The 55,464-nt window shown below is 72.9% G+C and carries 53 protein-coding genes (2 of these 53 cut by a window edge); 28 read left to right on the top strand and 25 right to left on the bottom strand.

From position 1 onward, the window contains the following. A protein-coding gene (locus ACSU6L_RS18100; RefSeq protein ID WP_437058087.1) for a pirin family protein crosses the window boundary here: on the bottom strand, nt 1-38 show its beginning. Its footprint begins 940 nt before the window's first position; only the first 38 of its 978 coding nucleotides appear in the window; it begins with the start codon at nt 36-38; its stop codon lies off the left edge, out of view. 146 nt (nt 39-184) lie between these two features. Between ACSU6L_RS18100 and ACSU6L_RS18095 the strand changes: the two genes are divergently transcribed. Then, nucleotides 185-1,249, top strand: a complete 1,065-nt coding sequence (locus ACSU6L_RS18095) for an AI-2E family transporter (protein WP_437058085.1) — start codon at nt 185-187, stop codon at nt 1,247-1,249. On the opposite strand, the gene ACSU6L_RS18090 is transcribed toward ACSU6L_RS18095, so the two are convergent. Further along, a complete protein-coding gene (locus ACSU6L_RS18090; RefSeq protein WP_437058083.1) occupies nt 1,201-3,360 on the bottom strand; it encodes a SpoIIE family protein phosphatase in 2,160 nt (719 codons plus the stop codon). The genes ACSU6L_RS18095 and ACSU6L_RS18090 overlap by 49 nt on opposite strands. A gap of 150 nt (nt 3,361-3,510) precedes the next feature. Between ACSU6L_RS18090 and aspS the strand changes: the two genes are divergently transcribed. Then, on the top strand, nt 3,511-5,274 hold the full coding sequence (gene aspS, locus ACSU6L_RS18085) for an aspartate--tRNA ligase (protein WP_437058082.1): 1,764 nt from the start codon (nt 3,511-3,513) through the stop codon (nt 5,272-5,274). Nucleotides 5,275-5,532: 258 nt separating this feature from the next. Here the strand turns inward: aspS and ACSU6L_RS18080 are convergent, their stop codons facing one another. Beyond that, entirely contained in the window at nt 5,533-6,399 is an 867-nt protein-coding gene (locus ACSU6L_RS18080; protein WP_437058080.1) for a helix-turn-helix domain-containing protein, read from the bottom strand. Between the two features lie 144 nt (nt 6,400-6,543). Beyond that, nucleotides 6,544-7,089: an ATP-binding protein gene (locus ACSU6L_RS18075; RefSeq protein ID WP_437058078.1), complete on the bottom strand. Its 546-nt coding sequence runs from the start codon at nt 7,087-7,089 to the stop codon at nt 6,544-6,546. A 157-nt stretch (nt 7,090-7,246) separates the two neighbouring features. On the opposite strand from ACSU6L_RS18075, the gene ACSU6L_RS18070 reads away from it, so the two are divergent. Next, nucleotides 7,247-8,122 (top strand): helix-turn-helix domain-containing protein, encoded by an 876-nt coding sequence (locus ACSU6L_RS18070; RefSeq protein ID WP_437058076.1) that lies wholly within the window; start codon nt 7,247-7,249, stop codon nt 8,120-8,122. After that, nucleotides 8,119-8,346 (top strand): DUF397 domain-containing protein, encoded by a 228-nt coding sequence (locus tag ACSU6L_RS18065; RefSeq protein WP_437058074.1) that lies wholly within the window; start codon nt 8,119-8,121, stop codon nt 8,344-8,346. Before ACSU6L_RS18070 ends, ACSU6L_RS18065 begins: the two co-directional genes overlap by 4 nt. 8 nt (nt 8,347-8,354) lie before the next feature. On the opposite strand, the gene ACSU6L_RS18060 is transcribed toward ACSU6L_RS18065, so the two are convergent. The 3 genes from ACSU6L_RS18060 to ACSU6L_RS18050 form a co-directional block, all read right to left on the bottom strand. Beyond that, nucleotides 8,355-8,720 carry a PH domain-containing protein gene (locus ACSU6L_RS18060; protein ID WP_437058072.1) on the bottom strand — a complete coding sequence of 122 codons (366 nt, stop codon included), beginning with the start codon at nt 8,718-8,720 and terminating at the stop codon, nt 8,355-8,357. A 104-nt stretch (nt 8,721-8,824) separates the two neighbouring features. Next, nucleotides 8,825-10,543 (bottom strand): methionine--tRNA ligase, encoded by a 1,719-nt coding sequence (metG, locus tag ACSU6L_RS18055; RefSeq protein WP_437058070.1) that lies wholly within the window; start codon nt 10,541-10,543, stop codon nt 8,825-8,827. 159 nt (nt 10,544-10,702) lie between these two features. Further along, the gene (locus ACSU6L_RS18050) at nt 10,703-12,574 is read right to left on the bottom strand and encodes a VWA domain-containing protein (RefSeq protein ID WP_437058068.1); all 1,872 of its coding nucleotides are present in this window, start codon (nt 12,572-12,574) and stop codon (nt 10,703-10,705) included. Between the two features lie 217 nt (nt 12,575-12,791). Here ACSU6L_RS18050 and ACSU6L_RS18045 point away from each other — a divergent pair, with 217 nt between their 5' ends. Next, a complete protein-coding gene (locus ACSU6L_RS18045; RefSeq protein WP_437058066.1) occupies nt 12,792-14,879 on the top strand; it encodes a PhoX family protein in 2,088 nt (695 codons plus the stop codon). A gap of 17 nt (nt 14,880-14,896) precedes the next feature. Here the strand turns inward: ACSU6L_RS18045 and ACSU6L_RS18040 are convergent, their stop codons facing one another. From ACSU6L_RS18040 to ACSU6L_RS18025, 4 genes are read right to left on the bottom strand one after another with little or no spacing between them, the layout of a single operon-like run. Continuing rightward, a complete protein-coding gene (locus tag ACSU6L_RS18040) occupies nt 14,897-16,837 on the bottom strand; it encodes an FUSC family protein (protein WP_437058064.1) in 1,941 nt (646 codons plus the stop codon). A 37-nt stretch (nt 16,838-16,874) separates the two neighbouring features. Next, a complete protein-coding gene (locus tag ACSU6L_RS18035; RefSeq protein WP_437064945.1) occupies nt 16,875-17,822 on the bottom strand; it encodes an endonuclease/exonuclease/phosphatase family protein in 948 nt (315 codons plus the stop codon). Continuing rightward, nucleotides 17,819-18,163, bottom strand: coding sequence for a hypothetical protein (locus ACSU6L_RS18030; protein ID WP_073944844.1), 345 nt, complete (start codon nt 18,161-18,163; stop codon nt 17,819-17,821). The genes ACSU6L_RS18035 and ACSU6L_RS18030 overlap by 4 nt, the downstream gene beginning before the upstream one ends. 42 nt (nt 18,164-18,205) lie before the next feature. After that, nucleotides 18,206-18,994 carry an alpha/beta fold hydrolase gene (locus ACSU6L_RS18025; protein ID WP_437058062.1) on the bottom strand — a complete coding sequence of 263 codons (789 nt, stop codon included), beginning with the start codon at nt 18,992-18,994 and terminating at the stop codon, nt 18,206-18,208. 79 nt (nt 18,995-19,073) lie between these two features. Here ACSU6L_RS18025 and ACSU6L_RS18020 point away from each other — a divergent pair, with 79 nt between their 5' ends. Continuing rightward, nucleotides 19,074-20,447: a PLP-dependent aminotransferase family protein gene (locus tag ACSU6L_RS18020; protein WP_437058060.1), complete on the top strand. Its 1,374-nt coding sequence runs from the start codon at nt 19,074-19,076 to the stop codon at nt 20,445-20,447. Here ACSU6L_RS18020 and ACSU6L_RS18015 read toward each other — a convergent pair. After that, a complete protein-coding gene (locus ACSU6L_RS18015; RefSeq protein ID WP_437064944.1) occupies nt 20,353-21,255 on the bottom strand; it encodes a hypothetical protein in 903 nt (300 codons plus the stop codon). The two genes, ACSU6L_RS18020 and ACSU6L_RS18015, sit on opposite strands and share 95 nt — an antisense overlap. Before the next feature lie 303 nt (nt 21,256-21,558). Beyond that, nucleotides 21,559-22,011: a hypothetical protein gene (locus ACSU6L_RS18010; RefSeq protein ID WP_437058058.1), complete on the bottom strand. Its 453-nt coding sequence runs from the start codon at nt 22,009-22,011 to the stop codon at nt 21,559-21,561. Between the two features lie 149 nt (nt 22,012-22,160). Here ACSU6L_RS18010 and ACSU6L_RS18005 point away from each other — a divergent pair, with 149 nt between their 5' ends. Further along, nucleotides 22,161-23,372 (top strand): PP2C family protein-serine/threonine phosphatase, encoded by a 1,212-nt coding sequence (locus ACSU6L_RS18005; RefSeq protein ID WP_437058056.1) that lies wholly within the window; start codon nt 22,161-22,163, stop codon nt 23,370-23,372. 79 nt (nt 23,373-23,451) lie between these two features. Next, nucleotides 23,452-24,516 carry a hypothetical protein gene (locus ACSU6L_RS18000; protein ID WP_437058054.1) on the top strand — a complete coding sequence of 355 codons (1,065 nt, stop codon included), beginning with the start codon at nt 23,452-23,454 and terminating at the stop codon, nt 24,514-24,516. A 57-nt stretch (nt 24,517-24,573) separates the two neighbouring features. Here ACSU6L_RS18000 and ACSU6L_RS17995 read toward each other — a convergent pair whose 3' ends face one another. Then, nucleotides 24,574-25,920 (bottom strand): helix-turn-helix domain-containing protein, encoded by a 1,347-nt coding sequence (locus ACSU6L_RS17995; protein WP_437058052.1) that lies wholly within the window; start codon nt 25,918-25,920, stop codon nt 24,574-24,576. Nucleotides 25,921-26,056: 136 nt separating this feature from the next. On the opposite strand from ACSU6L_RS17995, the gene ACSU6L_RS17990 reads away from it, so the two are divergent. Together ACSU6L_RS17990 and ACSU6L_RS17985 are read left to right on the top strand one after the other, a co-directional pair. After that, nucleotides 26,057-26,227 carry a hypothetical protein gene (locus ACSU6L_RS17990; RefSeq protein WP_437058050.1) on the top strand — a complete coding sequence of 57 codons (171 nt, stop codon included), beginning with the start codon at nt 26,057-26,059 and terminating at the stop codon, nt 26,225-26,227. 101 nt (nt 26,228-26,328) lie between these two features. Next, nucleotides 26,329-27,054: a GAF and ANTAR domain-containing protein gene (locus tag ACSU6L_RS17985; protein ID WP_437058048.1), complete on the top strand. Its 726-nt coding sequence runs from the start codon at nt 26,329-26,331 to the stop codon at nt 27,052-27,054. A 24-nt stretch (nt 27,055-27,078) separates the two neighbouring features. Here ACSU6L_RS17985 and ACSU6L_RS17980 read toward each other — a convergent pair whose 3' ends face one another. Then, nucleotides 27,079-27,897: a hypothetical protein gene (locus ACSU6L_RS17980; protein WP_437058046.1), complete on the bottom strand. Its 819-nt coding sequence runs from the start codon at nt 27,895-27,897 to the stop codon at nt 27,079-27,081. 225 nt (nt 27,898-28,122) lie between these two features. Here ACSU6L_RS17980 and thrS point away from each other — a divergent pair, with 225 nt between their 5' ends. The 4 genes from thrS to grpE all read left to right on the top strand — a co-directional run bounded on the left by thrS (nt 28,123) and on the right by grpE (nt 32,842). After that, nucleotides 28,123-29,469 carry a threonine--tRNA ligase gene (thrS, locus tag ACSU6L_RS17975; RefSeq protein ID WP_437064942.1) on the top strand — a complete coding sequence of 449 codons (1,347 nt, stop codon included), beginning with the start codon at nt 28,123-28,125 and terminating at the stop codon, nt 29,467-29,469. 27 nt (nt 29,470-29,496) lie between these two features. Further along, nucleotides 29,497-30,471: a nucleoside hydrolase gene (locus tag ACSU6L_RS17970; RefSeq protein ID WP_437058044.1), complete on the top strand. Its 975-nt coding sequence runs from the start codon at nt 29,497-29,499 to the stop codon at nt 30,469-30,471. A 192-nt stretch (nt 30,472-30,663) separates the two neighbouring features. Next, entirely contained in the window at nt 30,664-32,310 is a 1,647-nt protein-coding gene (locus ACSU6L_RS17965; protein WP_437058042.1) for a glycoside hydrolase family 13 protein, read from the top strand. Nucleotides 32,311-32,374: 64 nt separating this feature from the next. After that, the gene (gene grpE / locus ACSU6L_RS17960) at nt 32,375-32,842 is read left to right on the top strand and encodes a nucleotide exchange factor GrpE (protein WP_437058040.1); all 468 of its coding nucleotides are present in this window, start codon (nt 32,375-32,377) and stop codon (nt 32,840-32,842) included. Between the two features lie 26 nt (nt 32,843-32,868). Here grpE and ACSU6L_RS17955 read toward each other — a convergent pair whose 3' ends face one another. Further along, on the bottom strand, nt 32,869-33,381 hold the full coding sequence (locus ACSU6L_RS17955; protein WP_437058038.1) for a hypothetical protein: 513 nt from the start codon (nt 33,379-33,381) through the stop codon (nt 32,869-32,871). A 106-nt stretch (nt 33,382-33,487) separates the two neighbouring features. Here ACSU6L_RS17955 and ACSU6L_RS17950 point away from each other — a divergent pair, with 106 nt between their 5' ends. Continuing rightward, a complete protein-coding gene (locus tag ACSU6L_RS17950) occupies nt 33,488-33,922 on the top strand; it encodes a DUF7144 family membrane protein (protein ID WP_437058036.1) in 435 nt (144 codons plus the stop codon). Here ACSU6L_RS17950 and ACSU6L_RS17945 read toward each other — a convergent pair. Both ACSU6L_RS17945 and ACSU6L_RS17940 read right to left on the bottom strand, forming a co-directional pair. Beyond that, nucleotides 33,879-34,829: a restriction endonuclease gene (locus ACSU6L_RS17945; protein ID WP_437058033.1), complete on the bottom strand. Its 951-nt coding sequence runs from the start codon at nt 34,827-34,829 to the stop codon at nt 33,879-33,881. The genes ACSU6L_RS17950 and ACSU6L_RS17945 overlap by 44 nt on opposite strands. Nucleotides 34,830-34,880: 51 nt before the next feature. Next, nucleotides 34,881-35,270 (bottom strand): hypothetical protein, encoded by a 390-nt coding sequence (locus tag ACSU6L_RS17940; RefSeq protein ID WP_437058031.1) that lies wholly within the window; start codon nt 35,268-35,270, stop codon nt 34,881-34,883. A gap of 468 nt (nt 35,271-35,738) precedes the next feature. On the opposite strand from ACSU6L_RS17940, the gene ACSU6L_RS17935 reads away from it, so the two are divergent. Then, nucleotides 35,739-37,436 carry a lysyl oxidase family protein gene (locus ACSU6L_RS17935; RefSeq protein ID WP_437058029.1) on the top strand — a complete coding sequence of 566 codons (1,698 nt, stop codon included), beginning with the start codon at nt 35,739-35,741 and terminating at the stop codon, nt 37,434-37,436. Nucleotides 37,437-37,446: 10 nt separating this feature from the next. Here the strand turns inward: ACSU6L_RS17935 and ACSU6L_RS17930 are convergent, their stop codons facing one another. Then, nucleotides 37,447-38,865, bottom strand: coding sequence for a condensation domain-containing protein (locus tag ACSU6L_RS17930; protein WP_437058027.1), 1,419 nt, complete (start codon nt 38,863-38,865; stop codon nt 37,447-37,449). Between the two features lie 104 nt (nt 38,866-38,969). Between ACSU6L_RS17930 and ACSU6L_RS17925 the strand changes: the two genes are divergently transcribed. Beyond that, entirely contained in the window at nt 38,970-39,338 is a 369-nt protein-coding gene (locus ACSU6L_RS17925) for a DUF952 domain-containing protein (RefSeq protein WP_437058025.1), read from the top strand. 109 nt (nt 39,339-39,447) lie between these two features. After that, entirely contained in the window at nt 39,448-40,521 is a 1,074-nt protein-coding gene (locus tag ACSU6L_RS17920; RefSeq protein ID WP_437058023.1) for a hypothetical protein, read from the top strand. A 19-nt stretch (nt 40,522-40,540) separates the two neighbouring features. On the opposite strand, the gene cpt is transcribed toward ACSU6L_RS17920, so the two are convergent. After that, on the bottom strand, nt 40,541-41,074 hold the full coding sequence (cpt, locus tag ACSU6L_RS17915; RefSeq protein ID WP_437058022.1) for a chloramphenicol phosphotransferase CPT: 534 nt from the start codon (nt 41,072-41,074) through the stop codon (nt 40,541-40,543). 221 nt (nt 41,075-41,295) lie between these two features. Between cpt and ACSU6L_RS17910 the strand changes: the two genes are divergently transcribed. From ACSU6L_RS17910 to ACSU6L_RS17895, 4 genes are all read left to right on the top strand, one after another. Continuing rightward, nucleotides 41,296-41,445, top strand: a complete 150-nt coding sequence (locus ACSU6L_RS17910; RefSeq protein ID WP_437058020.1) for a hypothetical protein — start codon at nt 41,296-41,298, stop codon at nt 41,443-41,445. A gap of 93 nt (nt 41,446-41,538) precedes the next feature. Further along, nucleotides 41,539-42,336 (top strand): class I SAM-dependent methyltransferase, encoded by a 798-nt coding sequence (locus ACSU6L_RS17905; protein WP_437058018.1) that lies wholly within the window; start codon nt 41,539-41,541, stop codon nt 42,334-42,336. A gap of 80 nt (nt 42,337-42,416) precedes the next feature. Continuing rightward, nucleotides 42,417-43,010: an SMI1/KNR4 family protein gene (locus ACSU6L_RS17900; protein ID WP_437058016.1), complete on the top strand. Its 594-nt coding sequence runs from the start codon at nt 42,417-42,419 to the stop codon at nt 43,008-43,010. Between the two features lie 150 nt (nt 43,011-43,160). Next, entirely contained in the window at nt 43,161-44,099 is a 939-nt protein-coding gene (locus ACSU6L_RS17895) for a phosphotransferase family protein (protein ID WP_437058014.1), read from the top strand. Between the two features lie 198 nt (nt 44,100-44,297). Here ACSU6L_RS17895 and ACSU6L_RS17890 read toward each other — a convergent pair whose 3' ends face one another. Then, nucleotides 44,298-45,008, bottom strand: coding sequence for a DUF2637 domain-containing protein (locus tag ACSU6L_RS17890; RefSeq protein ID WP_437058012.1), 711 nt, complete (start codon nt 45,006-45,008; stop codon nt 44,298-44,300). A gap of 503 nt (nt 45,009-45,511) precedes the next feature. On the opposite strand from ACSU6L_RS17890, the gene ACSU6L_RS17885 reads away from it, so the two are divergent. Beyond that, on the top strand, nt 45,512-47,035 hold the full coding sequence (locus tag ACSU6L_RS17885; RefSeq protein WP_437058010.1) for a multicopper oxidase family protein: 1,524 nt from the start codon (nt 45,512-45,514) through the stop codon (nt 47,033-47,035). Between the two features lie 12 nt (nt 47,036-47,047). Here the strand turns inward: ACSU6L_RS17885 and ACSU6L_RS17880 are convergent, their stop codons facing one another. Then, nucleotides 47,048-47,701 (bottom strand): MerR family transcriptional regulator, encoded by a 654-nt coding sequence (locus tag ACSU6L_RS17880; RefSeq protein ID WP_437058008.1) that lies wholly within the window; start codon nt 47,699-47,701, stop codon nt 47,048-47,050. Between the two features lie 190 nt (nt 47,702-47,891). On the opposite strand from ACSU6L_RS17880, the gene ACSU6L_RS17875 reads away from it, so the two are divergent. Then, a complete protein-coding gene (locus ACSU6L_RS17875) occupies nt 47,892-48,815 on the top strand; it encodes a hypothetical protein (protein WP_437064941.1) in 924 nt (307 codons plus the stop codon). Beyond that, nucleotides 48,812-49,240 carry an ABA4-like family protein gene (locus tag ACSU6L_RS17870; protein ID WP_437058006.1) on the top strand — a complete coding sequence of 143 codons (429 nt, stop codon included), beginning with the start codon at nt 48,812-48,814 and terminating at the stop codon, nt 49,238-49,240. The genes ACSU6L_RS17875 and ACSU6L_RS17870 overlap by 4 nt, the downstream gene beginning before the upstream one ends. Nucleotides 49,241-49,378: 138 nt before the next feature. On the opposite strand, the gene ACSU6L_RS17865 is transcribed toward ACSU6L_RS17870, so the two are convergent. Beyond that, nucleotides 49,379-51,382, bottom strand: a complete 2,004-nt coding sequence (locus tag ACSU6L_RS17865) for a tetratricopeptide repeat protein (RefSeq protein WP_437058004.1) — start codon at nt 51,380-51,382, stop codon at nt 49,379-49,381. An 81-nt stretch (nt 51,383-51,463) separates the two neighbouring features. Here ACSU6L_RS17865 and ACSU6L_RS17860 point away from each other — a divergent pair, with 81 nt between their 5' ends. Both ACSU6L_RS17860 and ACSU6L_RS17855 read left to right on the top strand, forming a co-directional pair. Next, on the top strand, nt 51,464-52,411 hold the full coding sequence (locus tag ACSU6L_RS17860; RefSeq protein ID WP_073943078.1) for an RNA polymerase sigma-70 factor: 948 nt from the start codon (nt 51,464-51,466) through the stop codon (nt 52,409-52,411). A gap of 133 nt (nt 52,412-52,544) precedes the next feature. Next, entirely contained in the window at nt 52,545-53,768 is a 1,224-nt protein-coding gene (locus tag ACSU6L_RS17855; protein ID WP_437058001.1) for an NAD(P)/FAD-dependent oxidoreductase, read from the top strand. A 16-nt stretch (nt 53,769-53,784) separates the two neighbouring features. Here ACSU6L_RS17855 and ACSU6L_RS17850 read toward each other — a convergent pair whose 3' ends face one another. Beyond that, complete coding sequence (locus tag ACSU6L_RS17850) at nt 53,785-54,627, bottom strand: hypothetical protein (RefSeq protein WP_437057999.1); 843 nt, start codon at nt 54,625-54,627, stop codon at nt 53,785-53,787. Nucleotides 54,628-54,632: 5 nt separating this feature from the next. After that, on the bottom strand, nt 54,633-55,019 hold the full coding sequence (locus tag ACSU6L_RS17845) for a hypothetical protein (RefSeq protein ID WP_437057997.1): 387 nt from the start codon (nt 55,017-55,019) through the stop codon (nt 54,633-54,635). A 66-nt stretch (nt 55,020-55,085) separates the two neighbouring features. On the opposite strand from ACSU6L_RS17845, the gene ACSU6L_RS17840 reads away from it, so the two are divergent. After that, nucleotides 55,086-55,464, top strand: the 5' portion of a protein-coding gene (locus tag ACSU6L_RS17840) for a CHAT domain-containing protein (RefSeq protein WP_437057995.1). Its footprint extends 4,046 nt past the window's final position; only the first 379 of its 4,425 coding nucleotides appear in the window; its start codon is at nt 55,086-55,088; its stop codon lies off the right edge, out of view.

The following is a 55,464-nucleotide window of genomic DNA, read 5'->3' as shown; positions in this document are numbered from 1 at the left end:
GGCAGCGTCAACGGGTTCTCGACGGTCACTGCGGGCATGGTCGTTACCTCCTCGGGCGACGTGCGTCCTACTTTAGTTGAGCGTTGAACTTTCTGCCACCTCCAACAGCGGACGCCGGGCGCGCATTCCCCCGGCCGGCCGTCCGCGCGGGACAGCCCGGCGTGGTCGTGATCCGCTGGTAGACGTGCACCTCCTCCCCGACCCCGTGCGCCGGCTCGCCGCCTGGTGCGCCGTCGTCCTGCTCGTCGCCGGCGTGGGCTACATCGGGGTCCGGCTGTGTGTGGAGTTCCGTACGGCCGTCGTGCCGGTGCTGCTCGCCCTGCTCGGGACGGCGCTGCTGGGACCGTTCCACCGGCGGCTGGTCAAGGCGCGGGTCAACCGTTCCGTGGCGGCCGGGCTCACCTGCGTCGCGGTCGTCGCCGTGGTCGGCGGGGCCGTCTACATCGTCGTCGCCGCCCTCATCGACAGCGGCGACCAGATCGTCCGCTCGCTCAGGCAGGCGGCACGCGGGATCGCCGAGCACTTCGGGGCGGCCGGGACCTCGCTGGACGACCTCGCGTCGAACGCGCGGGAACTGCTCGGCAAGTTCGGCGGTACGGCGGCCTCCGGAGTGATCAGCGGGGTGAGCGTGGTGGGCGAGAGCATCGCCATGGCCGTGCTGGCGCTGCTGCTGGTCTTCTTCTTCCTGCGCGACTCCCACCTCGCCGTCGGCACCCTGCGCTCCCTCTCCCCGCACACCACCGCCGACACCCTGGAGGCCATGGCGCGGCGCGCCTACCAGGCCGTCGAGGGGTTCATGCGCGGGACCACGCTGATCGCGCTCATCGACGCGCTGTGCATCACCGTCGGACTGCTGGTGCTGCGGGTGCCGGGAGCCGCCGGGCTCGGCGCGCTCGTCTTCGTCGGCGCGTACATCCCCTACCTCGGCGCCTTCCTCTCCGGCGCCGTCGCCGTGCTCGTCGCGCTCGCCGACCGGGGGTTCGTGATCGCGCTGTGGGCGCTGGGGGTGGTGCTCGCCGTGCAGGTGCTGGAGGGGCATGTGCTCCAGCCGCTGGTCCAGAGCCGTACCGTGCAGATGCATCCGGCGGTGGTGATGCTCACGATCACCGCCGGCGCGTCCGTCGCCGGGATCCTGGGGATGCTGCTCGCCGTACCGTTGACCGCCGCCGCCTTCGGTGTCGTCCACGAGCTGCGCGCCCGTTACGCCACCTCCGCCTCGGCGCCCTCGACGCCCTCGTCGGACTCGTAGATCTCGAACCAGATGCTCTTGCCCTCGCCGCGCGGGTCGACCCCCCACTCGTGCGCCAGCAGCTCGATGAGCATCAGCCCGCGCCCGGAGGAGGCCAGCTCCCCGGGCCTGCGCTTGTGCGGCAGGTCGTCGCTGACGTCGGTGACCTCCACCCGCATCCGCCGGCCGCCACCCGTGCCGGTCACCTCCGCGACCAGCAGCGCGTCGGTGTCGGTGTGCACGAGGACGTTGGTCAGCATCTCGGACAGCAGCAGGACCGCCGAGTCGACCTGGTCGTCGGACGCCCAGTCGTGGAGCAGCTCCCGCAGATGCTGCCGCGCCACCGCGATCCGCTCCGGTTCGGCCTGGGCGACGGTCAGCATGGTGCGCCGTACGGGCGGCCGCGCGGTGGCCGCGCCGTTCCCGTCGGCGGAGCCGCAGCCGAAGCCCGCGCCCTTGCGGCACAGCAGCAGGACGGCGATGTCGTCCTCGCGGCGGTCGGCGAGCGGGCCGGTGGTGTGGTGCGAGGAGGGGCCGTGCACCGCCTGGACCAGGGAGTCGGCGAGGGCTTCGAGATCGCCGTCGTGCTGCTCCAGGATGGCGCGGACGCGTTTCCAGCCGCTCTCCAGGTCGTGGCCGCCGGTCTCGATGAGGCCGTCGGTGCAGATGAGCATGGTCTCGCCGGGCTCCAGGGCGAGCCGGGTGGTGGGGTAGTCGGCGTCCGGGTCGATGCCGAGGGGCAGTCCGCCGGCGGTGGGCCGCGTCAGCACGGTGCCGTCGGCCATCCGGACGGCGGGGTCGGGGTGCCCGGCGCGGGCGATGTCCAGCACGCCGGACAGCGGGTCGACCTCGACGTACAGGCAGGTCGCGAAGCGCAGGTCGCCGGGGTCGTCGGCGGCGGAGCACATGCCGTGCAGGAAGCGGGAGGCCCGGGAGAGGACGGCGTCGGGCCGGTGGCCCTCGGAGGCGTAGGCGCGCAGGGCTATCCGGAGCTGGCCCATCAGGCCGGCCGCGCGCACGTCGTGGCCCTGGACGTCGCCGATGACCAGCGCGAACCGCCCGGACGGCAGCGGGATCAGGTCGTACCAGTCGCCGCCGACCTGGAGTCCGCCACCGGTCGGCACATAGCGGGCGGCCACGTTCATGCCGGGTATCTCGGGGCCGAGCGTGGGCAGCATGGAGCGCTGCAGCCCGTCGGTGAGCTCCCGCTCGCTCTCGGCGGTGCCGGCCCGGGAGAGCGCCTGGGCGAGCATCCGGGCGACGGTGGTGAGGACCGACCGCTCGTCGGGCGTGAACCGCACGGGATACGTGAAGGCGGCCATCCAGGCGCCCATCGTGCGCCCCGCGACGGTCAGCGGCAGGAACGCCCACGACCGGCGGTCGAACTGCTGGGCGAGCGGCCAGGTGAGCGGATAGCGGCTCTTGTACTGCTCGGGCGAGGACAGGTACACCGCGCGGCCGGTGCGCACCACCTCCGCCGCCGGATAGTCGGTGTCCAGCGCCATGTGCGTGAAGGGGCCCTCGTCGCCGGGCCGCTGCCCGTGGTGGCCGATGATCGTCAGCTGGTCGCCCTCCACGCCGAAGACGGCCAGCCCGTCCGGTGAGAACCCCGGCATCGACAGTCCCGCCGCGACCCGCAGCACCTCGGCCGTGGACCGTGCCTCGGCCAGCGCCCGGCCCGCGTCCAGCAGGAACGCCTCCCGGGAGCGCCGCCAGTCGCCGGTGACCGCGTTGCGGCCGGCGGGGGTGCCCGGCGAGGGCTCGGTGACCTCCTGGAGGGTGCCGATCATGACGTACGCCCGGCGGTCCGCGTCGAAGCTCGGCTTCGAGCGGCTTCGGACGGTGCGCACCACGTGCCCCCGCTCGTCCATGATCCGCACCCGCACCTCGGCGAGCGTGCCCTCGGCGGTGGCCAGGCCGACCACGCTGACGATCTCGTTCCAGTCGACGGGGTGCAGCCGGGACCGGGCCTGGGCCTCCGTGAGCGTCGTCGGCTCGTCGGGCAGCCCGAGGAGCCGGGCGGCCTCGCCGTCCACTCTGACCAGCTTCGTGGCCGTGTCCCAGTGCCACAGGCCGGTCGCGAGGGCGGCGAGAACCTGCCCCACGGCGGGTAGGGGCTCACCAGTACGCATTGCCCCACTTTAAGAAGGTGCCGTGGGACGCTGCCACCGAAGGGGGACGCCGGTAATGGGGCCGGACGATCCGGGAGCGGCCGGTACCCTGGGGAAGTCCGGGCACCGGGCCCCGGAGATTCCCGATCCGCGAAGACTGGATGAACGACGATGCATCGGTACAGGTCCCACACCTGCGGCGAGCTCCGCGCCTCTGACGTCGGCACCGACGTCCGGCTGAGTGGCTGGCTGCACAATCGGCGCGACCTGGGCGGCATCCTCTTCATCGATCTGCGCGACCACTACGGCATCACGCAGCTGGTCGCCCGACCCGGCACGTCCGCCTACGAGGCGCTGGACAAGGTCTCCAAGGAGTCCACGGTCCGAGTGGACGGCAAGGTTGTTTCACGTGGAACCGAGAACGTGAACCCGGACCTGCCCACCGGTGAGATCGAGGTCGAGGTCGGCGAGGTCGAGCTGCTCGGCGCCGCCGCCCCGCTGCCCTTCACCATCAACACCGAGGACGGCGTCAACGAGGAGCGCCGCCTCGAGTACCGCTTCCTCGACCTGCGCCGCGAGCGCATGCACCGCAACATCATGCTGCGTACGGCGGTCATCTCCGCCATCCGGCACAAGATGACGGCGCTGGGCTTCAACGAGATGGCGACGCCGATCCTGTCCGCGACCTCCCCCGAGGGCGCCCGCGACTTCGTCGTCCCCTCCCGCCTGAACCCGGGCAAGTTCTACGCCCTGCCGCAGGCCCCGCAGCAGTTCAAGCAGCTGCTGATGATCTCCGGCTTCGACCGCTACTTCCAGATCGCGCCCTGCTTCCGCGACGAGGACGCCCGCGCCGACCGCTCGCCGGGCGAGTTCTACCAGCTCGACGTCGAGATGAGCTTCGTCGAGCAGGAGGACGTCTTCCGCCCGATCGAGCAGCTGATGACCGAGCTGTTCGAGGAGTTCGGCGGCGGCCGCCACGTCACCTCGCCGTTCCCGCGGATCCCGTTCCGCGAGGCGATGCTGAAGTACGGCTCCGACAAGCCGGACCTGCGCGCCCAGCTGGAGCTGGTCGACATCACCGACGTCTTCGAGGCGTCCGAGTTCAAGGCGTTCGCCGGCAAGCACGTGCGCGCGCTGCCGGTCCCGGCCGTCCAGGACCAGCCCCGCAAGTTCTTCGACCAGCTCGGCGAGTTCGCGATCACGCTCGGCGCCAAGGGCCTGGCCTGGGTGCGCGTCGGCGAGGACGGCCAGCTGTCCGGCCCGATCGCCAAGTTCCTCACCGAGGAGAACGTCAAGGTCCTCACCGAGCGCCTCGGCCTGGAGGCCGGTCACGCCGTGTTCTTCGGCGCGGGCGAGTTCGACGAGGTCTCGAAGATCATGGGCGCGGTGCGGGTCGAGGCCGCCAAGCGCGCCGGGCACTTCGAGGAGAACGTCTTCCGCTTCTGCTGGATCGTCGACTTCCCGATGTACGAGAAGGACGAGGAGACCGGCGCGATCGACTTCTCGCACAACCCGTTCTCCATGCCGCAGGGCGGCCTGGAGGCCCTGGAGACCCAGGACCCGCTGGACATCCTGGGCTGGCAGTACGACATCGTCTGCAACGGCGTCGAGCTGTCCTCCGGCGCGATCCGGAACCACGAGCCGGAGATCATGCTGAAGGCCTTCGAGATCGCGGGCTACGACCGGGAGACGGTCGAGGAGAAGTTCGCCGGCATGCTGCGCGCCTTCCGCTTCGGCGCCCCGCCGCACGGCGGTATCGCCCCCGGCGTCGACCGCATCGTCATGCTCCTCGCGGACGAGCCGAACATCCGCGAGACCATCGCCTTCCCGCTCAACGGCAACGCCCAGGACCTGATGATGGGCGCGCCGACCGAGCTGGAGGAGGCGCGGCTGAAGGAGCTGCACCTGTCGGTGCGCAAGCCGCAGCCGAAGTAGGCGGCCGAAAGCCGAAGGGCGCCCGGGTGTTCCCGGGCGCCCTTCGGCTTTTCTGGGAGGAGCGTCGGGACTCGGCGATGCCGGTTCCGGTGCGGGGGTCGAAGACGGCGTAGACGGGGATGCCGATCAGGGCCTCGTCGAGGACCGCGCTCAGCTCGCGGAGGGCTTCCCGTGCGACGTCCGGGTCTTCATGCTCCAGATTGTTCTCGCACTGGCCAGAGTATCCGGCCTGCCGGAAGAGAACGGGACAGAAGGGTCTCAGGCAGTGGTGACGAGGCGTGTGTTGCAGTCACGGCAGAGTCCTGGGGTCGGTGAGCGGAAGGCGCGGTCGCAGCCGTCGCAGGTCTGGAGGGGGTGGCGGGGCTCGGGGGCCGGTGAGGCCGGGGGCCGGAACGGTGGCGGGGGCGGCAGCTGGGCGGCCAGGCGGTGGGCGAGGAGGGCGGCCGGACGGATCAGGGGTTCCGCTGGGAGGTTCCCGGTGAGGGCGTGGCGTACGGCGGTGGGGGTCAGGTCGCGGTCCAGCCAGGCGGCGACGCCCGGGGCGAGGTGTTCGGCGTCGGTGGCGGACAGCAGCAGGCGGGGGTCGTGGCGGCGCAGGCCGGAGAGGACGTCGACGGCCGTCTGGAGCAGGGTGGGCGAGGGGCACGACGGCTGGGGGACGGCGGGGAGGCGCTTGCGTGGCGCGGGCTCGTCGGGGGCCGTACGCCGGGCGGGCCCGCGGGAGGCCGCCTCCCGGGCGGCGCGGTGTCCGGGCCTGTTGCAGGAGACCGTGCGGGTGACGATCCGGCCGGTGGGGGTGCGTTCGCGGGTGCGGCGGAGGTAGCCGTGGGCTTCCAGCTCGCGCAGGGCGGCGGCGATACGGGTGGGGCCCTCGGGGAAGCGGGCGGCGAGGGTCTTGATGTCGACAGCGGTGCCCGGCCGTACCGACTGGATGTAGCAGGCCAGTCCGATGGCGAGCAGGGACAGCTCCGCGTGCTGGGCCAGGTCGTTGCCGATCACCGTGAAATTCTCGGTGTGGCGGACGTGGTCGTGGACGACGCCGGCGGTCCGCTGCCCGTCGGGGTGGTTTTTGCCCGGGATACGGGACTGGGCGCACGGGGCCGCGCTAGGGTTTTCGGTGTCCATCGGGAAGCTCTTCTCTTCCTCGGTGGTCAGGCCCTCGCAGGGATCGCTACTCCCGGCGGGGGCCGTCTCATGTCTGCGGTCGGATCTTGCTTCGGTGAGCGTAAGGCAGGCAACCGGGCCCGAATCCAGCCGAGTTGGGCATATTCACTCGCGGGAGTGAGTTTGCCCGGCGGGAGGGAGGGGTGGGGCTTGGTGGGGTGCTTTCTCCCCTGTGGGCAGTGCATAGGGAGCGCAGGTCAGACCGGAGACTGGGCAGTCAGGTGCCGGTGATTCGCCCGATGGCAGGGTGAGTTCGGCCCATACCGTCTTGCGGGGTGGCAGGCCGTGGGCGGCTCCCCAGCGGTCGGCGAGGGCCGCCACGAGGGTCAGGCCACGGCCGGCTTCCTCGGCGGGATCGTCGGGCTGGAGGCGAGGCAGCCGGTCACCGCGCGTGTCCGTCACCTCGATGCGGAGGGTCCCGCCGACCACGTAGAGCAGGAGCTGGAAGTTCCGGCCGAGGACGCGGCCATGGGTGGCGGCGTTGTTGGCCAGTTCGGCCACGATGAGTCGCGCCGGGTCCAAAGGCAGTCCCCAGGCGCGCAGTTGCTCGGTGGCGAGCAGCCGGGCGAGGCGGGCACCTCGGGGAGTGGGGGAGAGCAGGACGTCGAAGTGGCGGATGGGGGCGCCGGGTTGGGGGAGTTTTTGGATCACATCACTCAGCGTGGCCGAGTGCGCCTACCGTGAGGAGTGATGCCGCGGTTGCGTACGGTGACTGTCCGGCCGTTGTCCGGTGGTGTCCGGGCTTGTCGGGGCGGTGCGTACGGGTAGGGCCGTGGCTGGTACGAGGCGGTACGACGGAGGGGCGCGCATGTCGGTGGACGGCGAGGTTCGGCGGCTGAGGACCGAGGCTGACGAGCCGGGGTGGGAGGTGGACCCGGACGACGAGTGGGGCGTGGCTGTTGTGGCCACCGTGGGGCGGCAGCTGAAGCTCCGGCGCGAGGCGGTGGGGATGCGGGCCGGAGACTTCGGGAAGGCCGTGGGGTACGGCGAGGACCTCGTCTACAAGATCGAGAGCGGTAAGCGGATTCCCCGGCCCGAGTTCCTGGACAGGGCGGACGAGGTGCTGGGGGCGGGCGGGTTGCTCTCGGCGATGAAGGAGGACGTGGCGAGGGTCCGGTACCTGAAGAAGGTGCGGGACCTGGCACAGATGGAGGCGCGGGCGGTCGAGATCGGGGTGTACGAGGACAGCAACATCGCAGGTCTGTTGCAGACCGAGGAGCATATGAGGGCGCTCTTCGGTGTGTGGCTCCCCGCCTACTCGGATGAGGAGACGGAGCGCATGGTGGCCGCGCGCATGGCTCGCCGTTCGATCTTCGAGAGGTCACCTGCGCCGACGCTCAGCTTTGTCCAGGAAGAGGTGACGCTTCGGCGACCGGTCGGGGGCAAAATGGTGTGGCGTCGGCAGCTCGAACGTTTGCTTGAGCTGGGGGAGTTGAGGAACGTGGCGATCCAAGTGATGCCGACAGACGTCGAGGACCACTTCGGCACGGGTGGTCTGATCGAGGTGCTGAAGTTCTCGGACGGTACGGCTGTAGGGCGCTCAGAGGGGGCGTTCAACGGTCGGCCCGTGACCGATCCGAAGCAGATCCGCATCCTTGACCTGCGCTATAGCATGATCCGGGCCCAGGCGCTCACGCCCCGAGAGTCGCGGGCCTTCATCGAGCAGATGCTTGGAGAAACATGAGCGGCAACCCCACCACCGAGGACAGCTCCGCGCTGGCGTGGTTCAAAAGCAGCTACAGCAGCAGCGGCGACGGCAACTCCTGCGTGGAAGTCGCCACCACTCCCGGCACCGTCCACGTCCGCGACTCCAAGTACCAGGACGCCAGCCCCCGCCTCGCCCTCGCGTCGGAGGTGTGGGCGGACTTCGTGACGTACTGCGCGTCCGTAAGCCCGCCCCTCGACTGACCGCGCCCTTACCGCGCCACGAACTGGGTGAGGATGGCCTGCACCTCGTAGATGTCCACGCCCTTGGTGAAGGTCTTCTCGATCGGCATCGAGCTGCCCGACAGCCAGATCTTCAGCTCGGCGTCGAGGTCGAACGTGCCGGCGGTCTCCACCGCGAAGTGGGTGATGCTGCGGTACGGGATGGAGTGGTACTCCACCTTCTTGCCGGTGATGCCCTGCTTGTCGACCAGGATCAGCCGCCGGTCCGTGAACAGGATGGTGTCGCGGATCAGCAGGTAGGCGGCGTGCACCTGCTCCCCCTGGCCCAGCAGCCGGGCGTAGTCCTGCGCGGCCTGTGCCGGGTCGATCGCGTGCGCGTTACCGAAAAGAGCCATGAAAGTGGACCCCCCACTCGAATGTCACATGAACGGACTTCATGTGATCTTGGCCAGGTATACCTGCTGCGCAGGGGGGCCGAGAAGAGCTGGTGGGCGAGCTGTTACGCGGCTGTTTCCCCGCCGAAGCGCTCCTTGTACGCGGCGAGGTCGTCGTCCGTGAGCTTGGCGAACAGCACCGGCGGCACCGTGAACGGCGTGCCGACCGGTACGGCGGTCAGCGCGCGGGCCTCCTCCGGGGTGACCCAGGACGCCGTGTCGTCGGCCAGTTCGAACGCGCCGCGCATGGCCGCCGAGGTCGCCGGGATGAACGGCTCGGAGACCACCGCGTACAGGTGGATGAGGTTCATCGCGGTCCGCAGGGTGAGAGCCGCGCCCTCCTTGTCGGTCTTGATCTCCAGCCAGGGGGCCTTCTCCTCCAGGTAGGAGTTGCCCGCGGACCACAGGGCGCGGAGCGCAGCGGCGGCCTTGCGGAACTGGAGGGCCTCCATGTGCTCCTCGTACTCCGCCAGGAGCCGGGCGATCTCCTCGCCGAGGCGGGCCTCCGCCTCGCCGGGCTCGCCGCCCGCCGGGACCTCCTCGCCGAAGCGCTTCTTGGAGAAGGAGAGGACTCGGTTGACGAAGTTGCCCAGGGTGTCGGCCAGGTCCTTGTTCACCGTCGCCGTGAAGTGCTCCCAGGTGAACGACGAGTCGTCCGACTCCGGGGCGTTGGCGATGAGGAAGTAGCGCCAGTAGTCGGCGGGCAGGATCTCCAGCGCCTGGTCGGTGAAGACACCGCGCTTCTGGGAGGTGGAGAACTTTCCGCCGTAGTACGTCAGCCAGTTGAAGGCCTTGACGTAGTCGACCTTCTTCCACGGCTCGCGGACGCCCAGCTCGGTCGCCGGGAACATGACCGTGTGGAACGGGACGTTGTCCTTGGCCATGAACTCGGTGTAGCGGACCGTGTCGTCCGCCTCGTACCACCAGGACTTCCAGTGCCGGTTCTCCGGGTCCTGGTCCGCCCACTCCTTCGTCGCGCCGATGTACTCGATCGGGGCGTCGAACCAGACGTAGAAGACCTTGCCCTCCGCCGCCAGGTCCGGCCAGGTGTCCGCGGGGACCGGGACGCCCCAGTCCAGGTCACGGGTGATGGCGCGGTCGTGCAGGCCCTCGTTCAGCCACTTGCGGGCGATGGAGGAGGCCAGCTGCGGCCAGTCGTCCTCGTGGCGGGCCACCCAGGCCTCGACCTCGTGCTGGAGCTTGGACTGGAGGAGGAAGAGGTGCTTGGTCTCGCGGACCTCGAGGTCCGTGGAGCCGGAGATCGCCGAGCGCGGGTCGATCAGGTCGGTCGGGTCCAGGACACGGGTGCAGTTCTCACACTGGTCGCCGCGGGCCTTGTCGTAGCCGCAGTGGGGGCAGGTGCCCTCGACGTAGCGGTCCGGGAGGAAGCGGCCGTCGGTGGGGGAGTACACCTGCCGGATGGCGCGCTCCTCGATGAAGCCGTTCTCGTTCAGCTTGCGCGCGAAGTGCTGGGTGATCTCCACGTTCTGGGCGCTGGAGCTGCGGCCGAAGTAGTCGAACGCCAGTGCGAAACCGTCGTAGACGGCCTTCTGGGCGTCGTGCGCCTGCGCGCAGAACTCGTCGACCGGCAGGCCCTGCTCCTTCGCGGCCAGCTCGGCGGGCGTGCCGTGCTCGTCCGTCGCGCAGATGTACAGGACGTCGTGACCGCGCTGGCGGAGGTACCGGGAGTACACGTCCGCCGGGAGCATGGACCCCACCATGTTGCCCAGGTGCTTGATCCCGTTGATGTACGGAAGGGCGCTGGTGATGAGGTGTCGAGCCATCGGGGGGCTGCTCCCAGGTCGGTGTTCTTGTCTGTTGCGAACCTTGAAATCGTAGCCGACATGGGTGGGCCGCCCGCTTCCCGTTTTGAGGGGTGGGAAGGGGCGGCCCTTCGGGCGTGAGGCCGAGGCGGGGTTCGAGGCGGGGTTCGAGGCGCGGTTCTACGGGCGCCAGCCCGCCAGTACGCCCTTGTACAGCTCGGCGTCCGTCAGCTCTCGCGGGGCCGGGCCCGCGTGGAAGAAGGACGCGTTGTCCGACTTCAGCTTGCGCAGGTAGTCGAAGGCCTTGTTGTCGTGCTCACCGAAGGCGACGAAGGCGAAGTGGATGTGGGGGTGGCTGCTCGCGGCGGCGGTCAGGGCCTGGGTCGCCGGGGTCTTCGCGTCCGGCGCGCCGTCGGTCTGGAAGATCACAAGGGCGGGGGTGTCCGCGCCGGCCGTCTTGTCGTGGTGGGCGAGGACATCCTCGACGGCCACGTGGTAGCTGGTACGGCCCATGCGGCCCAGGGCGGCGTGCAGCTCGTCGATCTTGTTCTCGTGGTCGGAGAGGGTCAGCTCGCCGGTGCCGTCCAGCTCCGTGGAGAAGAACGTGACGTGGACCGTCGCCTCCGGGTCCACGTGAGCGGCGAGCGCGAGGGTCTGCTCCGCGAGGGCCTGGGCGGAGCCGTCCTTGTAGTACGGGCGCATGGAGGCGGAGCGGTCGAGAACGAGGTAGAGCTTCGCTCGGGTGCCGGTGAGGTCGGCTTTCTTGAGGGCGGCGCCGGCCGCCTTGTAGGCGGTGGTGAGGGCGGGGGCGCGGGACTTCAGGCGGGTGAGGGGGAGGGCGGGGGTGGGCTTTGTGTCGGCCTCGGCGTTGTCGTCGGCGTCGGCGTCGGCGGTCGCGGTTGCGGATGCGGGTTCCGGTTCGGGGGTGGTGTCGGCCTCGGCTTCGCCTTCGGCCGTGGTGTTCCCACCCGCACCACCCGTGACGGTTTCGTCGTCGGGTGCGGGTGGCCCCTGCGGGGCGGGCTCGCCGTCGGCGGCTGCGGGCTCGGGGGTGGCGGCTGGCGTCGGCTCCGCCGTGACTTCCGGGGCGGGGGTCGGCTCGGGCTCCGCTGAAGCCTCCGGCTCGGTGGCCGTCTCCGGCTCAGGGGTCGCCTCGGCGGCCGGGGTCGCTTCGGGCTCCGCCGGTGCTTCCGGCTCAGGGGTGATCACCTCGGCGGTCGGCTCGGGGTTCGCCGACGCCTCCGGCTCCGGCGCGGGCTGCGGCTCCTGCTCCGGCTTCGGGGCCTCCTCTGCCTCAGGGGCCTCCGTCGCCACGGACCCTTCCTCGCCCGGCGTCTCCTCGGCCTTCGCCGTCTCCTCCGGCTCCGGCGTCTCCTCGGCCTTCGGCGTCTCCTGGGCCTCCGCCGTCTCCTCGACCTGCGGCGTCTCCTCGGCCTTCGGCGTCTCCTGGGCCTCCGCCGTCTCCTCGACCGAGGTCTGCTCCTCGGCCTTCGGCGTCTCCTCGACCGAGGTCTGCTCCTCGACCGAGGTCTGCTCCTCGACCTTCGGCGTCTCCTCGGCCTTGGGCGCTTCCTCGACCGGCGTCTGCTCCTCGGCCTTCGGCTTTTCCTCCGCCCCCGGCGTCTCAACCGGCCTCGGCGTCTCCTCGACCGGTGTCTGCTTTTCGGTCCCCGGCGTCGTGTCCGCCCCCGCCGTCTCCTCCCCCTGCGGCGGCCTCGGGACCGTCACATTGTCGAAGGCCGCGGCGACGAGTTCGTGTTCCTCGGCGGTCGGGCGGGGGTCCGGGGCTGTGGGCGCCGGGGTTTCCTTCGGGGCCGGGGTCTCCCGGCGTGCCGGGGGTTCCTGGCCTGCCGGGGGTTCCTGGCCTGCCGGGGTTTCCTTCGGGGCCGGGGCCTCCTGGCGTGCCGGGGTTTCCCGTTCTGCCGGGGCAGCTTCCTGGACCGGCGGCGCTTCCGAGGTTGCCGGAGTTTCCTGGGTGGCACCCTCCGGCTCGGCCTGGCGTGGCTTGCGGGATCGGCCGAATGCGTTCCGCAGGAGAGTGAGAATGCCCATGTGCGCAACCCTTCGCGTGAGTTGTAGCCCGTCAATCCCTGGCCACGACGGACACGTAAGGTTAGCGGGCTCTGGTGGCGATCTTGAGGGGTGTCAAGGGCTCACTACAGCCACTGTGGGTTCACTCCCCGTTCACGCTCTGGCCCCGCTCCCGCACAAACGTGCTCCTAGCGTCCGTGGCGCTGGAATCCAGGGGAAGTCAGGGGAGAACAGACAAGTGCGTCGTATCACGCTGCCCATCATCAGAACGTCGTCCGACTCGCATCCGGGTGGCAGGTCCGCTCTGACCTGCCGTTTCCGGTGTGGTGACGCCTGTTTCCACGAGGTGCCGAACACCACCGCCAACCCGTACGTCGGCGACGTCATCGCCTCCGCCCTCAGCCGCCGCTCCGTGATGCGTGCCGCCGCCGTCGTGACCGCGACCGCCGCCGCGGGTGCTGCCGTGGTGGCCGGTACGCCCACGCCCGCGAGCGCCGCCCCCGCGGCCGGCCTGCCCGCGAAGGACGCCTCCGGCGCCAAGGGCAGGGGCGCCCGTGGTCTGCGGTTCACCCCGGTCGCGCCGAACACCGCCGACGCCGTCACCGTCCCCGACGGCTACGCGCAGAACGTCGTCATCCGCTGGGGCGAGCCCATCCTGCGTGGTGCGCCCGCGTTCGACCCGGAGAAGCAGTCGGCGAAGGCGCAGGCCGGGCAGTTCGGGTACAACAACGACTTCCTCGCGCTGCTGCCGCTGCCGGGCGAGCGCGGGCGGCAGATCCTCGTCGCGAATCACGAGTACACCGACGAGGTGCTGATGTTCCGCGGCTACGACGCCGCGAACCCGACCCGCGAGCAGGTCGAGATCGCCTGGGCCGCCCACGGGCTCTCCGCGGTCGTCGTCGAGGGCGAGCGGCGGACCGGCAAGCTGGTCGCCGTGCCCCGGCACCCGCTGAACCGGCGTGTCACCGCCACCACCGAGTTCCGGCTGACCGGCCCGGCCGCCGGGTCCGACCTGCTGAAGACGTCCGCCGACCCGACCGGCACCAAGGTGCTCGGCACCCTCAACAACTGCTCCGGTGGCACCACCCCGTGGGGCACCACGCTGCACGGCGAGGAGAACTTCAACCAGTACTTCGCGAACGCGAGCCGTGCCACCGACAAGCGGTACGGGCTGGGTTCCGGCGCCACCGAGCGCAAGTGGGAGCGTTTCGACAAGCGGTTCGACGTGGCGCAGGAGCCGAACGAGCCGCACCGCTTCGGCTACGTCGTCGAGCTGGACCCGTACGACCCGGACTCCACGCCCCGCAAGCACACCGCGCTCGGCCGTTTCAAGCACGAGGGTGCGACGGTGCGGCTGACCGAGGACGGGCGGCCGGTCGTGTACTCCGGTGACGACGAGCGGTTCGACTACTTCTACAAGTTCGTCGGCAGCAAGCGGATGAAGACGGGCTCGTCGCGGGCCGTGCGCGAGCACAACCTCTCACTGCTCGACGAGGGCACGCTGTACGTCGCGAGGCTCACCGGCGACTCCCCGGCGATCGAGATCGACGGCACCGGCAAGCTGCCGTCCGACGGCGAGTTCGACGGCTCCGGCGAGTGGATCCCGCTGGCCACCGCGACCGCCGACGGCGCCGTCTCGCACGTGGAGGGCATGACCGCCGAAGAGGTGTTCGTCTTCACGCGGCTCGCCGGTGACAAGGTCGGCGCGACGAAGATGGACCGGCCCGAGGACATCGAGCCGAACCCGCACACCGGCAAGGTGTACGTGGCGCTCACCAACAACAGCAACCGGGGCAAGACCGGTTACGCCGCCGCCGACGAGGCGAACCCGCGCAACAGCAACAAGCACGGTCAGGTGCTGGAGCTGACCGAGCGCTGGAACCGCGCGGACAGCAGGAAGTTCGCCTGGTCGCTGTTCCTCGTCGCCGGTGACCCGAACGACCCGGCCACCTACTTCGCCGGGTTCCCGAAGGACAAGGTCAGCCCGATCTCCTGCCCGGACAACGTGGCCTTCGACCCGCACGGCAACCTGTGGATCTCCACGGACGGCGCGCAGCTCGGCTCGCACGACGGGCTGTTCGGCGTGGCGACGCGGGGTGACCGGCGCGGTGAGCTGAAGCAGTTCGCGACCATGCCGAACGGGGCGGAGACCTGCGGGCCGGTGATCCAGGACCGGCGGGTGCTGGTGGCCGTGCAGCACCCGGGTGAGATCGACGGGGCGAGCGTCGAGAAGCCGGCGTCGGCGTGGCCCGACGGTCCCGGGAAGATCGTACGGCCCGCCGTCGTGGCCGTGTGGCGCGAGGACGGGGCCGACATCGGCGTCTGATCCGGCCGGCCGGATCCTCAGTGCGGCGACGCGATCGCTCGCGCCGCCGCCACTTCCTGGCGTACCGGCTCCAGGACGCTGCCCGGCGGGCCGGTGAGGTCGGTGCGGACGGCGTACAGGGTCTCCGCCTCCCGTACGCCGTCCGCGAGTTCCCTCAGTTGCAGGGCGACCTGCGTGACCTCGGCCGCGGACGGTGCCGCCGCGCCCTGTTTCACCCGGACGCGGGCCGCCGTCGTCGCGTCGACGATGCGTTCCACCGCCACCACCAGGGGCCACCAGGCCGCCGCGAGGCGGCCGGTCGGCGGCGGCTCGGTCAGGGCACGCTGGAACTCGGTGCGGATGGCGGAGAGGTCGCGGTAGAGGCGGCGGCGCATCCGGGCGCGGTCCGCCGGCTCCGCCCCCGGGTGGAACGCGCATTCGACGTAGTGCGCGGTGTCGGCGACCGCGTCCGCGAGGCGGTCGCCGACCCGGGTGTGCCAGCTCTCCGGCCACAGCAGATAGCCCGCGACGAGCGCGATCGCGCAGCCGATGAGGGAGTCCACGAGGCGGGGCAGCAGCAGGGCGGTGCCCTCGCGGTTGAGGATGTCGGAGAGGAGCAGGATCACCGGGGTGATGGCGGCTGTCTGATAGCCGTAGCCCCTGGGGGTGAGGGCCGGGATCAGCGGGGCCAGGAGCAGTATGACCGGTACGTCCCACCAGCCGCGCGGTACTTCGGCGAGGACGGCGGCGGCGACGACCAGTCCGGCGACCGTGCCGAGGGCGCGCAGCAGGGCGCGGGAGAAGACCGAGCCGAAGTCGGGCTTGAGGACGAAGGTGATGGTCAGGGCGATCCAGTAGGAGCGGGGGACCGGGACGGTCGACACCAGGACCTGCGCGATGCCGATGCACAGTGCGAGGCGCAGGCCGTAGCGCCAGGACGCGGCGGACAGCAGGACGCCGCGGGCGGCGCGGGCGGCGCGGACGCGCAGGACGGCGGGTCGGCCGAGGGGGTCGGGGGTGCCGGTGGGGTCGATGTCGGGGGTGGCGACCACGTCGGCGGCGTGGCGCAGGGCCTGGTCGACGGCGCGGCCCGTCTCCGTCAGCGGCAGCGGCAGGCGGAGCCCTATCGGTCCGCTGTAGCCGGTTTCGACCGCTTCGGCGAGATGCCGGGTGGCCTGCGGGACCTCGGGCGGGAGCGGGACGCCGGCCAGGTGGGCCGCGGGGGCCGCCTCGACGACCGGGGTGACCGCGTTCAACTGGGCGAGCAGACGGGTCAGTTCGCGGCTGCGGCTGTGGTAGCGGGAGCGGTGGGCGAGGACGACGTCGTACGTCTGGTTGAGGGCCTGGGTGGCGGCGTGCCGGGCCTCGTCGTACGTCTCGTTGTCGGCGCCGCACGCGGCGAGCAGGTCGGCGACGGCCCGGTAGGCGCCCGCGACGGCGGTGCGTTCGGGCACTCCGGAGCGCAGCGGCCAGGACAGCAGGGCGAGGGCGAGGACGAGGAGTCCGCCGCCGGTCATCAGCAGCGGGGCCAGCCACCAGGGGCCGGGCATGGGCAGGCCCGCTCCGACCACGGCGTTGAGCAGCAGGAGCAGTCCGGAGACGGAGGCGACGGCGCCGATCGTCGAGATCATCCCGGAGACCAGCGCGACGGCGGTGAGCACGGCGACGGCGACCCAGCCGTGCCCGTAGGTGAGGGAGCCGAGGGTGACGCCGACGGCGCCGAACAGCTGGGGGACGGCGATGTTCAGGATGCGCAGGTGGTAGGCGTCGGCGGTGTCGCCGATGACGCCGGAGAGGGCGCCCATGGAGGCGAGGGCGCCGTACGCGGGTTCGCCGGCCGCGAGCCCGACGGCGAGCGGGAGCGCCATCGCGACGGCGGCCCTGGCCATGGCGGGCCGGTTGACGGGGGCCCGCTGGGGTCGGAGGTTCCGGACCAGCCAGTCGGGAGGGGTGAGGCCGATGCGGAACTCTCGGGGCATGCGCCCATTATGGGCGCCTTGTGCAGGTCGGCGGGGCCTAGACCTCGTCGTCGTGGAGCGTGAGTTCGACGAGGACGGCCCGGTGGTCGGTGCCGGTGAGGTCGAGGAAGCGGGTCTCCTGGGCGGCGAAGTGCCGGGAGACGAGGACGTGGTCGATCTGGACGCCCAGCGTGGGCGCGGTGCGGGCGGGCCAGGTGGGGGTGCGGTCGGCGCCGGTGAGGCGGGCGGCGTCGCGCAGGCCGGTGTCGAGGACGCGGCGGAAGGCGGCGTGGTCCTGGGAGGCGTTGAAGTCGCCGGCGACGACGGTGGGGGTCTCGTGGTCGGCGGCCGCGTGGTCGCGCAGGGCGTCCAGTTCACGACGCCAGACGCCGACCTGGCCGGGCAGCGGCGGCATGGGGTGGGCGAGCTGGAGCCGTACGGCGTGTCCGCGTACGTCGGCGACGGCGCCGGGCATGCCCATGGTGCCGGGCAGCACGGACGTGTTCCGCAGCGGGTGACGGCTGAGCAGCACCGAGCCCGCCGACCCGGTGCGGTGGGCGGCCGAGCGATGCGGGTACGTCTCCCCCACCCGCTGCCGCAGCAGGGTCTGGCAGGCCGGGTCGCACTCGGGGACGAACAAGACGTCGGGCCGGTGCCGCCGTACGGCGTCCGCCAGCTCGTCCGTGCCGTTGCCGAACGCGACGTTGGCGGTCAGCACCCGCAGCGTGGCGACGGGCGGCCCGTCGGGGTGCCCGCCGCCGGTGCCGTACGGCTCGATGAACCAGGCCAGCAGCCCGAGGGCGGCGACCCCCCACACCACCCCGGCCCACCACCGCCCGAGCAGGGCCAGCAGCAGTCCCGCGCCGGCCGGCACCAGCAGCCAGGGCAGGAACGCCAGCAGCTGCGGTACCGGCGTCACCCCGTCGACGTCGGCCGTACGGCAGCCGACGACCGCGCTGACCCCCGCCAGCAGCAGCCCGGAGCACCAGACCGCGGCCGTCCTCAGCGGAACTCCCGGACGACCTCGATGCGGCCGACGATGTGCGCGTTGAACTCCTCCAGCTCCTCGGCCGGAACCCAGAGTTCGAGGATGGTCTCGCCGCCCGCCTGGCGGACGGGGTAGCGCTCCAGGAAGGCGGAGTCGACCTCGAAGCGCGTGACGTAACCGGCGCCGGAGGCGGGGACGTTCCAGTCCCGCGCGATGCGGACGGCGTAGTCCTCGTTCAGGACCGGGTAGAAGATCGGCTGCTCGGGCAGGCGCGGCGGCCAGGCCGTCCAGCCGGAGGCCTCCACGAGGGCCAGTTCCTCCGGGCCCGTGGGGCGCCACAGGGTCGTCGTCTCGCGCATGAACGGTGACGGTAGCCGGGGGGCACCGCCGCCACCAGGGGATTACGGCGCGATCCGGGCCAGGAAGGCGGCCAGCGCCTCGTTGAACTCGGCCGGCCGTTCCAGGTTCGGCATGTGGGCCGCGCCCTTGACGACCCGCAGGGTGGAGTCGGGGAGCAGGGCGTGCAGGGACTCGGCGACGGGGACGGGGGTGTACTCGTCGTCCTCGCCGACGACGACCAGGGCCGGGACCGTGACCCGGGCCAGCACGGGCCGGTAGTCGGGGCGTTCGGCGCGGCCGCGCAGGGCCGCCGCGGCGCCCTCGGGCGGGGTCGCCGTCATCATGCCGTGCACATGGGACTGCACGGCCGGGTCGGCGTAGGGGGCGACCATCTTGTGCAGGACCTCGTCGGCGTAGCCCCGCATGCCCTCGCGCAGCAGCCGGTCGGCCATGGTGTTGCGGGCGCGCCTGCCCTCCGGTGTCTCGGGTTCGGCGAAGGTGTCGGCGAGGACCAGGCCGCGGACGCGGTCGCCGAAGCGGGCGCAGCACTCCATGGCGATCTGGCCGCCCATGGAGAGGCCCGCGAGCACGAAGGTGTCCACTCCCAGTTCGTCGAGCAGGGCCTCGATGTCCTCCGCGAAGGCGGACAGCGGGGTGACGCCGGGGACCACGGGGGAGGCGCCGTAGCCGCGCAGGTCGGGGGCGACGACGCGGCGGCTCGGGGCGAACGCCTCGATCTGCGGGGCCCACATGGTGTGGTCGAAGGGGTGGCCGTGGACGAGGACGAGCGGCACGCCGGTAGCGGAAGCGGTATCGGTGCCTTTGTCCTCGTATGCGAGGAAGGGGCTCATGGCGTCGACCGTACGGGCCGCCAACTCCTCGGTGCAATAGGATCTTTGCCCTCGGTGCAATGCCAACGAGGGGGCTCACATGGACGACTACCTGCGGCTCGCCGACCGTGTCGCCGCCGACATCGCCTCCGGCCGGCTCCGGCCGGGCCAGCGGCTGCTCCCGCAGCGGACGTTCGCCCGCCGGTGCGGGGTCGCCGCGTCCACGGCGGGCCGGGTCTACGGCGAACTGGTGCGGCGCGGCCTCGTCGTCGGCGAGGTCGGCCGCGGCACCTTCGTCCGGGCCACCCCGCCCGAGACCACCGACGCCCGCGCCCTCACCGAGCCGGCGGCCACCGCTCCCCCCGGCCGGGAGCCCGCCGGCCACCCGCCCGTCACCCCCGTCAACCTGGAGCTGAACTACCCTTCCGTCCCTGGCCAGTCCGAGCTGCTAGCCCCCGCCCTGGCCGCCCTCCTCGACCCGGCCTCCCTCACCGACGCGCTGCGCCCGGCCCCCGCCACCGGCACGTCCGGCGCCCGCGCGGCCGTGGCGGAGCTGCTCGGCGTTCCCGGGCACCGGCCCGCGCCGGGGCAGGTGCTGTTCACCGGCAACGGCCGTCAGGCCATCGCCGCCGCGCTGGCCTCGCTGGTCCGCCCCGGTGGCCGGGTGGGTGTGGAGAAGCTCACGTATCCGCTGGTCAAGGAGATCGCGGGGCGGCTCGGCATCACCCTCGTCCCGCTCGACACGGACGCCGAGGGACCGCTTCCGCGGTCCGTCGCCGCCGCGCACCGCAGCACCCCGCTCTCCGCCCTCTACCTCCAGCCGGCCCTGCACAACCCGACCTCGCGGACGATGCCCGAGCCGCGCCGGCGGGCCGTCGCGCGAGTCGTCACCGACCTGGGCATCCCGGTCGTGGAGGACCGCGTCTGGTCCTTCCTGCGGCCCGAGACCCCGCTCGCCGCCCTCGCCCCCGCCCTCACGCACGTCGTCGACGGGCTGTCCAAGCGGGTCGCGCCCGGTCTCACCACCGGCTTTCTCGTCGTACCGCAGGAGCGGGTGCCGGCCGTGGCCGCCGCGATCCGGTCCGGCGGCTGGAGCGCGGGCCGGTTCGCGCTGGACGCGGCGGTGCGGTGGATCGAGGACGGCACGGTGGCCCGGCTGGTGGCCGCCAAGCGGGCGGACGCGGCACGCAGGCAGCGGCTGCTCGCCGCCTGTCTGCCCGGATTCGCCGTACGGTCCGACCCGCACGCCTACTACGCCTGGTGGGAGCTGCCCGCGCCGTGGCGGGCCGACACCTTCACCGCGGCCGCCGCCGCCCACGGCATCGCCGTCACCCCCGGCCGCGCCTTCGCCGTGGACCCCGCCCACACCCCGGACGCGGTCAGGCTCGGGCTCGCGTCGGCTCCGCCGGCCGATCTGGAGCGGGCGCTGCGGACGCTCGCCGACGTCGCCCGGCGGGGCCGTAGCGGCCGCTGAGCCAGGCCGCCGCGGCGACCGCGAGGCCGACCGCGCACAGCAGCCAGGAGACCGCGCGCAGCGTGGTGGTGAGGGCGTCGTAGACGGCGCCGACGGCCGGGCGGTGCGACACGGCGGGCAGGCCGGCGAGGGTCAGCTGCCGGCCCACGGCGACCGCGAGGGCGAGCAGCGCGCCGCCGAGGGCGGTACCGAGCGCGGTCGCGGTGACGGCGCGGCGGCGGCAGGCGGCGACGGCGATCCCGGTGACGGCGAACACCGCGGACGCGGTGGGCAGCCAGAACCCGGCGACTTCGAGCACGTCGTACCCCTTGCGCAGCCGGTCGGCGTCCGACGCGGGCAGCACGGCGACCTCGGTGGGCCGGACGGGGATCCGGTCCGCCAACGCCGGGTTCCGGTCGGCGAGGTGGCGTCTGACCTCGGCGGCGACCGGGGCGACGTCGACGGTGACCGGTCCCTCGCCGTCCTGGCGGACGGCGTGCAGCAGCGCGGTGTGCGTGACCCGGTTCGCGGCGTCCCAGCCCGCGCGGAAGGCGTCGGTGCGGGTGAACGAGCGCAACGCGTCGTGCACGAACGGGCCCATGACGGCCCGTGACGGCGGGCTCAGCTGGTCCATCACCTCCGCCTCGACGGTGTCCACGACGGCTTCCCGCACCGCCGGATCGGCGGCGAGCGGCCCCATCGTGCGCACGTACCGGCCGGTGTCCGTCAGTCCGTACGCCGCCCAGGCCGCCAGCACGCCGAACGGCAGCGCGCAGCAGGCCAGGGCGATGAGCACGGCCGCCAGGCCGTCTCGCAGGCGGGGCGGAATACGGGGGGACACACCTCAAGGCAACGGCGTACGCGCGGGCCGCGCGAGCACGGTACGGCCGTATGGCGGCGTGCGGCGCCCGGGGCGGCGGCGCCTCACACACCGTCGGAACTGCGGTTTCCGCGCTCAAGTGGAGGGCTCACCCGAACGGGTGTTTCCTGGTGCTGTCGACACATTTGCTTTCAGGCCTCGTCGGGCGACCGGGAGCGACCGCGAACGGCTTCCCGTCGTCCAGGCGAGTGGAGGGATGAGGGAGACGCGCGGATCCCGGTCGCCATGCCGGGGTCCGCGCGCCGTCGTGGGTCAGCCGGTGCGCCGGCCTTCCGCGTCCTCGTGGGTGTAGTAGCGGTAGAACAGCACCGCGAACATGATCACCCCGATCCACGCGCCCATCCCGACGGAACCCCACGCGCTGGCGCCGGTCTGCGCGTACAGGAAGCCGAACGCGCAGCCCGAGAACACCCCCCACAGCAGCGCGTGCACTTCCCGCTGCAGGTGCGAGCCCGCCGCGCGGACGGCCATGCACAGCACGGTGAAGGCGAGCGCCGCCGCGAAGCCGAGCAGCAGGTTCCAGCCGGTGATGGGGCCCCCGGACCGGTCGTTGGCGGCCACCCAGTAGCCGTAGACGAGCCCGAGGCCCACGGGCCAGGCCCAGTGCGCGATCCGGTGGGTGCGCGCCGAGAACACATCGGGCAGGCGGGTGTCGCGGGTGGTGACGCCGGTGGTCCGCCGGGGGACCGGTGCAGCGTGAGCCATGGGAGGACTCCTCTCTCCTCGCCCCTGACTTCCAGGGCACACCTGGCCGACACCACCGGCAACTCGGCAGGTCACGCAGCGTGGCCGGGCCGGGCCGCGGGGGCGGGGACCGGATGCGCGGCGCCCGGCCCCGTGTTTCGCTGGGGGCCATGGAGCCCGTGAGCGCGCGCGACGGCCGCGGCGGCGTCCGGCGTCTGCGCGAGCGCTGTCCACGTGCCGCGCGCCCCGACGTACTGGACCGGCAGCAGCTGCTCCGGGTGCGCGGGCACAGTGTGGCGTGGGTGCCGCCGCTGCTGCTGCTCGTGACCATCGCCGTGATCGACGTGAACACCGGCGAGGACTTCCGGATCGTCTCCTGGATCGTGCTGGTGCCGGGGATCGCCGCCACCATCTGCGGAGTGTGGGGCACGGGCGTGTTCTCGGTGCTGTCCGTCGTGACGTACGCCGTCGTGGACGGCCTGTGGCCCGACGCCTACCAGGCGGGGCTGCCCGACTTCATCCTGGTCGCCGTGGGCGGCGTCCTCGCCACCCTGGCCTGCGCGGTACGGGTGCGCGGGCAGGAACACATGCTGAGGATGCGGTACATCACCGAGACCATCCGCCGGACCGTGCTGCGTCCGCTGCCGCCGGTGTGGGGCGGCCTGGAGCACGCCGAGGTGTACCTGCCCGCCGACGTGGAGGCGAGGGTGGGCGGCGACTTCTACGACATCCAGCCCGGCCCGAACGGCACCCGCGTGCTCGTCGGCGACGTCCAGGGCAAGGGCCTCGGCGCGGTGGAGACGGCGGCGGCGCTGCTCGGCACGTTCCGCGAGGCCGGGTACCACGAGGCGGACCTGCGGACGGTGGCCGAGCGGCTGGAGACCCGGATGTTCCGGCACCGGGGCCACACCGTCGCCGTGGGCCGCGCCGGGGAGGCCGACCGGTTCGCCACCGCCCTCCTCCTCGGCTTCCACGAGGACGCCCCCGGCACCGTCGACATCGTGAACTTCGGCCACGAGCCCCCGCTGGTCGCCGGCCCGCACGGCGTCCGCATCCTGCCGCCCGGCGACCGTCTCCCCCTCGGTCTCGGCGAACTCGCCGCCGGGAGCGCCTGCCCGCCGTCCGTGCGCCGCTTCCCCCTCGCCCCCGGCGAGACCGTGCTCCTCACCACCGACGGCGTCACCGAGGCCCGGGACGACGGCGGGGTGTTCTACCCGCTCGCCGACGCGGTGGCCGGCGTGCTCGCCGCCGACCCCCGCATGGCCGGTCCCCGGCGGCTGGTGGCGTACGTCCGGGACGCGGTGCTGCGGCACAGCGGCGGCCACCTGGAGGACGACACGACGATCTTCGCGGTCCGGCGGGCGGAGAGCGCCGGGCTGTGAAGACGCCCGCGCGGCCCCCCGGCCCCGCGATTACCGGTTACGGTGCTTTGCGTACGTGATCGACAGGGGGAGGGACCGAATGCCCGGAACCGTGCTGCTGCTCGCCGCGTCGCCCGTGGGCAGGGGGCGGCTGGTGGACGCCGCGGCCGTACTCCCCGTGCTCGCGGCCGTCGACCCGGCCGTGCTGGCCGGCGCCGACACCGCCAACATCGTCGAACTCGCCGACCCGCTGGATCCGCAGGCCGTCCTCACCCGGCTGCGCGCCGCCGCCGGGGCACCGGGACCGCTCACCGTCTACGTCACCGGCCAGCTCCAGCTCGACCGCCGCCAGCGCCTGCCCCACCTGGCGCTCGCCCGCACCACCCCGGCCACGGTCCGCTACACGGCCTTCCCCTGGCACTGGTTCCGCGAGGAGCTGCGCCTGCGCGCCCCCGGCGACACCACCGTCCTCGTCGACCTGCACGCCGACGCGGACACCTGGGAGCTGCTGCGCACCACCCCGCTCGACACGGGCCGCACCAGCGCGGTCTACGGCCGGATCGCCCCGCCGCCGAGCCGCCGCGACACCCCCGCCGCCCCGGCCTACATGAAGGCGCTCGCGACGATACTGCGCAGCGGCCACCGCCCGCCGCTCGGCCGGCTGCACGAGCAGGCCCTGATGCGCACCGGCGGCACCGGCGACCTCGTCCTCACCGCCGCCCCGCCCGTCACCGCGAACGACCCGCACGCCGCGATCACCGCCGCCGTGCAGTCGGGCCGGCACGCCCACGCCGACACGCTCGCCGCGCAGTGGGAGCAGGCCGCCGTACGGGCGCACGGGGCGGGCTCGGAGGAGGCGCTGCACTGGGCGGAGGTACGGGCCGACCTGGCGATGTTCGCCGGTGACCCGGCGCGCAGCTGCCGCACCTGGCTGGCCGTGGCAGCCGCCCGGCTGGCCGCCGGACAGGCCGTGGACGCGCCCGCCGTCGAGTCGGCGGTGGACCGGGCGCACCACCAGTGGGGGCAGGTCAGGGAACCCGCCCGGGTCCGCGAACTGGGCATCGCCCTGGCCGGGTTGCGCGCGCGGGTGCCGGGGCGCAGGGAGGGCGCGCTGGAACACGTCCAGCGCAAGCTGCGCCGCCTGGAGCCGCAGCCGCAGCCCTGACGGTTTTGGCGGGCCCTGGCACGCGACGGCTGCCTTGACGGGCCTTGGCGCGGCTCCTCAGCCGAGAGGGGGCTGGGCGGGGGTCGGGCCGAGGGTGGTGGTGCCGGGGGCCGTGCGGTGGCCGAGGCCGGTGCGGTAGGCGTCGAGGGCGGCCTCCACCCGGCCGGTGCGGCGGAGCAGGTCACCGAGGACACGGCACAGGTCGGCGAGGTCGCCGGCCGCGCCCGCGCGTTCCAGCAGGCTGAGCGCGCGGACGTAGTGCTCCTCGGCGGTGTCGGTGTCGCGGGCGGACTCCGCGATCCGGCCGAGGAGACGGTGGGCGGCCGCGGCGTGCACGGCGCCGCGCTCGGAGGACAGGTCCCCGAGGACGTCGTGCAGGAGGGCGGCGGCCTCCTCGGACTTGCCGCGGCGGTGCAGCACGTCGGCGAGTTCGACCGCGACCTGGCTGCTGTACAGGGCGGCGCGCTTGGCGGAGAGCATGGCCTGGGCGGCCCGCAGCTCGGACTCGGCGTGCTCCAGGTCGCCGTTCTGGGCGTGGACGTAGCCGCGCATCCAGTGGCAGTTGGCCAGCTCGGTGCGGATCTGGAGCTGGCGGTACAGCTCGGCCGCCTTGGCGAGGGAGGCGTCGGCCTCGGCGATGCGGCCCTCGGCGAGCAGGGTGCGGGCCACCGAGCGGTGCATCCGGGCGACCAGGGCGGGGTCGGCGGCCCGCGGGGCGAGGGCGAGCGCGAACTCGGCGGCCTGGGCGGCACGGGCGTGGGCGCCCATGTCCATGTAGGGGCCGATGACACTGGCGTACAGCAGCAGCAGTGCGTCGGGGTCGTGGAGGCCGCCCCGGTTGAGCTCGTCGAGGGTCGTCTCCAGCAGGTAGACGGCGTAGCGGAGCTCACCGGCGAGGTAGTGGGCGACGGCCCGGCCGCGCAGGGCGGGGACGCGGGCGGGCAGCGGGGCGTCGGCGAGGGCCTGCTCGGCGTGTTCGAAGTGCCGGCGGGCGGCACCGAGGTCGCCGGTGTCGAGGGCGCATTCGCCGAGGCCGAGCAGGGCGGTGTACCGGGCGTCGGCGAGGCCGTGCGTCTCCGCCTCGGCGAGCAGGGCGGCGTACCGGCGGGCGGCCTCCTCGGCGTCCCCGGTGGCCAGGGTGCGCTGGGCCTCGGTGAGGCGGAGCCGCAGGTCGGTGGCGAGGTGGGCGGGGCGGCCGGTGGCCAGCTCGTCGAAGGCGACGCCGAGCCGGCCGGCGAGGTACCGCAGGGCCTCGTCGGAGGGGCGGACGCGGCCGGATTCCAGGGTGGAGATGTAGGCGGGCGTGTAGACGGGCTCCGCCAGCTGCCGCTGGGTCAGACCGCGTTCCCGTCGTAACCGCTGCACCCTGCGCCCGATGGTCTCCGGGTCGTCGCGCTTCGCCATGCGCTCATGATGCCAGCGCCAACTGGCAAGACAGCTCTTCCCGTTGAAGTCCGCACCCCCTAGGTTGGAACAACGTAACCGGAGAAGTTAAGCCCGCTTAATCGTTCGCTGTTGCTTTGCGAGGTCTGCCGTGCCCGTGTCCGCGCCCGCACGTCTCACCCCCCACGCCGCCCGGCGATACGCCAGGGCCCTCGCCGCCGCGGTCATCGCCGCGACCGCCTTGATCACGGCGGCGAACGCGGGACCGGCGGAGGCGGCGGAGCCGGGGCGCGGGGTGGCCGTGGACCGGGCGCCCCGGACGCCCTGACGCGGCCGGGCCCGGTCGTGGCCGAAACGGTCGTTTCGGGACACCCCGGTCGGGTAGTCGGGCCACGTTTCCGGTTCACCACCGTGAGAAGGGGTTCGGACGTGCGGCCCAGGGACGAGCGGGACGGGGCGTGGGCCGCCGACGTGATCGCGGAGTCGGTGCGCGGCGTCGGCCCCGGCGACCTGCCGCGCCGGCTGTGCCAGGTCGCGACCCGGGTGCTGCCGGTGGACTGCGCCAGCGTCTCGCTGTGCGGCGACCGGATGCCGGTGCCGCTGAGCGCCGGGGACGACCGGGCCGCCGACCTCATGGAGATCCAGGCCACCCTGGGAGAGGGGCCCTGCCTGGACGCCGCCCACAGCGGCAGGCCCGTGCTCGCCGCCGACCTGACCTCGACCGCGAACGCCGGCCGCTGGCCCGTCTTCGCGCAGCAGGCGACCGCGGCGGGCGTACGGGCGGTGTACGCGCTGCCGCTGGGCGACGGGGTCGGCTGCGTCGGCACCCTCGACCTGTACCGGGACGCCCCGGGCACCCTCACGGCCCGCGAACTGCACATCGCGCACCTCGTGGCCAAGGTCATGACCGTCGCGCTCACCACCCTGCCCTGCGACGACGAGTACGGCGACCGGGCCGACGGCACCTGGCTGAGCGACCTGGCCGACGGCCACGACCAGGTCTTCCAGGCCGTCGGCATGATCATGGCCCGCCTCGGCATCGGTTCCGACGAGGCGCTGTCCCTGCTGCGCGCCCGGGCCTTCGCCCATGGGCGCACCGTCCTGGACCTCGCCCACGAACTGGTCGCCCAGCGCAAGCCGTTCGACTTCGAATAGCGGCCCCCGCCCGCGAGCGGCGCGTCACACCTGCACCCGCCCCTGCCTGCGGACCTCCCCCAGCCGCTCGGCGCCCAGTTCCGTCATCCCGGTCGTGACCTCGGGGGAGACGTCGCCCAGGCCGCCGTTGGTCAGGGTGAGGGCGTCGTCGCCGACGCGGACGGCCACGGCGTGCAGGGTGAGGGTGACCGGTTCGCCCTCGTACTCGATGGTCACGGTGAGCCGCAGCGCCTGGCGGGCGTCCCCGACCTCCGGGAGCGGGGCGCCGTTCACCGTCACCTGCTGCTCGGTGCCGGACGCGGTGGTGGCGGAGAACCCCGCGCACTTGCCGGGCAGCGTCCGCATCCAGGCGAGGGTGCGGTCGACCTCCGCCGGGCGCTGGGCGGTGACCTGGTAGCGCAGCTGGGAGCCGCTGGACCAGTTGTCCAGGGCGACGACCGCCCGCGCGGGCGCGCCCAGCAGTTCGTCGGCGTAGAGCGCGTCGAGCAGGCGCTGGCAGTCCGGGTCGGTGCCCTGGGCGGCCCGTGTCTTGAGGAAGGCGTCCCGCCAGGTCGCCGCGCCCTTGGTGGGAGTCCAGGGCTCCCCGAGGTCCGTCGCGTCGATGAGCGCTTCCCGGGCCTGGGCGTCGGTCAGCGCGGGGGCGGTCGCCGGGGCCGGGGACCGGGCGGGGTCGGCGGACGAGGCGGCCCGCGAGGACGCGGAGGGCGTGGCCGGCTCGCGCGGCTCCGCCTCCACCTTGATCGCGGAGCAGGCGGCGGCACCGAGCAGGGCCGCCGCGGCGAGGACGCGGGCGGTGAGGCGGGTTCCGGTCCGGGCGGGTGACGAGGGCAGCGATCGGGGCATCGAGGGGGACTCCAAGGGCTCCGGAGCGGGGGATGTGCGACGGGGTACGTCCACGGCATCACTGCCCGCGACGGGTCACCAGCGCGCCGGGCCGTCCGGGTGATCATGCGCGGTCGCCGGGAGAAAACGCCTCGCGCTCCCGCGCCGGCCCCCGCTACCGTCGGGTCCATGAAGCGCGCCATCCCGTCCTGCACGACGACGCCGGAGAACGTCCCGGCGCGCTGACTGCTGAGCAGATGTCCGAAGCCCCGGGGTGAGCGCCCCGGGGCTTCGTCGTGCGGTGCTCACCTCGCAACCGAGAGGGCTTCGAAGCGAGAGGAGACCGCGATGACCTCGTACGACCACCGACGACTCGGCCGCGAGCTGGGCGTCTTCGACACCGATCCGCTGATGGGCGCCGGGCTGCCGTACTGGCTGCCCGACGGGGCCGTCGTACGGCACACCCTGGAGGAGTACGTCAGGGAGGCCGAACGGGCCGCCGGGTACCGGCACGTGTACTCGCCGGTGCTCGGCAAGCGGGAGCTGTACGAGATCTCCGGGCACTGGGACCACTACAGCGAGGACATGTTCCCGCCCATGGAGCTGGGCGCCGAACAGGTCGTGCTGCGGCCCAGCCTGTGCCCGCACCACGCGCTCATCTACCGCTCCCGCTCGCACAGCTACCGGGAACTCCCGTTCCGCCTGGCCGAGTTGGGTGGCATGTACCGCTCCGAGCCGTCGGGGGTGCTCGGCGGGCTGACCCGCGTCCGGGCCATCCAGCTCAACGACGCCCACATCTTCTGCACCCTCGACCAGGCCGTGGCGGAGGCCCGCGACGCCCTCGCCCTCATCCGCCGCGCCTACGCCGACCTCGGCATCCGGGCCGCCCGCTTCCGGCTCTCCCTGCCCGGCGAGGGCGGCAAGTACGTCGCCGACCCGGAGCTGTGGCGGCGGGCGACCGCGCTGCTGCGGGAGGTGCTGGAGTCGGCCGGGGTGGCGTACGAGGCCGTGCCGGGCGAGGCCGCCTTCTACGGGCCCAAGATCGATGTGCAGGTCGTGGACGGCGCCGGACGCGAGTCCACCCTCTCCACCGTCCAGATCGACTTCCACCAGCCCGAACGCTTCGACCTGCACTACATCGGCGCCGACGGCGGCAGGCACCGGCCGGTCATGGTGCACCGCAGCGTCATCGGCAGCGTCGAGCGGGCCGTCGCGCACCTGATGGAGCAGCACGGCGGCGCCTTCCCGGCGTGGCTCGCGCCCGTGCAGCTCGTCGTGCTGCCGGTCGCCGAGGCGCAGGAGGCGGCGGCGGGGGAGATCGTGGAACGGGCAGTCCGGCTGGGGCTGCGGGCCGAGCTGCGCGGGCCCGGGCAGGGCAGCCTCGGCGCGCGGATCCGGGCGGCGCGGCTCGTGCCGTACCAGGCGGTGGTCGGCGAGCGGGAGGCCGGCGGAGGACTGGCCGCCGTACGGCTGCGGGACGGGCGGCAGCCCGGAGCCCTGCCGGCCGACGCCCTGCTGCGACGCGTCGCGGAGCGGGTCGCCGCGCGCGGCACCGAGCTGTGGGAGGCCGCGGGGAGCGGGGAGTCCGCATAGGGTTCGTCGCAGACGGAAGGAGTGCCCGTGACCGGCCGGCCCATCCCCGTGATCATCGACTGCGACACCGGCGTCGACGACGCCCTGGCCCTCCTGTTCGCCGTCCGGCACCCGGGGCTCGACCTGCGCGCGGTCACCTGTGTCGCCGGGAACACCGGGGTGGACGGGGTCGTGCGCAACACCCTCACCGTGCTGGAGCAGGCCGGCGCCCCCGGGATCCCCGTCGGGCGGGGCGCCGAGCGGCCGCTGGTCGAGCCGCCGCGCTCGGCACGGCACGTGCACGGCGAGGACGGGATGGGCGACCTCGGTCTGCCCGCCCCCGCCCGCACCCCGGCCGAGGTGGACGCGGTCACCCTGCTCCGCCGCGAGATCCTCGCCTCGCCCCGCCCGGTCACGCTGATCCCCACCGCCCCGCTCACCAACATCGCCCTCCTGCTGCGCACCCACCCGGACGTCACCCGCAACATCGAGCGGATCGTGTTCATGGGTGGCGCGGTGGCCTGCGGGAACGCGACGCCGGTCGCCGAGTTCAACGTGTGGCACGACCCGGAGGCGGCGGCGGTGCTGCTCACCGCCGGGGTGCCGATCACCATGTACGGGCTCGACGTGTTCACCCGGGTCGTCGTCCCCGGCCCCGACGTCCGGCGGCTGCGGGCGAGCACCGAGCCCGGCGCCCGGCTGGCCGGCGAACTCCTCGCCCACCGCCCGGCCACCCCGGACGCCGACCCGGCCGACCCGGGCGGCGGCATCGGCGACGCGGGCGCGGTGTGCGCGGTCGCCGACCCGGCCGGCCTCACCACGCGTCTGCTGCCGGTCGAGGTCTCCCTCGCCCCGGGGCCGGCCCGCGGCCAGACCGTCGTCGACCGCCGCCCCCGCCCCGGCGAGGCCGAGATCCACGGCGAGGGCCGCGCACCGGGCCTGGTGGACGTGGCCCTGGACGTGGACGTGGAGCGGTACGTGAAGTTGTGGGTGGCGACGGTGGAAGGACCGGAAGCGTCCTGACGGGTCGTCGGCGGAACGCCGCACGGACAGAACGCCTACGGCGACAGAACGCCGTACGACAACAAGGGCATCACATCATCTGACAATCCGTCCGGTAACCCGCTGCGGCGCAAGGAATGTTCGCTTTTCCGGCGATGTGGACAGTCATTGCACTGTCACCCGCATCACCCGCAATGCCGCGAAGGAGACCGCGTGCCCGACATCTCCTCCCAGAACCCCGACTGGTGGCGCCAGGCCGTCATCTACCAGGTCTACCCCCGCAGCTTCGCCGACGCCGACGGCGACGGACTCGGCGACCTCAAGGGCATCACCCAGCGGCTCACGCATCTCGCCGCGCTCGGCGTCGACGCGCTGTGGCTGAGCCCGTTCTATCCGTCCGAGCTGGCCGACGGCGGCTACGACGTCGCCGACTACCGGGACGTCGACCCGCGCCTCGGCAGCCTCGACGACTTCGACGCGATGGCCGCCGAGGCGCACCGGCTGGGCCTGAAGGTCATCGTCGACCTCGTCCCCAATCACAGTTCCCACCGGCACGTGTGGTTCCAGGAGGCGCTGCGCGCAGGGCCCGGCTCGGCCGCCCGCGACCGGTACGTGTTCCGGGACGGACGCGGCCCCGGCGGGGAACTGCCGCCCACCGACTGGCAGTCCGTGTTCGGCGGCAGCGCCTGGCAGCGCGTCCCCGACGGACAGTGGTACCTGCACCTGTTCGCCCCCGAACAGCCCGACCTCAACTGGGAGAACGAGGAGGTCCGCGCCGACTTCCGCACCACCCTGAAGTTCTGGTCCGACCGGGGCGTCGACGGCTTCCGCGTCGACGTCGCGCACGCCCTCGCCAAGGACCTGAGCGAGCCGCTGCGCGACCTCGGCGCGCCCGAGCTGAGCGACGAGGAGTACCTGACCGAGTTCGCCCCCGGCACCCACCCCTTCTTCGACCGCGACGAGGTCCACGAGATCTACCGCGACTGGCGCAAGATCCTCGACGCCTACTCCCCGCCCCGCATGGCCGTCGCCGAGGCCTGGGTGCCGGGCCCCCGCCGGGTGCTGTACGCCCGGCCGGACGAACTCGGCCAGGCCTTCAACTTCGAGTACCTGAAGACCCGCTGGGACGCCGGCGAACTGCGCCGTGTCATTACCGACTCCCTCGCCACCGCCCGCGCCGCCGGGGCCTCCGCCACCTGGGTGCTGTCCAACCACGACGTCGTACGGCACGCCTCACGGCTGGTCCTGCCGCCCGGCACCGACCTCGACGCCTGGCTGCTGTCCGGCGGCAGCGCACCGGCCGTCGACCCCGCCGCCGGACTGCGCCGCGCCCGCGCCGCGACCCTGCTGATGCTGGCGCTGCCCGGGTCGTCGTACCTGTACCAGGGCGAGGAACTGGGCCTGCCCGAGGTCGCCGACCTGCCCACCGCCGTCCTCCAGGACCCGATCTGGGAGCAGACCGGCCACGTCCGCAAGGGCCGCGACGGCTGCCGGGTACCGCTTCCGTGGACCACCACCGGCCCGTCGTACGGCTTCGGCGCGGGTGGCGCCTGGCTGCCGCAGCCGGACGTGTTCGCGCGCTACGCCGTCGAGGCGCAGGACGGGGTCGAGGGCTCGACCCTGGAGCTGTACCGGCTGGCGCTGAAGCTGCGCCGGAAGCTGCTGGAGGGCGAGGAGCTGACCTGGCGGGAGGACACCCCGGACGGTGTGCTGGCGTTCGACCGCAGCGATGGCTGGCGGTGCGTGGCCAACCTGTCCGGCGGGCCCGTGCCGCTGCCCCCCGGCGAGCTGCTGCTGAGCAGCACGCCGCTCGACGAGCAGGGGGTGCTCCCGCCGGACACCACCGTCTGGCTCGGGTAGGGCGAGACACCCTCCGGGGCTTGACAGGCCCGGCCGTGCGGGCCTACCCAAGGCGTGTAGGCGAGTGCACGGGCAGGCCGAGATGGAGCACAGCCGGTCTCAGGGATGGGAACGCCTGGTCGCCGAGGTCGCGGAGCGGACCGCCGACCTCAAACGGGTCCAGGCCGAGTACGCCCGTTACCGCGAGCGGGTCCGGCGCGACCGGCTCGCGGTGCGGGAGATCGCCGTCGCGAACGTGCTGCGCGGGCTGCTGCCGGTGCTGGACGTCGTCGACGCGGCCCGCGCCCAGGAGCCGGCCACGCCGGGCCTGACCGAGATCGCCGGGGTGCTGTACGCCCAGGTGGGCGGGCTGGGGCTGGTGGCGTTCGGGGAGGTGGGCGAGCCGTTCGACCCGGTGTGCCACGAGGCGCTGGTCCACCACGTCTCCCCGACCGCCGCACACCCTGTCTGCACGGCGGTCCTGCGCCCCGGCTACCGGGTCGGCGACGTCCTGCTCCGCCCGGCCGCCGTGGAGGTCACGGGCCCGGCGTAGGGCGCCGGGAGGATCACGGCCGTGGGTCAGTAGCGCAGGGCGCGGCTCACCTCGGTCTTCACGTTCCCGCTCAGGTCGCGGTTGCTGCGGGCCGTGCCGGAGCGGGTCTCGCCGGCCGGCACGTCGGCGACGGTCACCACGACCGTGTCGAGGAAGTTGCCCCCCTGGTCGTTGTAGGTGACCTGCACGGCGAAGGACTTGGTCGAACCGGCGGTGTTCCGCACGGTGACCTCGGCCGCGGCCCGCCCGTCACGGTCGGTCGTGGGTTTGCCGAGCGTCACGTCCTTCTTGACGTCGACGCCGCCGGTGATGTCGTCGAACCGCTGCTGCACCTCGGCGGTGGCCGACTCCACCACCTCGCCGGCCCGGGAAGCGGCGGACTCGGCCGCCGAGGCGGCGCTGCCGACCGGGTTCTGCGGCGTGCTCTCCTCGTCGGCGCAGCCGGTGAGCGCGAGGGCCGTGGCCGCCGCGGCGGCCGTGAGCGCGGCCCAGGTCCTGCGGTGACAGGCCATGGTGCCTCCCAGGGTGCGGGTCTTCATTCCAGTGAAGGCCCGACCGGGTGACGCCGCACTCCGGGTCCTTCGGGGTCACCCGAACGGACGCTTCCGCCTGGTGGGGGCGGGTTGACCGGCGGATCGTCGAGACATGAGCCAGCAGCAGCCGAGGTACACCGAACCCGCCGCCTCCGCCAGGCCCCCGAGCGTGGACCTGGCCTCCGGCGGCACCGTCTTCGCCGGTGTCCTGCTGCTGGTCAACGGCATCCTGGCGGTCCTGCAGGGCATCGCCGCGATCGTCGAGGACGACGTGTACGCGCGGCTCGGCCACTACCTGTACGAGGTCAGCCTCACTGGCTGGGGCTGGGTGCTGCTGGTCCTCGGCGTGATCGCGGCGCTCACCGGCGCGGGCATCCTCAGGGGCGCCGAGTGGGCCCGCGCGGTCGGCATCGTGCTGGCGTCGCTGGGCCTGATCGTCCAGTTCATGTTCCTGCCGTACGCGCCGTTCTGGGCGCTGATCATGATCGCCGTCGACTTCTTCGTCATCTGGGCACTCGCGATGCACCGCCCGCCGACGACCCGGTGAGCTCCTCCGTCTTCGCCTCCGCCGCGCGCACCCGGGCGCCGTGCCGCAGCAGCAGGACGCCCGCGGCGCTGGACGCCAGGGTGATGGTGGTGGTCAGGGCGATGCCGCCCTGCCACAGCCGCGCGTTGCACAGCCACCCCACCGGCAGCTGGAGGAGGAACAGCCCCAGAGCGGTGTGCCCGAACCGGCGCCGGGTCTTCTCGACGACGCCCCAGACCATCAGCAGCACCGGTACGACGAGCATGGCCGCCGTCGCCACGGTCCGGCTCGGGCGGGGCACGAAGCTGTCGGAGGCGGGCAGGGCCAGGGCCACGACGGCGAGGATGAACCCGAGGGCGAAACGGGCGGAGCCGGGGCGGTGCTTCGGGGGAGCGGGCTCGGCCGGTCGCGAAGGATCGGACGCCTTGGAGAGCGTGAGCTTGGGCGCGGGCGGTGCCGTCCGCGCGGGCTGCGGCTTCGGCGTGGGGCGTGAGGTCTGTGCCGGCTTCTGCTTCCGGGCGGCCGAGCTGATCCTGCGGGCGGCCGCGTTGACCGGGTTCATCGCGCCGTCGAGGGCGTACACGAACAGCGCGATGTCGTTCTCGGCGGCGTACTCGACGGCCGTCGAGGCGTAGCTGCTGCCGGTGAAGAACAGCAGCTGCCGGTCCATGTGCCGCCCGCGCGCCCCGAACAGCCGCTGCAGCTCCGGCCGCCCCACCGCGTGGGCCTGGAACTTCACCTGCCCCAGCGCCCGCGTCGACCGTACGTCGACGCCGCCGTCCGCCCCGCCGGGGCGTGCGGCGGCGTCGTGGTAGCCCCAGTGGCGCATCCACGCGGCGGCGTTGCGCTCGGCTTCCTGCCAGCTGCGTATGGGGCGGCGGGCCGGGGGCTGGTGACGTCCGGCCTGCTGGGCGTTGTCCGTGCTCACGGGCTGGAGTATCGCAATCCCGTCGTACGGCCCCGGCCGAGGGACCCCGTCTCAGCCGCTGTGCGCCCCGCAAGTCGGGCACCGTTCGCGGGTATCGGTGTGCCCGGCGAGGGTGCCGAGGGCCTGCTGGAGGGCGAGTTCGACGGCGGCGGGCACGAACAGCGACCCGGTGCCGTCGGGCGGCACCAGCCAGCGCAGCCGGCCCGCGGCCCGGTACGGGGCGGGGACGGCGATCCAGGAGCCCCGGCCCGCGTACCGGATGTCGGGGCCGACCCACCGCCCCTGCGGGTCCGGCGGCAGGAAGAAGCCGACCCGGCGGGATCCGGTGTCCGCGAGCACCGGGCCGGGCGCCTGCGGGATGCACAGCAGGGCGTCCAGGGCGAGCACGCCCAGGTTCTCCGGGACGGTCAGCACGTCCCAGAACCGTCCGCAGGCCACCATCGATATCCCGCTCTCCCCTGCCCACTGGCGCTTGCACGCACGTGGGTCCGTGGCCGCCGCGGAGAGCCATTCCTCGGCCCGTCTCTGGGCGCCTCGCATAAGTGCACCTCCGAGTTCCGGAACAGGGGTGCTCATGCTTGTGGATATTTCTAAGCCGGGGAAGGGGTGGCGAACCGTGGCGAATGGGTACGAGCTGCCTCCGCGCCCCCCGCGCCACCTCGCACGCCCCTCAGCCGACTGCTTCGCCGACTCCTCCTCTGCTCCTCCTCTGCTCCCCTTCTGCTGTCCGTCCGCGCTTGGTCTGTTCCTCTTCAGTCCCAACAGGCAACCTCCACACCTGATTTACCGGTCTCACAGGTTGCTCACAGGCTCGGCCAGGACGCGTGGGGAGCGTCCGCGGCACATCGGCCGGGCGTGAGCTGCCCAGTCCGATGCCGCTCGACCGCGGCACTCGCAGACGAGGAACCGATGACCAGTAAGAAGAACCGCACACGCCTGAAGCGGGCCACGCTCGCCACCGGCGCCGCGCTCACCGTCGTCGTCGCGGCGGCGGCGGCCGCACCGGGCGCCGGGAAGGCCACGCCGGCGGCCGGGGGCAAGCCGAAGCTGAAGCTGATCGCCGCGTCGAACGCCGTGACGATCGACCGCTGGGAAGGGGAACCCGGCGTATACCTGGACCTCGGCACGTACGTCTCCGTAGACGGCGCGCCGCTGGAGTTCAAGGTGACCAGGAAGTCGTACAAGGACCCGGTGGTCGCCAAGCAGATCCTCCGCGACGGCGGCACCACGAAGACGAAGACCCTGCCCGCGGGTCTGGTGAAGGACTTCTCCGGGCTGCCCGGCTTCCTGGAGGTCACCGTCACCGACGCGGCCGGGAAGGAGGTCGCCAAGAGCAAGGGCACCTTCTGCCCGAACAACGCCTCCGGCCGTATCCGCCCGGACGCCCCGGCGACCTCGCACTACCCGGAGAGCTGCCCCACCAACCCGTTCACGCTGGGCTCGGTGTGGGGCGTGGAGAAGGGCTGGGCGTCCAACTCCAGCACCGTCGACTACGACAAGCCGGTTGACCTGCCGGCCGGTGAGTACACGGCGAAGGTGGCGGTCGCGAAGAAGTACCGCGACCTGTTCTCCATCCCTGACGACCGGCCCACCGTCAAGGTGACGGTCCGGGAGACCGGCGACGGCGAGGGCCAGGGCGCGGCAGCCGCCCGCAAGTCGGCCCACCACGGCGCGGGTCACGGCGCGGGTCACGGCGCCGGCCACGGCACGGCCCAGGCCGGTGCCGCCCACCACTACGGCCCGCGCGGCGCCGACGCCCCCACCCCGCCGGCCCTCTCCCACGCCCTGGAGGACCGCGGCCTCGCCCACCACCTCGGTGACGGCCCCGGCCACACCGACGGCTCCCGGATCGCCCCGGCGCTGAAGCCGAACGCCAAGCGGCCCACCGGCCGGGCCGGCGTCCCCGCGGACGTGCCCAAGCCCGACCTGCGCTCGCTGCCGGCCTGGGACATCGCCATCACCGACGGCGAGGACGGCGACGTGCCCGGCAAGGACTACCTCGCCTTCAGCGCCAACGTCTGGAACGCGGGCCCGGCCCCGCTCGTCGTGGACGGCTTCCGCAGCCCGGGCAAGGACCTGATGGACGCGTACCAGTACTTCTACGACGCGAACGGCAAGCAGGTCGGCTACAGCCCCACCGGCACCATGGAGTGGGACCCGCGCGTCGGCCACGAGCACTGGCACTTCACCGACTTCGCCAGCTACCGCCTGCTGAGCGAGGACCAGACCAAGGAGGTGCGCAGCGGCAAGGAGGCGTTCTGCCTCGCCAACACCGACGCGATCGACTACACGGTGAAGAACGCCAACTGGCACCCGTACAACACCGACCTGTCGACCGCCTGCGGCGAGCAGAACTCCATATCGGTGCGTGAGGTCCTGGACGTCGGCTCCGGCGACACCTACACCCAGTACCGCCCCGGCCAGTCCTTCGACATCACCGGGCTGCCGAACGGCACGTACTACATCCAGGTCATCGCCAACCCGGAGAAGCGCCTGAAGGAGACCAACCTCAACAACAACGTCGCCCTGCGCAAGGTCGTCCTCGGCGGCACCCCGGGTGCCCGCACGGTGACGGTCCCGCCGCACCAGCTGATCGACGCGAAGTAGCCCGCACGGCTCACGGCGGGGCGGGCGTCACCGCCCGCCCCGCCCCTTCCCGGGCCGCCGACACCACCAGTTCCCGCAACCGCTCCACGTACCGCCGCAGGTTCTTGTGCGCGCTGTCGGTGTCCGGGTGGCGGCAGGCGAACTGCACCCCCTCGTGCAGCCGGGTGAGCCAGAGGCAGACCTGGTCGCCGTACGAGACGCGGATCAGCCCGTACGCCTTCAGCTCCTGCCAGCGCTCGGCGCCCGCCGTGCCGCGCGTGTCGACGTACGACACGATCGAGTACAGGTCGGGCGAGGTGGGGCGGAAGTGGGCGCCCAGCAGCCGCAGGACCCGGGCCAGCGGCATCCGGGCGAGCCGCCGGTTGTGGCGCAGCGCGTCGCGGGTCAGCCGCAGCGCGCCGTCGAAGTCCGGTGCCTGCGCGATGGGGATCTCCACCGGCGCGCCGCCCACGTACCAGCCCACCGAGTCGGCCCAGCGGGACGTGGCGCGGGTGTGGAACGGCACGACCGTGCGGTACACGTCCAGGCCGCTCAGCTCGTGGACCGCGAGGGCGGTGGCGGCCAGGACGCCGACCAGACTGCCGCCGTACGGACGGCAGTACGCCTCGAAGCCCGCCGCGGTGACGTCGTCGACCAGCATCTCGTGCAGGAGCTTCTGCTCGGGCAGCGGGCCGCCGGGGTCCAGGCCGAGGTCGACGGGGAAGTTCGGCAGCCGGCCGTCGCAGCGGGCGATGAAGTCCCGCCAGCGGGCCACGATCTCGTGGGAGTCGTCGATGCGGTCGGCGTCCGTGCGCTCCGTCGCGCAGAAGTCGATGTAACTGGCGGCCGGGGTGACGGCGGCGGGGTGGCCCGCCAGGCCCGCGGCGTACAGCTCGTGGATCTCGGCGGCGATGCGGTGGATGGAGTACGCGTCGACGTTGCTGTGGTCGAACGCCATGTAGACGCTCGCGCCGTCGTCCCGGACCACCGCGGCGAAGAGGAAGTTCGGCCAGGTCAGCGCGTCGGCCCCGGCATCGAAACGATCCCGCAGCCAGCGGGTGAGCGCCGTCGCGTCCGAGAAGTGCCCGATGTCCGCGCGGTGCAGCGCGACCGCCTCCGGGGCCAGCGTGAACCGCCGTACCTCCTCGCCGGACCAGCGGAAGCCGCTGCGCAGCGTCTCGTGCCTCAGCGTCCAGGTGTGCAGCGCCGCCTGGAGCGCGTCGAGATCGACCCGCCCCGGGAGGTCGAACGCGGTTCCCAGCCAGGTCGGCACGAACAGGCCGTCCTGGCGTACCGAGCGGGAGGTGCGCAGATGGGACTCCTGGACGTAGGCGGGCGGACGCGCGTCGTCCGGCAGGGCGCCCGCCGCCGCTACGGCCGCCGGGTGCAGCGTCCACTCCACGAGTCGCCCCGGGCGGATCTCACACCGCTCGAGGTCGGTCATGCGCATGGGGGGCCTCCGCTCGATCGACGCATAAGGAGACCAACGACCGGACGCCCCTCGAGGCAACGCGGACCCGGCACGGTGCACCCGATCCGGGATATAACCGGCGGGTGATCCACCACATCGTCCCCGCCACCGCCTGGACCGCGGCCCCGGAACGCCCGTACGCGCCCGCGACCCTCGCCGAGGAGGGCTTCGTCCACTGCTCGCCCGGCGAACAGGTCACCCTGGCGATCGCCGACGCGTTCTACCGCGCCGCGCCCAGGCCGCTGCTGGTCCTGCACATCGACGAGACCCGCCTCACCGCGGAATGCGTGTGGGAGGAGGCCGACCCCGCACCGCCCCCCGGCGTTCCCGAGGGGACTCGTTTCCCGCACGTGTACGGCCCGATCGCGCGGGAGGCGGTGGTGCGGGTGCAGGAGGTCGTCTGGGACCCGGAGGACGGGGGCCGGGCCACGGGGCTGCGGGACGCCGGCTGAGCGGGACCGCCCGGCACCGGCGGATTGCCGGTCCCCGGCAGTGAACCGTCGTCGAAGGGTGCCCGACCCCGCTGTGTCCGCCGCCGCCTCGGTGCCGCAGGATGAGCCCATGACGACCCCGGCCACCTCCCGCCCACCGAGGACCGTCGTGCACCTGCGCGCCGCGGTGGCGATCGGCGTCGTGTGCGCGCTGATCTCGGCGTTCGTGCTGATCGTCCCGCTGCGCGGCGCCCTCGACGACGAGCGTGCCTTCCGCGCGGCCGTCGCCTGCGCGCCGGGCGGCCACGGCGACGACTGCCTGCGGACGGTCACCGCGCGCGTCGAGCGGACCGAGCGGAAGAAGGGCCGGCGTTCGGCCTCGTTCTGGCTGTACCTGGACCAGGTCGACGGGAAGTCCAGCCGGACCCGGCTGCGGGGCGGCGAGTACGACTACCCGGGCGCCCGCCCCGGCGGTCGCGTCGACGTCACGTACTGGCGGGACCAGATCCGCTACGTCGACTTCCCGGGCCAGCGCGCCTACACGACCGCCGACCCGCGCGGCGACTGGCGGCTGTTCTGCGCGTGGGGTCTCGGTGTCGGCCTCTACGGGCTGGGTTTCCTGGCGGTCACGGCCTGGTGGCGCCGGCGCCACCACATCTCCCGCCGGGCCTACTCCTGGCAGTTCGGCACCCCGCTCCTGGGCGCGGTGTTCCTCGCCGGGGTCGGTGCCCTCGCGCCCTGGCCCACCGGCAGCCCCGGCGAGGCGTTCCTGGTGGTCGGCGCGGCCACCCCGGTGGTCGTGGCGGTGTGCGCGGTGGCCGTACGGGTCGTACGGCGCGGGGAGAGCGGCGACGACACGGTCGCCGTCACCCCGGCCTTCCCCGCCGAGCAGCGGGTCTTCCCCGGGGTGATCGTGGGCGAGGTGCCGTACGCGCGCGCCGACGGCATGCTGGCCGCCGGTCCCACCGGCCTGGCCACGACACCCGACCCGACGGGCGCCGCCCTCCGCCGCGAGGCATCCCCGGCCCTCACCCCGGTCCGGGCCCGCCCGCCCTACCGGACCGACCCGGAGTTCCCCGACTACGGGGGCAAGGCGCTGGTCCTGGAGTGCGAGGACGAGGGCGTGCCGGTCCTGGTGGTGACCCACCGCAAGCACATGCGCTGGGTGCTGGGCGCGCTGCGGCGCCCGGCGGGGGTGCCGTAGGCCGGGGCCCGGCCGCGGATCACTTGACGTGCGCGGCGATGGTCCGGGCGCAGTCCATCGCCTCCGCGTGGGTGGTGTCCACCTCCAGGTCGTAGGAGACGCCCCGGTGGACCAGGTCGGCCTGGGCCGCGGCCATCCCGACGATCCGGTCACCGCGGGCGACCTCCCGCCCGGCGGCGACGGCCGCGTCGCACCGGACGCCGACCCACAGCACGCGCAGTCCGCTCAGCGCCTTCAGCCACTCCGCCTGCGAGCCGGCCCCGCCGAGGAACACCTCGTCGACGACGACCCGCGCGCCGGCCCGCGCCATCGCGGCGACGCCCGCGATCCATGCCGCCTCCAGCGCCCGGAACTCCGGCCCGACGATCACCTCACCGTCCGGGGCGAACTCGATCCCGCCGTCCGAGGCCCGCATGGCCGCCGGCAGCGCGTCGACCAGCGTGTCCGTCCCGAGGGCCAGCCACGGCTCCGGCAGGACCGCCTGCAGACACCTGACGATCCCGGACTTCCCCGAGCTGGAGCCGCCGTTGAGCACGATCACCTGAGTCGTCATCGCGCCACGGTAAAGGCGCCGGGGCGGCACGGGGTACGGGTTTTCCGGGCCGCCGCCGGGCCTTCAGCGCCTGCCGTGCGAGCGCCTGCCGTGCGAGGCGGGTGTCACCAGGTGACCTGCTTGCCGCCGAACGTCACCACCAGTCGCCCGTCCGAGGCGTACGACCAGGAAGTTGAAGTTGCGGCCGCCCCTACCCGTCCGGCGGCGAGCTGAAGGAGTGCATGGCCGAGGGCGGGTACGTCTCCCGCTTCTACGAGGCCATCCCCGCCGGGGACTACTGGACCTTCCAGTGGATCGACACCGCCCTGCTCGGCGGCCTCACCGTCGCCCTCCTCCTCGGCACGGTCCTCGTCATGCGCCGCCGCGCCTGACCGCGCACCATTTCCTTACGCACCGTCCCCTTCCGGCATCCCCTTCCCGCATCCACTTCCTGTTCCTGTTTTCCGTACGGAGGTCGCTTCGCCATGCCCGCAGACGCCAAGTCACCGAGGAAACTGCGCAGCAACCGCGCCGCCGTGACCCACAAGGTCGGCTACGCCCTGCGCCACCCCGGCCGTATCGCCCCCTACGTGCGCCGCGCCGGCCGGGACGCCTGGCTGCGCCTGAAGCACCGCGACCACGTCGGCTACTACCGGGCCGTGATGGCCTCCGACACCCGCCGCGACCCGGACGCCGCGGTCGGCAGCCAGACCCACGACCGGTGGCTCGCCCTGGGGCAGATGCAGTTCGACTACCTGCTGGAACACGGGCTGCGTCCCGAGCACCGCATGCTCGACATCGGCTGCGGCAACCTGCGCGGCGGCTGGCGCTTCATCGACCACCTCGACACCGGCCACTACTACGGCATCGACATCTCCCCGGACATCCTCATCGAGGCGAAGCGGACCCTCGCCGAGCTCGGACTCCAGGACAAGCTGCCGCACCTGACCATCACCGGCGATCTGAAGCTCGACTTCCTGCCCGCCGAGCACTTCGACGTCGTCCACGCGCACAGCGTCTTCTCCCACTCGCCCCTGGACGTCATCGAGGAGTGCCTGGCGAACGTGGGGCGGGTGCTGACACCGACCGGCTTCTTCGACTTCACCTTCGACCGCACCGAAGGCACCGAACACCAGGTGCTGCGCGAGGACTTCTACTACCGCACCGAAACCCTCCTCACCCTCGCCCGCCGCCACGGACTGCACGCCCGTTTCATGGACGACTGGGAGAAGCGGCCGCACGGCCAGTCCAAGATCCGGGTCAGCCGTTCGCCGCTGGACTGACGCGACCCATCGGACCCGCCCCTCGCGCAGAGGGGCGGGTCCGTTCGTGTCCCCGCGGGGGATGGTGCAGGGTGGACGCCATGCCGAGGGAGATACAGCCGGGTGCGGGCCCGGACGCCGTCGACGATCTGGTGCGGATCTGTCCGCCGCCGGCCGGTGCCGGGCGGAGCGTCGAGTGGGACGCCGTGGAACGGGAACTGGGCTGTGCCCTGCCCGCCGACTACAAGCGGCTCGTCGAGGTCTACGGCGGCGGGGTGTTCGCCGGGGAGCTGTGGCTGCTGGAACCGGGCTGCCCGGAGGCCATGTACGACCTGGTCGCCCAGAACGCGGAGCGCGCGGAGATCCTCGCGGAACTCTGGGAGGCGGGCGAGGAGAAGCCGGCGGAGCTGGCCGACGGCGATGCCGGGCTGGTGCCCTGGGCGTACGTGGAAGGCTCGGGACACGTCCTGTACTGGCTGGTCCGGCCCGGCGTCGCCCCGGAGGACTGGACCGTGATCCTCAACGAGGGACGCGGGCCCCTCTGGGAGGCGCATCCGGTGCCGTGCGGCCGGTTCCTCCACGACGTGGTGGCCGGCACGACGACGTCGTACTACTTCACCGACCGCGACGCCGTCGTCGATCCGGAGGAGCGGACCCGGTTCCGTCCGAACGCGGAGATCATCCGCCGGCACTGACCGGGGCGTGGACGCAACCGGCCCAGGCCCGTCGCGTACTGTGCCGCCCCGGCCGATCCACCACGCCGGGCCGCGTAGCGTGTGTGCACTGCCGCCTCGACGCGGTTGCCGGCATCCGACCCGAACGAACCGGAGCAGATCAGGATGGCCGTGAACCTTCCCACCCACGACGAGGCGACCCGGCTGCTGCGCCGCTGGACCGGCGTCGCGGACCCCCGACCGCTGGGTCAGGGCATGGAAGGGCTCGTCTACGAGATCGACCGGGACCGTGTCGCCAAGATCTGGTTCGGCCAGCCGGAGGCCGCGCTGCACAGGACCCGGATGTTCCACGACGCTTTGCGCGCCAAGCACTTCGAGTTCGCGGTCCCGCGCATCCATGAGGTGCACGTGATCGAGGGCCGGTGCGTCACGATCGAGCAGCGGCTGGTCGGCACGCCCCTGAGCGAGCACCTGGCAGCCGGCCGCGTCACCCTCGACGAGGCCCGATCCTCGTTCGTCGACGTCCTGGCCGGTCTGGCCGGCAGCGGCCCGCTGCCCGAGGGCCGAACCTTGTCGGTCATGGACGAGGAGAGGTCCCTCTACGACGCGGCCGACGACTTCCCGGCTGTCCTCTGGGCGTTGGCCGAGCGCCGCCACAGCCGGTTCAGGCAGGTGCTCGAACCGGCCGTCGAGGACCTCGACAAGAAGCTCCGGGCGCTGCCCGGCCGCCTGCGCGACGTCGACAGCGGACGCCGCGCCGTCATCCACGGCGATCTGATCCCGGCCAACATCCTGGCCGACGACGCCGGTTCCCCGACCGCGGTGCTCGACTGGGGTTTCCTCACCACCGAGGGCGACCCGGTCTTCGACGCCGCCGTGGCGGCCTCGGTCTTCGACATGTACGGCGAATCCGCCCTGGAAACAGAGCTGGGGCTGTACGAGCGGATCGAGGAGCGCCTGGGCTGTCAGCGGGACGCGCTTCTGGTCTACCGCGCGGCGTACTCGCTGATCACCGCGAACGCGTATGACGCCGAGGGCGGGGACGGTCACTTCGCCTGGTGTGTCGCCGCCCTGAACCGGCCGGACGTCGCACGGGCACTTCTGGGCTGAGCGTCCCGGCCCTCCCGGCGGCCGTGGCCACACCCGGTCAACGGAAGCCGCCCGAATCAGGCCGATGGGACGTGCCGTCCCTGCCGCACTTTCGTCGGCGGATTCCAGCAGGTGAAAAGGCGGCGGCAATTCGATTTCGGTTATGGGGTGCCCCGGCGGCGATCATGAACAAACACGTTCGCCGGTCTCGACACGGACTCACGGCGTTCTGTGCCGTGCCGTCGACCTACGGGGCGCCCGGGTCAGGGTGATCTGCCGGACGGCCTGCTGGAAACAGGCGAGAGAGGCGAGTCCCGGCAGCGCGGCCGCGGTGGTGTCGAGGAGGTTCTTCGGCGCCTGGACGACGCATAAGAGGACCGCGATCGCCGAGAACAGGACCACCGTGCACCAGGAGTGCACCGCCCGGCGCTGATGCAGCGCGGCCCGCAGGACGGAGAGCGACGCGACCAGCCAGGGCCCGTACACCAGCAGCGGCCACCACGCGACGACGGCGTCCGGGACGCGGGTCGCGGCGACGACGCGCAGCGGATCGCAGGCGACCAGTCCGCTGAAGAAGCTGACCGCGGAGGCGATGACCGCCGCCAGCGCGGCGACGAGGTAGCTCGTGGTCTGCAGGGCGGTCGGCCGCTTGCGGTCGGGAACCCTGCGGTGACGCCGGGAGATGTGCCTCAGCGGCGGCAGTTCCGCCGTGATCTCCTGAAGATTTCCCATGGGTGTGCCGCCGGCGGGAGCGGTGACTGATTCCTCGTCGCGGGGAGAGGGGATTCTGGGAAGCTCCTCCTCCATGGCCTCCCGCAGCATCCAGGCCAGTTCCTCGGCCGGATCCCAGGCCGCGTCCGGGGGTGACAGGGGTTCCGGGAACGCCTCGGTCGGAGCCCGGTGCCGCCCCCTGCCCACCTTGTCGTGCATCGCCAGGCGATCGGTTCCTTCGTCATACATGACGCAGCCTGATTGCTCCGATCCGTTCCCCTCCCGGAAAGATTATCGACCTTCGGCCTTGATCCATCGCTGAGCGAGATCAGCTTCTAGTCTGTTCAACAGATCCAGGAATTCCCGCAGAAGGGGCTCGGTCGCCTGAACGACGGCCGGAAGCTCACTCGTTGCGACGGCGGGGTGCTTCACGAGGAGGCGGTAGCGCCCTTCTTTGGCTGCCTTGTTCATATCCCGACTAACGCCGTCGTACTTCGACGGATGCGCGGCAAATGAGTGAAGGGGCACCCGGATAATTACTTGATCGAGGAGCCATTCAGAAACCAAATATCCCTGTACGAAAAGCGTGTTGGCGTGACCGCGGCGCCGTGGTGACCGGAAGTCGCTGGGGGAAAACCCTGAGGGCGGCACAGGGCCGGACCGGGGTCGGATGGGGGGATGCCCCGATGCCCGGACACCGGTCGCGCGGCGAACCTTGAACCATGTCCCGGATCAAGCGCGTCCTCGTCGTTCTCGGATCGGTCGTCACCGTGCTGGCGCTCGCCGTCGGCGGCCTCTTCCTGTGGCTGTGGACCGGCACCGACGTCAGCACGGTGGGCGAGGAGCCGTTCGAGAACAAGCTGGTGATACCGCCCCTGGCCGAGTCGCGCCTCGACAAGGACGGCACGCGGGTGTTCGACCTGCGCATGCAGGCCGGCGAGAAGGAGTTCGAGGACGGCCGCAAGACCGCCACCTGGGGTTTCAACGGCGCCTACCTGGGCCCGACGCTGCGCGCCGAGCGCGGTGAGAAGGTCCGGATGCGGATAGCGAACGGCCTCGACGAGGCCTCGACCGTGCACTGGCACGGTATGCACCTGCCCGCGAAGATGGACGGCGGCCCGCACCAGATGATCGCCGCGGGCGGCAGCTGGAGCCCGCACTGGACGATCGATCAGCCCGCGGCCACCCTCTGGTACCACCCCCACCCGCACGGGGCGACGGAGAAGCATGTGCAGCGCGGCCTGGCCGGCATGTTCATCGTCGACGACGACGCCCGGCAGCCGGATCTGCCGAACCGGTACGGAGTCGACGACCTGCCCGTGATCGTCCAGGACGTCAAGTTCGACGGCGCGGAGTTCGATCACGGCAAGGGCTTCATGCAGAACGCGGGCTTCCTCGGCGACCGCACGATGGTCAACGGCACCCTGAGTCCCTACCAGGAGGTCACCGACGAGCGCGTACGGCTCCGGCTGCTCAACGCCTCCACGGCCCGCACCTACTCCTTCGGCTTCTCCGACGACCGCGCCTTCACCGTCGTCGGCACGGACGGCGGGCTCCTGGAACGGCCGGCGCGGCTGGACCGGATCCAGCTGTCGCCCGGCGAGCGGGCCGAGGTCGTCGTCCGGATGCGGCCCGGCGAGCGGACCGTGCTGCGCAGCTTCCCGCAGGACAACTACGCGGGCGCCTGGCAGCAGCGGTTCAACGGCGGCGACGACGCGTTCGACGTGCTGCAGCTGCGGGCCGCCGACCGGCTGCGCCCCTCACCGGAAGTCCCCGGCGAACTGGCCCGGCTGGAACTGCCGAAGGAGTCGGACGCGGTGCGCGGACGCCACTTCGACCTGAAGCGGTCCGGGATCAACGGCCGGGAGATGGCCATGAACCGGGTGGACGAGACGGTCGTGCGGGGCACCACCGAGACCTGGACGGTGCGCAACGACAACGGGATGCCGCACAACTTCCACGTCCACGACGTGCAGTTCCGGGTCCTGGAGGTGAACGGCGAGGCGCCGCCCCCGGAGCTGCGCGGCCCCAAGGACACGGTGTTCCTGCCGCACGGCACCACGATGAAGCTCGCGCTGCGTTTCGACGGCCCCGCCGACCCGGACACGCCGTACATGTACCACTGCCACCTGCTGTACCACGAGGACGAGGGCATGATGGGCCAGTTCGTCGTGGTGGAGAAGGGCGGGCGCGCGGGTGACGTCGCCGGTGGGACGGAGGGCTCCCACACGGCACACGATCACTGAGCGCGGGCCGGCTCAGCCCGACTCGCTCCGCCGCGGTCCGTCGGTGCCGTACAGCTTCGCCGAGGCGTCGACGTGGGCCATGCGGCGCAGCGCGCTGAACACCGCCTCACCCAGGACGGTGCCGATGACCACCCCCTCCACCATGTCCTCGACCGCCACCTTCCGGTCCACGTACGCGAGGTCGGTACGGGCGACCCGCTCGGCCGCCTCGGCGTAGTCGTCGAGGCATTCGACGAAGGCCCCGTGACCCAGCCGGGCCATGGCGGCGAGAGCCTTGGCCAGGTCGGCCGCGGCGCGGTTGGACTCGTGCGTCAGCCAGCCACGCCGGGCGACGAGATCGGTGACGGCGGCACGGGCGGCCGCCGACTCGGCGTCGTCACGTTCGGCACTCGCGTCGCCGAGGCGGTCCGCGGCGGCGCCCAGCACCTTGTGCAGCGGGCGCCGCGGGTCGTCGACGGCCGCCAGGACCTCCGCGATCTCGGCCACCCTCATGCCGCCCACGTCGAGCAGGGCGCGGATCAGCTGGAGCCGGCGCTCGTGCGCCTCGCCGTAGCTGGCCTGGTTGCGGCTGGTCAGCTCGCCCGGAGGCAGCAGACCTTCGCGGACGTAGTACTTGATCGTCGGCACCGGCACCCCGGTCCTCCGGCTCAACTCTCCGATGCGCACTGCCGGTTCACTCCTCGGCCCTCGTCCTGCTCGCCCCTGCCGGCGCTTGCCAGCTCGCCTCTCATCATAGATAGTGGCGCTATCGGATAGCGGATAGCGTCACTATCTACTCATGGGGGTCATCATGTTCTCTTCACATGCGCCGGCATACCGGTCATGGCATCGGCCGCTCGTCCTGTTCTCCGCGGCGATGGCCGCGATGGCGGTCGTGTCCGCGGTGGGGCTGGTGGTCGACGACCGGGTCCTGGTGGGGGCGCCGATCTGGTCCAAGCCGTTCAAGTTCGCGGTCTCGTTCGTGGCGTACTGCCTCTCCCTCGCCTGGATGCTGTCGCTCCTGCCCAGGGGCCGGCGCGTCGGCTGGTGGGCGGGGACCGTCGTGGCACTGGCGAGCCTCGTCGAGATGGTGATCATCACCACGCAGGTGGTGCGCGGCAGGCGCAGCCACTTCAACCAGGAGACACCGTTCGACGAGGCGCTGTTCGACGCGATGGGCGCGACGGTCGTCGTCCTGTGGCTCGGCACCCTCGTCATCGCCGTGCTGCTGCTCCGCGCCCGGATCGCGGACCGCGCGTCCGCCTGGGCGATGCGCTCCGGCATCGTCATCGCCCTGGCCGGCGCCGCCGTCGGCATCCTGATGACCCGGCCCGCGCCGGGGCAGCGGCCCGGCGTCTCCGAGGTGGTCGGCGCGCACAGTGTGGGCGTGCCGGACGGCGGTCCCTCGATGCCGCTGACCGGCTGGTCCACCACCGGCGGCGATCTGCGGATCCCGCACTTCGTCGGCATGCACGCGCTGCAGCTCCTGCCGTTGCTGCTGATGCTGCTGGCCGCGCTCGCACCGCGGTTCGCCCGCCTCGCCGACGACCGGGTCCGCATCCGCCTGGTGCTGGTCGCCTCCGGTGCCTACGCCGCCGTCTTCGCGCTGGTTCTCCGGCAGGCGCTGCGGGGCCAGCCGTTGCTCCGCCCGGACGGCGCGACGCTCGGGACGGCCGGGCTGATCGTGCTGGCCGCCGCGCTCGGCACGTACGGCTCCCTGCGGGCGGCGCGAAAGCCCCTCGCGTCCAGGGCGACGACCGGGACCGAAGGCGCTCTTCCCGCGAAGGAGCTCGTGTCGTGACCGGTTTCCTCTTCGAACTCTCCTTCTGGCTGGCCGCCCCCGTCTGGCTGCTCATGATCTTCGCGCCGACCTGGGGCCCGACCGCCCGCGTCGCCGCGTCACCGTGGACCGTGGCGCCCGTACTGCTCGTCTACCTCGCCCTCGCGATCCCGGTCTTCCCCGAGCTGTGGACCGCGGTCAGCAGCCCGGACCTCGACGCCTTCCGCGACCTGACGGCACTCGCGGACGGCGCCGGGGCCCTGTGGGCCCAGGTCATCGCCTGGGACCTGCTGATCGGCCAGTGGATGTACCGGGAGGGCAGGCGGCTGGGGATCTCCCCCCTGCTGATGGGACCGCTGCTGGTGCTCACGATCCTGCTGTCGCCGATCGGCCTGCTGGTCTTCCTGGGCCTGCGCGAGACGACGTCCAGGCGCCGTGGGCGATGAGCTCGTCATCCGGGGCCTACGACCACCACACGCCTCGGGTCCGTCCTCCGAGGACGACAGCGGTGCGCCCGGGCCGACCGGTGCCCGGGCGCACCGCCCTCCCGCCCTCGGAGCGGGGCCGTCGGCCCGCCGGTGGTGTCATTGCCGGGGGTGGACCTGCCGGAGCAGGGACCGGATCTCCTCCAGGGTCATCTTGGCGCTGCCGTCGGATTCCCAGTCGGCGACCACCTCGTAATGCTTCTCGGCGGCGGCCAGATCGCCCCGGCGGCGGGCCAGGACGCCCGCGAGGCGGTTGCCTTCGACATGGCGTGGATACTGCTCCAGGATCTCCCCGACCAGACCGGCCGCCTCCTCGTCCCGCTCCGCGTCGACGAGCAGCCCGGCCAGCTCCGGCCGCGGGTCGGCCCGCCGCCGGAACAGCCCGTCCGACTCCGGCTCGAACTCGTTCCGCCGCTCCACCGCGAGCCGCAGCCACTCCTCGGCGTCCGCCTGCCGCCCCCGTGCGCGCAGGGAGCGGCCCAAGTCGTACGACGCCTGGACGATGCCGTCCTCGTACGCGAGCCGCAGCCATCGTTCGGCCTCCGCGTGGCGCCCGTACCGCACCATGCTCTTGCCCGCGAGGTAGGCGGGCCGGGACAGCCCGGTCTCCGCCGCCCGCACGTACCAGCGCTCCGCGAACTGCGGGTCGCCGCCGCGCTGCTGGGAGACCCAGGCCACGGCCCAGGCGGCCCGGCCGTGCCCGAGCCGCGCCGCCCGCAGGTGCCAGAGCCCGGCGGAACGCGCGTCCTTGGCCCGGTCGTGGATCTCGGCGATCTCGTAGGCCGCCTCGGCGTCACCGGCCTCGGCGGCCGGCTCGTAGAGGTGGATGAGGTGCCTGCCCTTGGCGCCGCCCCGCTCGTACAGCATGCGCCCGAGCGCGAGCAGCGCCTGCGGGGTGCCCGCCCGGCGGTACCACTCGGCGGCCTCGGGCAGCCGCCGGAGCCGGTCGAGCGCGTCGGCGCAGGCGAGCATCTCCGCCGGGCCGGCGCCGTCCGCCCCGGCGGCGGCCAGCAGCTCCGGCAGCCGCTCCCGCAGCGCCGCCTCGGCCGGCTCCTCGGTCTTGTCGCGCGCCTCGGCGATGTCCTGGTACGTCTGGACGATCCGCTTGTGCGTGCTGTCCCACGGATCGTGGTTCTCTTCGTCGACACCGGTGCCGCGCAGCCACTCCTCCGCCTCGTCGAGCCGGAGCTGGCGCGCGCAGAGCCGGCCGAGGTTGGCACGGGCGACGAAGTGTCCGCCGTCCGACGCGTCGGCCGCCCGGTACCACTTCTCCGCCTCGCGCAGCTCGCCGCGCTGCTCGTACCAGATGCCGAGGACGCACGCGCCACCGGAGTAGCCCAGTTCGTGGCTGCGCTCGGCGAGGGCGCGTGCCTCCGGCCAGCGGTTGTCGTCCCGGACCGCGAGGAGCGCCTGGTCCACCAGTGCCTTGGCGTTGCCGAGGGCCGCGGCCCTGGCGAACAGGGCCTCCGCGGCCGCGGCCGCGGCGGGGTAGTTCTCGAAGACCTGGTCGTATTCGCCTTCGGTCAGCTCCCCCAGCGCGTCGTAGGCGGCCTCCGCGTCGCCGTCCTGCTCGGCCTCCGCGAGGTCGGCCTCCCGCTGTCCGAGGTCTTCGAGGATGCGGTTGACGGCGTCGAGGGCGTGGTAGGCGACGTGGTCGCCCCGCTCGTCCGCCTCTTCGAGCCGCCGCACCGCCTCGTCCCACTCGCCGCGCCGGGCCAGCCGGACGGCCCCGTTGGTCAGGCACTCCACACTGCCCAGCTCGGCGCCCCGCTCGTACCACTCCCGCGCCCCGGCGTGGTCGCCCGCCTCCTCCAGCAGGGTCGCGAGCCCGAACGCACAGCCGCCGTCCCGGTCGGCGGCGCTGCGGTACCACCGCTCGGCCTCCGCGAAGTCCCAGCGATCCCGGTGGACGATGGCGAGGGTGCGGGCGGCCTGGGCGTCGCCCTCGTCGGCGGCCTTCTCCCACCAGGGCAGGGCCTGGTCCACCTGCCCCTGCTTGGTCAGGAGTTCCGCGTACGTGCGGGCCGCTCCCGGCTGCCCTGCCTCGGCGGCGGCCAACTCGGGTATCACGTCCGCGTTTTCGGCGAGTGTCTGCTCGTGCATCCGCAGATCGTGTCAGACGCCCGGCACCGCCCGCCGGGCACCACCGCCGGGGGCCGGGAGGCCCGTACTAGGATCCGGCCCATGGCCCTCACCATGAACGACGTGGACCGGTTCGAGGCTTCCAGGCCGCGTCTGGAGGCCATCGCCTACCGTCTCCTCGGCTCCGCGAGCGAGGCCGAGGACGCCGTGCAGGAGACGTTCCTGCGCTGGCAGGCCGCCGACGTCGACCGCGTCGAGGTACCCGAGGCCTGGCTGACGAAGGTGCTCACGAACCTGTGCCTCAACCAGCTCACCTCGGCCCGCGCGCGGCGCGAGACCTACGTGGGCCAGTGGCTGCCCGAGCCGCTGCTCGCCGGGGACCCGATGCTGGGCCCCGCCGACACCGCCGAGCGGCGCGAGGCGGTCTCGTTCGCGGTGCTCACGCTGCTGGAGCGGCTTTCCCCCAACGAGCGGGCGGTGTACGTCCTGCGGGAGGCGTTCGACTACCCGCACCGGGAGATCGCGGCGATCCTCGACATCAGCGAGGCCGCCAGCCAGCAGATCTTCCACCGTGCCAGGAAGCACGTCGCGGCCGGCCGGGCCCGCACCGAGATCGACGAGGCCGCCGCCCGGCGGATCGTCGAGGAGTTCCTGGCGGCCGCGACCAGCGGGCAGACCGAACCGCTCGTGCGGCTGCTCACCTCCGACGCCGTCTCGATCGGTGACGGCGGCGGGAAGGTCCCGGCCCGCGCGAAGGCGTTCGAGGGCGCTCTCGCGGTCGCGAAGTTCATGCGGGGCCTGTTCAAGCCCGGCAAGGCCAAGCGCGCCCTGGTCGGCGGTTCGCCCGACGTGTACGCCACGACCGCCAACGGCGACCCCGCCGTCGTCGTGGTCCTCGACGGCCGGGTCATCGGCGTCATGTGCCTGGAGGTCACGGCCGAGGGCATCGCCGGGTTCCGCAACCAGGTCAACCCCGACAAGCTCGAACGCGCGACCCGGGTGTGGGCGGCCACCGACCACGGCGAACCGCTGTTCCGCTCGGCGTTCTGATGTTCCGCGCGGCCGCCTGACCGCCATGTGACGTGCTTCACATCTCCTTCCTGTCAGGAAACGGCGGGCTGCCCGGTTCAAGGTGCGAAACCGCGCACGACAAGGGCCGGACCCGCGCAGACAGGAGCCGAAAATGCAGCACCGCGTCATCGTTCTCGGAGCCGGATACACCGGAGCCGGCGTCGCCGGGCGCCTGGCCAGGCGGCTGCGCCGTGAGGACGTCGCCATCACCCTCGTCAACGCCGAGCCCGACTTCGTCGAGCGGGTCCGGATGCACCAGCTCGCCACCGGCCAGGACCTCAGGCCGCGCCCCTTCAGCGAACTGCTCGCCGGCACCGGCGTCGAGCTGAAGCTCGCGAAGGTCACCGGTGTCGACGCCGACCACGACACGGTCACCGTCACCGACGCGGACGGCACCGAAGAGCTGATGGAGTACGACACCCTCGTCTACGCCCTCGGCAGCGGCTGGAACGACCAGGGGGTCCCCGGCACCGCCGAGCACGCCCACGAGATCGCGAGCCGTCCCGGAGCCCTCCGGCTGCGGGAACGCCTGGCCCGCCTGGACGCCGGGCAGCCCGTGGTCGTGGTGGGTGGCGGCCTCACCGGCATCGAGGCCGCGACCGAGATCGCCGAGTCCCGCCCGGACCTCGACGTCGCCCTCGTGGCCCGCGACGGCCTCGGCGACTGGCTGTCGCCCAAGGGCCGCGGCCACCTGCGGAAGGTCTTCGGCAAGCTCGGCATCACCGCGCACGAGCACACCGCCGTCACCGCCGTCGGCGCCGACCGCGTCACCACCGCCGACGGCACGTCCCTGCCCGCCGCGGTCACCGTGTGGACCACCGGCTTCGCCGTCCACCCGATCGCCCGCGCCACCACCTTGGAGGTCACCGGAACCGGCCAGATCGTGGTCGACGGGACCATGCGCTCCGTCTCCCACCCGAACGTCTACGCCGTCGGCGACGCGGCCATGGCGATGGGCCCCGGCGACAAGCCGCTGCGCATGTCCTGCGCCACCGGCACCCCCATGGCCTGGCAGGCCGCCGACGCCATCACGGCCCGCCTGACCGGCGGGAAGCTCCCGAACGTGCCGCTGCGCTACTTCAACCAGTGCATCTCGCTGGGCCGCAAGGAAGGCCTCATCCAGTACGTCACCGCCGACGACCGTTCGGTCGACGCGGCCCTCACCGGCCGCCTCGCCGCCCTCTACAAGGAAGTGATCTGCAAGGGCGCGGCCTGGGCCGTCGCCCACCCGGCCTTCGGAGTGCTGGGCCGCCGCCGCCCCGTGGTGACGGACCCCGCCCGGACGGGTTCACCGGTCGGGGCGAGGTCCGAGGCGACCGCCGAGGCGACGCTCTGACGTGCACGGCCCGGGATCAGGGCTGGGCGGTGCCGCGGCCCAAGGCCTGGCAGGGCGGCTGCTCCGTCTCCCGCACGGTGAACGCTGCCTCCGTCACGCGGCACAGCGCCTGCACCGCGTGGCGGAGCGAGCGCCAGGAGGCCAGGCCGAGGAGGACGCCGGCCGGGGCGGCGGGCCACCACCAGGCGCCGAGCACGGTGAACGCGAGGCTCCAGGCCAGGGCCTCGCAGGCGGCGTCGTAGGCGTCGCGGGCCTCGGACAGCGCGGCGCGGGACGGGTCCTGCGCGCCGAGCAGGAGCGCGGTCCAGCCGGTCACGACGTCGCCGCCGGTGTCCTGGGCGACGTTCGCCTCGGTGCGGCGGAACCGGTCCCCCGACCAGGTCGGCGACTCGGGCGGCCCGGCCGCCCGGGCGCGGGCCGCCCGCGCGTCGAGCCGGTCGGCACGCAGCGCGCGGCCCGCGGCGCGCGCCCGCACGGAATCCCTGGCCAGGGTGTCCGGTTCGACCCAGCGGCGTACCCGCCAGGCCGTCACCCGCCGGCCCACCGGCATCAGCCACCACGGCCAGGCCCCGGACGACAGCGCCCCGATCGCGGCCCCGGCGTAGGGCACCGCGAACGCGGCCGCCACCACCGGCACCGCGAAGAGCACGACCGAGGCGACGGCGTCCGCCGAGAGACCGCCGCCCGTCCGCAGCGCGTCGGCGATCCGTTCCCGGGCGAGCGCGATGTCGTCCCAGTGGGCGTGGCCCAGCTCCCCGCCGCCGACGACCGCCACCACGACGAACAGGGCGGCGGGCAGCAGCCGTCGCAGGAACCAGCGGTCCGGTATGCGTTTCTGCAGTTCGACGAGGAGCCCCACCGCCGTCAGCCGTCCACCAGGCGCATCGGGCCCCCGCCCAGCGCACAGGACGGCGTCGGGGCGGAGGCGCCGTCCCGCAGTTCGACGCGGGCGCAGCGGCTCGTGGGGCAGACCCAGCCCGACGACCGGGGTGTGGGGGCGCCGGGCCAGTCGCCCACGCCCATGGTGGCGGGCAGCCCGAGCCCGTTCGGAATCCCGGCCGACTCGACCGCGTCGTGCAGGGCGCGTACGGCGTCCCGCCACTCGGGGCCGGCCGGGTCGGCGTCCCGTACGACGGGGAAGGCCGACTCCCAGACGGCAGGGGCGATCAACGGGCGCAGCTCCCCGGCATTGCGGCACAGGTATTCCACGGCGTCCTCGTACACCCTGCGCGCCTTCGCCCCGTCCGCCACGACGGCCTCCCCGGAAGTCCTGAGAACGACTGCTCTCTGACAGTCAGTCAGACTAATGTAAGAACGATGTCCGAGCTTCGGGAACGAGTGGTCGCACGCATCCTCACGGCTCAGAACGCCCGCGATCCCGCGGTCCTGCGCGATCAGGAGGCGGTGGCCGACGCGCTGGCCCTGCTGCGGCAGGTCGCGCCGTCGCCCGACGAGCTGATCGACCTGGACCCGCTCGCCGCCGTCTTCTTCACCTTCTGGTTCCGTCACCTGGGCGCCGAGGACCCCGACGCGGCGCGGAACCTGACCGTCGTGTTCGGCACCTTCGGCTTCCTGTGCCCGCGGGTCCCCGACCCCACCGGGCTCCCCGAGGCCCTGAGGGAGGGCTTCGATCCCGCCGACCCGTCCCATGACGCGCGGTTCGCCCACCTGATGAGCTCGGTGTTCGCCGAGGCCG

It is taken from the genome of Streptomyces sp. enrichment culture (assembly GCF_964272855.1).
Lineage (GTDB): Bacteria > Actinomycetota > Actinomycetes > Streptomycetales > Streptomycetaceae > Streptomyces.
This window is presented reverse-complemented; position numbering and strand designations above follow the sequence as displayed.

What these genes read in the sequence shown, in the direction of transcription:
- aspS (WP_437058082.1), top strand. Translation starts at nt 3,511, where the DNA reads ATGCATCGGTACAGGTCCCACACCTGCGGCGAGCTCCGCGCCTCTGAC.
- ACSU6L_RS18010 (WP_437058058.1), bottom strand. Translation starts at nt 22,011, where the DNA reads ATGGCTCACGCTGCACCGGTCCCCCGGCGGACCACCGGCGTCACCACC.
- ACSU6L_RS17860 (WP_073943078.1), top strand. Translation starts at nt 51,464, where the DNA reads ATGGCCCTCACCATGAACGACGTGGACCGGTTCGAGGCTTCCAGGCCG.
- ACSU6L_RS17905 (WP_437058018.1), top strand. Translation starts at nt 41,539, where the DNA reads ATGCCCGCAGACGCCAAGTCACCGAGGAAACTGCGCAGCAACCGCGCC.
- ACSU6L_RS18070 (WP_437058076.1), top strand. Translation starts at nt 7,247, where the DNA reads ATGTCGGTGGACGGCGAGGTTCGGCGGCTGAGGACCGAGGCTGACGAG.
- ACSU6L_RS17885 (WP_437058010.1), top strand. Translation starts at nt 45,512, where the DNA reads ATGTCCCGGATCAAGCGCGTCCTCGTCGTTCTCGGATCGGTCGTCACC.
- ACSU6L_RS18025 (WP_437058062.1), bottom strand. Translation starts at nt 18,994, where the DNA reads ATGAGCCCCTTCCTCGCATACGAGGACAAAGGCACCGATACCGCTTCC.
- ACSU6L_RS17950 (WP_437058036.1), top strand. Translation starts at nt 33,488, where the DNA reads ATGAGCCAGCAGCAGCCGAGGTACACCGAACCCGCCGCCTCCGCCAGG.
- ACSU6L_RS17930 (WP_437058027.1), bottom strand. Translation starts at nt 38,865, where the DNA reads ATGCGCATGACCGACCTCGAGCGGTGTGAGATCCGCCCGGGGCGACTC.
- ACSU6L_RS17935 (WP_437058029.1), top strand. Translation starts at nt 35,739, where the DNA reads ATGACCAGTAAGAAGAACCGCACACGCCTGAAGCGGGCCACGCTCGCC.
- ACSU6L_RS17890 (WP_437058012.1), bottom strand. Translation starts at nt 45,008, where the DNA reads ATGCACGACAAGGTGGGCAGGGGGCGGCACCGGGCTCCGACCGAGGCG.
- ACSU6L_RS18065 (WP_437058074.1), top strand. Translation starts at nt 8,119, where the DNA reads ATGAGCGGCAACCCCACCACCGAGGACAGCTCCGCGCTGGCGTGGTTC.
- ACSU6L_RS17875 (WP_437064941.1), top strand. Translation starts at nt 47,892, where the DNA reads ATGGCCGCGATGGCGGTCGTGTCCGCGGTGGGGCTGGTGGTCGACGAC.
- ACSU6L_RS17900 (WP_437058016.1), top strand. Translation starts at nt 42,417, where the DNA reads ATGCCGAGGGAGATACAGCCGGGTGCGGGCCCGGACGCCGTCGACGAT.
- ACSU6L_RS18030 (WP_073944844.1), bottom strand. Translation starts at nt 18,163, where the DNA reads ATGCGCGAGACGACGACCCTGTGGCGCCCCACGGGCCCGGAGGAACTG.
- ACSU6L_RS17995 (WP_437058052.1), bottom strand. Translation starts at nt 25,920, where the DNA reads ATGGCGAAGCGCGACGACCCGGAGACCATCGGGCGCAGGGTGCAGCGG.
- ACSU6L_RS18005 (WP_437058056.1), top strand. Translation starts at nt 22,161, where the DNA reads ATGGAGCCCGTGAGCGCGCGCGACGGCCGCGGCGGCGTCCGGCGTCTG.
- ACSU6L_RS17980 (WP_437058046.1), bottom strand. Translation starts at nt 27,897, where the DNA reads ATGCCCCGATCGCTGCCCTCGTCACCCGCCCGGACCGGAACCCGCCTC.
- ACSU6L_RS17910 (WP_437058020.1), top strand. Translation starts at nt 41,296, where the DNA reads ATGGCCGAGGGCGGGTACGTCTCCCGCTTCTACGAGGCCATCCCCGCC.
- ACSU6L_RS17855 (WP_437058001.1), top strand. Translation starts at nt 52,545, where the DNA reads ATGCAGCACCGCGTCATCGTTCTCGGAGCCGGATACACCGGAGCCGGC.
- ACSU6L_RS18060 (WP_437058072.1), bottom strand. Translation starts at nt 8,720, where the DNA reads ATGGCTCTTTTCGGTAACGCGCACGCGATCGACCCGGCACAGGCCGCG.
- metG (WP_437058070.1), bottom strand. Translation starts at nt 10,543, where the DNA reads ATGGCTCGACACCTCATCACCAGCGCCCTTCCGTACATCAACGGGATC.
- ACSU6L_RS17955 (WP_437058038.1), bottom strand. Translation starts at nt 33,381, where the DNA reads ATGAAGACCCGCACCCTGGGAGGCACCATGGCCTGTCACCGCAGGACC.
- ACSU6L_RS18090 (WP_437058083.1), bottom strand. Translation starts at nt 3,360, where the DNA reads ATGCGTACTGGTGAGCCCCTACCCGCCGTGGGGCAGGTTCTCGCCGCC.
- ACSU6L_RS17940 (WP_437058031.1), bottom strand. Translation starts at nt 35,270, where the DNA reads ATGGTGGCCTGCGGACGGTTCTGGGACGTGCTGACCGTCCCGGAGAAC.
- ACSU6L_RS17865 (WP_437058004.1), bottom strand. Translation starts at nt 51,382, where the DNA reads ATGCACGAGCAGACACTCGCCGAAAACGCGGACGTGATACCCGAGTTG.
- ACSU6L_RS18000 (WP_437058054.1), top strand. Translation starts at nt 23,452, where the DNA reads ATGCCCGGAACCGTGCTGCTGCTCGCCGCGTCGCCCGTGGGCAGGGGG.
- ACSU6L_RS18050 (WP_437058068.1), bottom strand. Translation starts at nt 12,574, where the DNA reads ATGGGCATTCTCACTCTCCTGCGGAACGCATTCGGCCGATCCCGCAAG.
- ACSU6L_RS17920 (WP_437058023.1), top strand. Translation starts at nt 39,448, where the DNA reads ATGACGACCCCGGCCACCTCCCGCCCACCGAGGACCGTCGTGCACCTG.
- ACSU6L_RS18020 (WP_437058060.1), top strand. Translation starts at nt 19,074, where the DNA reads ATGGACGACTACCTGCGGCTCGCCGACCGTGTCGCCGCCGACATCGCC.
- ACSU6L_RS18080 (WP_437058080.1), bottom strand. Translation starts at nt 6,399, where the DNA reads ATGGACACCGAAAACCCTAGCGCGGCCCCGTGCGCCCAGTCCCGTATC.
- ACSU6L_RS18040 (WP_437058064.1), bottom strand. Translation starts at nt 16,837, where the DNA reads ATGCCCCGAGAGTTCCGCATCGGCCTCACCCCTCCCGACTGGCTGGTC.
- cpt (WP_437058022.1), bottom strand. Translation starts at nt 41,074, where the DNA reads ATGACGACTCAGGTGATCGTGCTCAACGGCGGCTCCAGCTCGGGGAAG.